This is a genomic window from Zobellella iuensis (assembly GCF_016746085.1).
In the GTDB taxonomy this organism is placed as follows: domain Bacteria; phylum Pseudomonadota; class Gammaproteobacteria; order Enterobacterales; family Aeromonadaceae; genus Oceanimonas; species Oceanimonas iuensis.
Genome location: NZ_JAERTZ010000025.1, coordinates 112056 through 169411, shown reverse-complemented (window position 1 = coordinate 169411; position 57356 = coordinate 112056). Strand labels below are relative to the sequence as shown.

The 57356-nt window shown below is 55.7% G+C and carries 49 protein-coding genes, 4 tRNA genes and 1 pseudogene (1 of these 54 only partly in view); 31 read left to right on the top strand and 23 right to left on the bottom strand.

Annotation, left to right across the window (positions count from 1 at the left end):
* Positions 1–48 precede the first annotated feature (48 nt).
* From JKV55_RS11645 to JKV55_RS11590, 12 genes are all read left to right on the top strand, one after another.
* Complete coding sequence (locus tag JKV55_RS11645) at positions 49–1464, top strand: DUF6035 family protein (protein WP_202085443.1); 1416 nt, start codon at positions 49–51, stop codon at positions 1462–1464.
* 564 nt (positions 1465–2028) lie between these two features.
* A complete protein-coding gene (locus JKV55_RS11640) occupies positions 2029–2259 on the top strand; it encodes a helix-turn-helix transcriptional regulator (protein ID WP_202085441.1) in 231 nt (76 codons plus the stop codon).
* A 4-nt stretch (positions 2260–2263) separates the two neighbouring features.
* Positions 2264–3115 carry a helicase RepA family protein gene (locus JKV55_RS11635; RefSeq protein ID WP_202085439.1) on the top strand — a complete coding sequence of 284 codons (852 nt, stop codon included), beginning with the start codon at positions 2264–2266 and terminating at the stop codon, positions 3113–3115.
* 88 nt (positions 3116–3203) lie between these two features.
* Positions 3204–3857, top strand: coding sequence for an ABC transporter ATPase (locus JKV55_RS11630; protein WP_237332828.1), 654 nt, complete (start codon positions 3204–3206; stop codon positions 3855–3857).
* Between the two features lie 858 nt (positions 3858–4715).
* Positions 4716–5090, top strand: coding sequence for a conjugal transfer transcriptional regulator TraJ (gene traJ, locus JKV55_RS11625; RefSeq protein WP_202085435.1), 375 nt, complete (start codon positions 4716–4718; stop codon positions 5088–5090).
* Positions 5087–6865, top strand: a complete 1779-nt coding sequence (gene traI / locus JKV55_RS11620; protein WP_202085433.1) for a TraI/MobA(P) family conjugative relaxase — start codon at positions 5087–5089, stop codon at positions 6863–6865. The genes traJ and traI overlap by 4 nt, the downstream gene beginning before the upstream one ends.
* A 65-nt stretch (positions 6866–6930) precedes the next feature.
* Positions 6931–7185, top strand: a complete 255-nt coding sequence (locus tag JKV55_RS11615; RefSeq protein ID WP_202085431.1) for a FitA-like ribbon-helix-helix domain-containing protein — start codon at positions 6931–6933, stop codon at positions 7183–7185.
* Entirely contained in the window at positions 7182–7601 is a 420-nt protein-coding gene (locus JKV55_RS11610) for a type II toxin-antitoxin system VapC family toxin (protein WP_202085429.1), read from the top strand. Before JKV55_RS11615 ends, JKV55_RS11610 begins: the two co-directional genes overlap by 4 nt.
* A gap of 224 nt (positions 7602–7825) precedes the next feature.
* Positions 7826–8596 carry a P-type conjugative transfer protein TrbJ gene (gene trbJ / locus JKV55_RS11605; RefSeq protein WP_202085427.1) on the top strand — a complete coding sequence of 257 codons (771 nt, stop codon included), beginning with the start codon at positions 7826–7828 and terminating at the stop codon, positions 8594–8596.
* Positions 8597–8607: 11 nt separating this feature from the next.
* Entirely contained in the window at positions 8608–8838 is a 231-nt protein-coding gene (gene trbK / locus JKV55_RS11600) for an entry exclusion lipoprotein TrbK (RefSeq protein ID WP_202085425.1), read from the top strand.
* A gap of 13 nt (positions 8839–8851) precedes the next feature.
* Positions 8852–10327 carry a P-type conjugative transfer protein TrbL gene (gene trbL / locus JKV55_RS11595; protein ID WP_202085423.1) on the top strand — a complete coding sequence of 492 codons (1476 nt, stop codon included), beginning with the start codon at positions 8852–8854 and terminating at the stop codon, positions 10325–10327.
* 12 nt (positions 10328–10339) lie between these two features.
* Positions 10340–10606: a hypothetical protein gene (locus tag JKV55_RS11590; RefSeq protein WP_202085421.1), complete on the top strand. Its 267-nt coding sequence runs from the start codon at positions 10340–10342 to the stop codon at positions 10604–10606.
* 228 nt (positions 10607–10834) lie between these two features.
* Here the strand turns inward: JKV55_RS11590 and JKV55_RS11580 are convergent, their stop codons facing one another.
* Positions 10835–15394 carry an NACHT domain-containing protein gene (locus JKV55_RS11580; RefSeq protein WP_202085419.1) on the bottom strand — a complete coding sequence of 1520 codons (4560 nt, stop codon included), beginning with the start codon at positions 15392–15394 and terminating at the stop codon, positions 10835–10837.
* 243 nt (positions 15395–15637) lie between these two features.
* Positions 15638–16633 (bottom strand): annotated as a pseudogene (locus JKV55_RS11575) (IS630 family transposase).
* A 322-nt stretch (positions 16634–16955) separates the two neighbouring features.
* On the opposite strand from JKV55_RS11575, the gene drt3a reads away from it, so the two are divergent.
* Positions 16956–18302, top strand: a complete 1347-nt coding sequence (gene drt3a / locus JKV55_RS11570; protein WP_202085417.1) for an antiviral reverse transcriptase Drt3a — start codon at positions 16956–16958, stop codon at positions 18300–18302.
* Entirely contained in the window at positions 18295–20334 is a 2040-nt protein-coding gene (gene drt3b, locus JKV55_RS11565) for an antiviral reverse transcriptase Drt3b (RefSeq protein WP_202085415.1), read from the top strand. The genes drt3a and drt3b overlap by 8 nt, the downstream gene beginning before the upstream one ends.
* A gap of 625 nt (positions 20335–20959) precedes the next feature.
* Here the strand turns inward: drt3b and JKV55_RS11560 are convergent.
* Together JKV55_RS11560 and JKV55_RS11555 are read right to left on the bottom strand one after the other, a co-directional pair.
* Positions 20960–21196: a putative periplasmic lipoprotein gene (locus JKV55_RS11560; RefSeq protein ID WP_202085413.1), complete on the bottom strand. Its 237-nt coding sequence runs from the start codon at positions 21194–21196 to the stop codon at positions 20960–20962.
* Between the two features lie 160 nt (positions 21197–21356).
* Positions 21357–23705: a fatty acid cis/trans isomerase gene (locus JKV55_RS11555; RefSeq protein ID WP_202085412.1), complete on the bottom strand. Its 2349-nt coding sequence runs from the start codon at positions 23703–23705 to the stop codon at positions 21357–21359.
* A 72-nt stretch (positions 23706–23777) separates the two neighbouring features.
* Between JKV55_RS11555 and JKV55_RS11550 the strand changes: the two genes are divergently transcribed.
* Positions 23778–24038 (top strand): DUF1496 domain-containing protein, encoded by a 261-nt coding sequence (locus JKV55_RS11550; protein WP_202085410.1) that lies wholly within the window; start codon positions 23778–23780, stop codon positions 24036–24038.
* Here JKV55_RS11550 and yfaE read toward each other — a convergent pair.
* The 5 genes from yfaE to ubiG all read right to left on the bottom strand — a co-directional run bounded on the left by yfaE (position 24035) and on the right by ubiG (position 29483).
* Positions 24035–24307 (bottom strand): class I ribonucleotide reductase maintenance protein YfaE, encoded by a 273-nt coding sequence (gene yfaE, locus JKV55_RS11545; RefSeq protein ID WP_202085408.1) that lies wholly within the window; start codon positions 24305–24307, stop codon positions 24035–24037. The genes JKV55_RS11550 and yfaE overlap by 4 nt on opposite strands.
* A complete protein-coding gene (gene nrdB, locus JKV55_RS11540; protein ID WP_202085406.1) occupies positions 24304–25437 on the bottom strand; it encodes a class Ia ribonucleoside-diphosphate reductase subunit beta in 1134 nt (377 codons plus the stop codon). Before nrdB ends, yfaE begins: the two co-directional genes overlap by 4 nt.
* A 51-nt stretch (positions 25438–25488) precedes the next feature.
* A complete protein-coding gene (gene nrdA / locus JKV55_RS11535; RefSeq protein WP_202085404.1) occupies positions 25489–27762 on the bottom strand; it encodes a class 1a ribonucleoside-diphosphate reductase subunit alpha in 2274 nt (757 codons plus the stop codon).
* A gap of 344 nt (positions 27763–28106) precedes the next feature.
* Positions 28107–28781, bottom strand: coding sequence for an HAD-IA family hydrolase (locus tag JKV55_RS11530; RefSeq protein WP_202085402.1), 675 nt, complete (start codon positions 28779–28781; stop codon positions 28107–28109).
* A 3-nt stretch (positions 28782–28784) separates the two neighbouring features.
* The gene (gene ubiG / locus JKV55_RS11525) at positions 28785–29483 is read right to left on the bottom strand and encodes a bifunctional 2-polyprenyl-6-hydroxyphenol methylase/3-demethylubiquinol 3-O-methyltransferase UbiG (RefSeq protein ID WP_202085400.1); all 699 of its coding nucleotides are present in this window, start codon (positions 29481–29483) and stop codon (positions 28785–28787) included.
* A gap of 152 nt (positions 29484–29635) precedes the next feature.
* Between ubiG and gyrA the strand changes: the two genes are divergently transcribed.
* From gyrA to aroA, 4 genes are all read left to right on the top strand, one after another.
* Positions 29636–32287 carry a DNA topoisomerase (ATP-hydrolyzing) subunit A gene (gyrA, locus tag JKV55_RS11520; protein WP_202085398.1) on the top strand — a complete coding sequence of 884 codons (2652 nt, stop codon included), beginning with the start codon at positions 29636–29638 and terminating at the stop codon, positions 32285–32287.
* 191 nt (positions 32288–32478) lie between these two features.
* Positions 32479–33567 carry a 3-phosphoserine/phosphohydroxythreonine transaminase gene (gene serC / locus JKV55_RS11515; RefSeq protein ID WP_202085396.1) on the top strand — a complete coding sequence of 363 codons (1089 nt, stop codon included), beginning with the start codon at positions 32479–32481 and terminating at the stop codon, positions 33565–33567.
* Positions 33568–33698: 131 nt separating this feature from the next.
* The gene (gene hisC, locus JKV55_RS11510) at positions 33699–34799 is read left to right on the top strand and encodes a histidinol-phosphate transaminase (RefSeq protein WP_202085394.1); all 1101 of its coding nucleotides are present in this window, start codon (positions 33699–33701) and stop codon (positions 34797–34799) included.
* Between the two features lie 109 nt (positions 34800–34908).
* A complete protein-coding gene (gene aroA / locus JKV55_RS11505) occupies positions 34909–36195 on the top strand; it encodes a 3-phosphoshikimate 1-carboxyvinyltransferase (RefSeq protein ID WP_202085392.1) in 1287 nt (428 codons plus the stop codon).
* 86 nt (positions 36196–36281) lie between these two features.
* On the opposite strand, the gene JKV55_RS11500 is transcribed toward aroA, so the two are convergent.
* Positions 36282–36677 carry a MerR family transcriptional regulator gene (locus tag JKV55_RS11500; RefSeq protein ID WP_202085390.1) on the bottom strand — a complete coding sequence of 132 codons (396 nt, stop codon included), beginning with the start codon at positions 36675–36677 and terminating at the stop codon, positions 36282–36284.
* A 131-nt stretch (positions 36678–36808) separates the two neighbouring features.
* Here JKV55_RS11500 and JKV55_RS11495 point away from each other — a divergent pair, with 131 nt between their 5' ends.
* Positions 36809–37303, top strand: coding sequence for a hypothetical protein (locus tag JKV55_RS11495; RefSeq protein WP_202085389.1), 495 nt, complete (start codon positions 36809–36811; stop codon positions 37301–37303).
* On the opposite strand, the gene JKV55_RS11490 is transcribed toward JKV55_RS11495, so the two are convergent.
* The 5 genes from JKV55_RS11490 to JKV55_RS11470 form a co-directional block, all read right to left on the bottom strand.
* The gene (locus JKV55_RS11490; protein WP_202085387.1) at positions 37284–39101 is read right to left on the bottom strand and encodes an EAL domain-containing protein; all 1818 of its coding nucleotides are present in this window, start codon (positions 39099–39101) and stop codon (positions 37284–37286) included. The genes JKV55_RS11495 and JKV55_RS11490 overlap by 20 nt on opposite strands.
* Positions 39102–39208: 107 nt before the next feature.
* Positions 39209–39284, bottom strand: a tRNA-Asn gene (locus JKV55_RS11485).
* Between the two features lie 14 nt (positions 39285–39298).
* Positions 39299–39374, bottom strand: a tRNA-Asn gene (locus tag JKV55_RS11480).
* A 14-nt stretch (positions 39375–39388) separates the two neighbouring features.
* Positions 39389–39464, bottom strand: a tRNA-Asn gene (locus tag JKV55_RS11475).
* Positions 39465–39479: 15 nt separating this feature from the next.
* Positions 39480–39555 (bottom strand) — tRNA-Asn (locus tag JKV55_RS11470).
* A gap of 857 nt (positions 39556–40412) precedes the next feature.
* Between JKV55_RS11470 and phbB the strand changes: the two genes are divergently transcribed.
* From phbB to glnS, 5 genes are all read left to right on the top strand, one after another.
* A complete protein-coding gene (gene phbB, locus JKV55_RS11465) occupies positions 40413–41159 on the top strand; it encodes an acetoacetyl-CoA reductase (RefSeq protein ID WP_202085384.1) in 747 nt (248 codons plus the stop codon).
* Positions 41160–41197: 38 nt separating this feature from the next.
* Entirely contained in the window at positions 41198–42406 is a 1209-nt protein-coding gene (locus JKV55_RS11460) for an acetyl-CoA C-acetyltransferase (protein ID WP_202085382.1), read from the top strand.
* Between the two features lie 55 nt (positions 42407–42461).
* On the top strand, positions 42462–42797 hold the full coding sequence (locus JKV55_RS11455; protein WP_202085380.1) for a phasin family protein: 336 nt from the start codon (positions 42462–42464) through the stop codon (positions 42795–42797).
* A gap of 124 nt (positions 42798–42921) precedes the next feature.
* The gene (phaC, locus tag JKV55_RS11450) at positions 42922–44706 is read left to right on the top strand and encodes a class I poly(R)-hydroxyalkanoic acid synthase (RefSeq protein WP_202085378.1); all 1785 of its coding nucleotides are present in this window, start codon (positions 42922–42924) and stop codon (positions 44704–44706) included.
* A gap of 132 nt (positions 44707–44838) precedes the next feature.
* Positions 44839–46500 (top strand): glutamine--tRNA ligase, encoded by a 1662-nt coding sequence (gene glnS, locus JKV55_RS11445; RefSeq protein ID WP_202085376.1) that lies wholly within the window; start codon positions 44839–44841, stop codon positions 46498–46500.
* A 345-nt stretch (positions 46501–46845) separates the two neighbouring features.
* Here glnS and fur read toward each other — a convergent pair whose 3' ends face one another.
* A complete protein-coding gene (gene fur / locus JKV55_RS11440) occupies positions 46846–47277 on the bottom strand; it encodes a ferric iron uptake transcriptional regulator (RefSeq protein WP_202085374.1) in 432 nt (143 codons plus the stop codon).
* A 177-nt stretch (positions 47278–47454) separates the two neighbouring features.
* On the opposite strand from fur, the gene JKV55_RS11435 reads away from it, so the two are divergent.
* Together JKV55_RS11435 and JKV55_RS11430 are read left to right on the top strand one after the other, a co-directional pair.
* Positions 47455–47925 (top strand): DUF4442 domain-containing protein, encoded by a 471-nt coding sequence (locus JKV55_RS11435; protein WP_202085372.1) that lies wholly within the window; start codon positions 47455–47457, stop codon positions 47923–47925.
* A gap of 128 nt (positions 47926–48053) precedes the next feature.
* Entirely contained in the window at positions 48054–48296 is a 243-nt protein-coding gene (locus JKV55_RS11430; protein WP_094038658.1) for an LPP leucine zipper domain-containing protein, read from the top strand.
* A 328-nt stretch (positions 48297–48624) separates the two neighbouring features.
* On the opposite strand, the gene JKV55_RS11425 is transcribed toward JKV55_RS11430, so the two are convergent.
* From JKV55_RS11425 to JKV55_RS11405, 5 genes are all read right to left on the bottom strand, one after another.
* Positions 48625–49530 carry a L,D-transpeptidase family protein gene (locus JKV55_RS11425; protein ID WP_202085370.1) on the bottom strand — a complete coding sequence of 302 codons (906 nt, stop codon included), beginning with the start codon at positions 49528–49530 and terminating at the stop codon, positions 48625–48627.
* Between the two features lie 110 nt (positions 49531–49640).
* Positions 49641–50168 (bottom strand): flavodoxin FldA, encoded by a 528-nt coding sequence (fldA, locus tag JKV55_RS11420; RefSeq protein ID WP_202085368.1) that lies wholly within the window; start codon positions 50166–50168, stop codon positions 49641–49643.
* Between the two features lie 45 nt (positions 50169–50213).
* Positions 50214–50498 carry a LexA regulated protein gene (ybfE, locus tag JKV55_RS11415; protein WP_202085366.1) on the bottom strand — a complete coding sequence of 95 codons (285 nt, stop codon included), beginning with the start codon at positions 50496–50498 and terminating at the stop codon, positions 50214–50216.
* Positions 50499–50501: 3 nt separating this feature from the next.
* Complete coding sequence (locus JKV55_RS11410; protein ID WP_202086846.1) at positions 50502–50723, bottom strand: DUF2788 domain-containing protein; 222 nt, start codon at positions 50721–50723, stop codon at positions 50502–50504.
* Between the two features lie 56 nt (positions 50724–50779).
* A complete protein-coding gene (locus JKV55_RS11405) occupies positions 50780–51547 on the bottom strand; it encodes an alpha/beta fold hydrolase (RefSeq protein ID WP_202085364.1) in 768 nt (255 codons plus the stop codon).
* A 132-nt stretch (positions 51548–51679) separates the two neighbouring features.
* On the opposite strand from JKV55_RS11405, the gene JKV55_RS11400 reads away from it, so the two are divergent.
* The 4 genes from JKV55_RS11400 to JKV55_RS11385 all read left to right on the top strand — a co-directional run bounded on the left by JKV55_RS11400 (position 51680) and on the right by JKV55_RS11385 (position 56281).
* Positions 51680–52165, top strand: a complete 486-nt coding sequence (locus JKV55_RS11400) for a replication initiation negative regulator SeqA (protein ID WP_202086844.1) — start codon at positions 51680–51682, stop codon at positions 52163–52165.
* 20 nt (positions 52166–52185) lie between these two features.
* Positions 52186–53829: a phosphoglucomutase (alpha-D-glucose-1,6-bisphosphate-dependent) gene (pgm, locus tag JKV55_RS11395; RefSeq protein ID WP_202085362.1), complete on the top strand. Its 1644-nt coding sequence runs from the start codon at positions 52186–52188 to the stop codon at positions 53827–53829.
* Positions 53830–54180: 351 nt separating this feature from the next.
* Positions 54181–55206, top strand: a complete 1026-nt coding sequence (astE, locus tag JKV55_RS11390) for a succinylglutamate desuccinylase (protein WP_202085360.1) — start codon at positions 54181–54183, stop codon at positions 55204–55206.
* Between the two features lie 211 nt (positions 55207–55417).
* On the top strand, positions 55418–56281 hold the full coding sequence (locus JKV55_RS11385) for an outer membrane protein OmpK (RefSeq protein ID WP_202085358.1): 864 nt from the start codon (positions 55418–55420) through the stop codon (positions 56279–56281).
* Between the two features lie 67 nt (positions 56282–56348).
* On the opposite strand, the gene JKV55_RS11380 is transcribed toward JKV55_RS11385, so the two are convergent.
* Both JKV55_RS11380 and JKV55_RS11375 read right to left on the bottom strand, forming a co-directional pair.
* The gene (locus JKV55_RS11380; protein ID WP_202085356.1) at positions 56349–57131 is read right to left on the bottom strand and encodes a nucleoside-binding protein; all 783 of its coding nucleotides are present in this window, start codon (positions 57129–57131) and stop codon (positions 56349–56351) included.
* Positions 57132–57264: 133 nt separating this feature from the next.
* Positions 57265–57356, bottom strand: the 3' end of a protein-coding gene (locus JKV55_RS11375; RefSeq protein WP_202085354.1) for an HPP family protein. It continues 484 nt past the right edge of the window; 92 of the gene's 576 nt are visible here — the last part of the coding sequence; the start codon falls outside the window, past its right edge; its stop codon occupies positions 57265–57267.

The window sequence follows — 57356 nt, the reverse complement described above, 5'->3', positions numbered from 1 at the left end:
GATTATGTGATATTTTTAGTGGTTGATGAGCAAGTGGAGGTGAATGGTATGAGAAAATTGCAGATCCCCATTGTGCTTGACTCGCTACATAATGAGATGATCTCTGTCGAGTTCTTTGAGGAACATCTTGGTATAAGGGAAATCCATGAGATACGAGCGAATAATGAAAATAAAAAGAGGTTTCTCTGTTTTCATTGCAAGTCTCCGGTAATCCTCTATGCAAAGCGTAGTGATAGTCATGAGAGTGGCCACAAATATCATGTTCAGCATCAAGCAGGAAAAGAATGCTTATGGAAACGTGATTCTAAGACGCTAGGTGAAATTTACGCAGGGATTAAGGAAGGTAAGCGACACAGAGAAATGAAAAGGTTACTTCAAGAAACACTTGAAGTGATCGATGGTTGGGAAGTAATTGATGTTGATAGACGCTTTATTGTCAGTCTAGACAATCTAGAAAGGAGAAAGCCCGACTTACATGCTAAATATAAAGGGCAAGATGTTGTTTTTGAGATACAGATGAGAAGCGAAAATCCGGCTGTTATTGTAAAGCGTAAAGCCTTTTACAATAAAAAGGGGATGAGGCTGGTTTGGTTAAGTGCTGAAAGCTCAGAGTTGGTTTCTGAGATATACAAAACCAATGCAATTGAAATGAAGCAAGTTCAAAAAGACATTGCTTTTGCAAATAGAGGGAATATTTTTTTCTTTAATGGTAGTCTCGCCAAGATCTCTAAAACCTATAATAGCCTTAAAGTGCTGGTAAAGTACATAGACTCAACCATAATTGATGGGTTAATTAAATGTAGATGGAGCGATAAGATTATCTCATTTGATGATGTTCACTTTAAAGATGGAGCTGCATTCTATTATGACTTCATATCTGTTGATGATGGTAATAGACAGAAGTTGGAGTCACAAGGGAAAAGGTTTGTGGCGCAGAATATATCTTCATGGCAGTGCAGGACATGGGAAGATTTTTTAGTTAATGTTAAAAAAGGATGGCCTTTTGTAGACGTTACTCGCAATAGTGAATGGTTGTATCAAGTATATAAGGAAGATTATGATACTAGAGTCCTAAGGTTAAAGAAAACAATTATCAATATTTTATTAGATAAAAAGCACGATATGAAACGCTGGAATCGTTGTGCAAGGCAGTTAGGATATAATGATTTTGGCATTTCTCCCAATGTTCAGTTAAATATTATTGCAAACTTGCTAGTCATATCTGGATACCCAGCCATGAAAAATACTGGGCCAGTCAGAGCAGCACATAACTTCTATGATCAACCCTCTTTTCATTCATACTTTACTTTGTTTATGTCAATTTTAGATAAGAGTCCACATAAAGAGATGATTATCAATGACGATACAATGTCCGACAGACTAAAAAAAGACTTTTCACATATTGAACAAAAAATAGACTTTCATGAATTTATGAACTGGTTTTTATCTGAGCCAAGATTATGAGGAAGGGAAAGTATTTTTTGGATCTCAACCGGCCCCTAAGCTAATTCTAGTCTTTGAGCTGGTGTTTTACCAGTTAGGCCACTACAAACTAACCACGGTGTAACCCTCCCCGAAAAATTGGCCGGCTCTAATACACACTCAATCCTGCCTCCCATCTTGCGCAGAGAATGTAGTCTAAATTCTAGTCATGTATTTTAGCCGCTAAAATTATGTGGCCTGAATTTTGATCAAGTTTTTGCCAGGTTTACATATAGCTTGGTGTGTCGAAGGTTGCTTTATGTGCTAGTCAAAACAACTACTACTTTTTAGGGTGTGCGATTTTTTTGAGGTTTTAGCGGCTAAAAACCAAGGTGGCTATGTCATTTTATAGTGCTCTTTTTTCTGTTTCTTTATTTTCGTGAAAAGGTTTAGCTTAACTTTTTATGTTCGCTTGTTTGTGATTTCGATATATCGAAATTTAACTTTAGCTTGGCTTTTAAGTTGAAGGTTTAATTTTATTTTTTATTTAAAAAATTATTTTTGTTGTTAGTATTAAAGTCTCTTCTGGTCTTGGGAGGCAAATACATGCAAACAATGGCACATAAAACACTTATTAATAGAAAGGCACTTCTGGAGATGATTCCGCTTTCCGCTCGGACAATTTACAACCTAGAACAGCGTGGCGAATTTCCGCGTCGCATTGCACTAACAAGCAGAAATGTTGCCTGGGATCTGGAAGAGGTTGAGAAGTGGATTGAAGAGCGTAAGTCGTCTGGTATCCAAGCCATGCGCCCTGGCTATTTTATGGGAGGTTAACGATATGGCTCTTGATCTCATGTCTGCTTTTACTGAGCTGCCGCCGGCGATTGATTACGTTTTGCCGAATATGGTTGCGGGAACCGTGGGGGCCATTGTTTCGCCTGGTGGGGCGGGTAAGTCCATGCTGGCCTTGCAGCTGGCGGCACAGATTGCCGGTGGTCCCGACCTGCTGGATATTGGCGAGTTTCCCTCCGGCGCCGTGGCTTACCTGCCAGCCGAAGATCCGACTGCGGCTATCCATCATCGGCTGCATGTACTGGGAGCACATCTCACGCCTCCACAGCAGCAGGCGGTGGCTGATGGACTGCTGGTTGAGCCATTGATTGGCAGGTGTCCCGACATTATGTCCTCGGCGTGGTTCGATGGCCTCAGGAAGGTTGCAGAGGGCCGACGCCTGCTGATCCTGGATACACTGCGCCGTTTCCACATTGAGGAAGAGAACGCCAGCGGGCCCATGTCGCAGGTAATTGGCCGAATGGAGGCCATCGCCGCCGAAACGGGCTGCGCTATCGTATTTCTGCATCACTCCAGCAAGGGAGCGGCTATGACGGGTACTGGCGACCAACAGCAAGCCAGCCGTGGCTCATCTGTGCTGGTCGATAACATCCGTTGGCAATCCTACCTCTCAGGTATGACGCCAGGGGAGGCCGAGGAATGGGGAGTGGATGACAGTCAGCGGGGCTACTTCGTCCGCTTTGGCGTAAGCAAGGCCAATTATGGCGCACCTTTTCCCGAACGTTGGTTGCGCCGACATGAAGGGGGCGTGCTCAAGCCGGCCGTTCTGGAGCGGCAAAAGCGGCAGCAGTTCGTGAAGCCGAAAGCAGTGGTAGGGCTTGGTGATGACAACTGGTAACAAGGTCGCTCCCACCAGCACGGCATTACAGGCTCGTGTGATGATCTATCAGCCCACTCAGCGTCCCCGAGAACGTAAGGGGCAGTGGATGGACACCGGCTTTGGCCGATGTCGAGTAACCGGCAGGCTCGGACAGCGCCATGCCGACCTTATGGAGTCCATGCTGTATGTTGCCGAGCGGAAGCGGGATGTGTCGGATGGCGGAGTGGAGCTTCTGGTAGACCCTGCGAAGCTTCGCCGGACAATGTCCGATCACCAATACAGCCTTACCCAGATTGAGAAGCTGTTGGCTGAACTGCGGGCGGCGACCATCACTATAGAGACGCCGCAGTTTGATTTTCCAATTATCGGGGGCCTGATCGATCACGTAATACCCTCACCGATGACTCGTCCCGACCCTCTGACCAGGGGAAAACGCAACCTGTGGCGTGTCCGGTTGGGAGTTGCCTTGGTCATGCTGCTGGAGCACGACTTATCCCTTCACTACCAGCCGGCGCCTATCACCAGGCTCAAGCATGGGATCAGTCAAGCGGTAGCTCGCCATGTGTTGACCCATAAGCATGATCCAGCCGGGGGCTGGCATATGGATACCCTGATCCGTGCCGTATGCGGTGATGATGTTGCTGGCCAGGCCATGCGCGATGGGCGTAGACGACTGAAACATGATGCCGCTGGGCTTGCCGAGCTGGGGATAGAAATCACTGATGAGAATAGGGTGAAGCGTGGCACTGCCGCCCGATAGCGTGGCGTACCCGCCCGAAGGCGTGGCACAACCGCCCGGAAGCGTGGTACAGCCGCCCGAATTTTTGCCGTTTTAGCAGGATCTTCAGGATATTTCAGGATATCCAGGCGGTATAACCGCCCGCTTGATGCGGGCGATTACACCTTTCTTGATAAAGCCCTTGTCGGGCTTTATCAATCGGCCAGAGGCCGATGGTTGAACGCCAGGAGGGGAGGGTTGGCAGGTCCGAGTTGGCCTCCGGCTACGGTGCTGCCGGAGAAGACGAAGGAGCGCCGCAAAGGAATTGCTATGGCGTGGTTTATTGACACTTGAGGGGCGGGCCCTCGGTTTTATTGACATTTGAGGGGCAGCCATCCGGCTTGATTGACACCTGGGGGCGCCGGTTACGGTTGTATTGCCACCTGGAGTCAGCATTTTGGTCTGGTTGACGGCTTGAGGCACGGCACTTTGGCGTTATTGACATTTGAGGGGCGGCTGGGCTGGTAGTGGGGAAAGCGGGTGGAAACCTGTGTATTCCAAAGTGTAAAGCGCAAGGTCAGCTGCCATGGGGAGAACACGATGAGATCGCTGTTTTACCGCTGTTGGCGCGCTGCTTTATCGCTGCAGGTATCAGCAACTGCGCTGTTTAAGGCTGATTGTGTGCGATTACACGACGAATACACGGTAATAGCGATGCTTTGCACATGGCGTACGCGCAAGAATCAACGCCGAGGTGCGGGCAGGATGTGTGAAGTAGGCCCACCATGCAAGCATGGCGGAGCCTCTTCACTGGCCCTTATTCGCACCTGCGGTGCTCAACGTTCATCCTGCCCTGCGGGGCCGCCCAGCTCAGCTGGCAATCATGAAGAGGACGGTGACATGGAGACAAGCGAGAACAAGCCAACGAGAAAGAGCAGTAATCCGATCAAGGTCTATTGCCTGCCCGAGGAAAGGGCGGCCATCGAGGCCAATGCCAGGAGGGCGGGTCATAGTGCCTCGACCTATCTGCGCTTGGTCGGCCAGGGCTACCAGGTTCGCGGTGTGACCGATGCCGAGCAGGTGCGCGAACTGGTCAGAGTGAATGGCGACCTGGGCCGCCTGGGTGGCCTGCTGAAGCTTTGGCTGACGAATGACGCCCGAGTGGCCGGAGTCGGGGCCAATACCATCCTGGCGGTTCTGGGCCGCATCGAGGCGACGCAGGAGCAGATGAGCCTCCTCATGGAGTCCATACTTCGGCCGAAGGCCGAGTCATGATAGCCAAACACGTTGCCATGCGCTCACAGGGCAAATCCGACTTTGCCGGGTTGGTGAATTACATCACCGACAAACAGAGCAAGGAACATCGGTTAGGGGCCGTTCGGCTGACCAATTGCGAGGCGCATTCGGTCCGGGACGCGATCAGCGAAGTGCTGGCGACCCAGTTTGCCAATACCAGGGCGAAGAGCGACAAAACCTATCACCTGATTGTCAGCTTCCGGGCCGGGGAGCAGGTTGAAGCCGAGACCCTGGCCGCCATCGAGGATTGCATTTGCGAGGGATTGGGCTTTGGCGCGCACCAGCGTATCAGTGCCGTTCACAACGACACCGACAACCTGCATATCCATATCGCCATCAACAAGATCCACCCGACGCGGAACACCATCCACGAGCCCTACTACCCACACCAGACGCTGGCCGAGCTGTGCGAAGCCATGGAGCGGGATTATGGATTGCAGCGGGACAATCATATGCCGCGCCGGCGTGGTGCCGAGGCCCGGGCGGCCGACATGGAGCGCCACGCCGGTATTGAAAGCCTGATCGGCTGGATCAAGCGCGAGTGCCTGGACGAACTCAAGGCCGCGAAGTCCTGGGGCGAGCTGCACCGGGTGATGCGTGACAACGGCCTGGAACTTCGGGGGCGGGGCAATGGGTTGGTGGTGGTGGCTGGCGATGAGGTTATGGTCAAGGCGAGCACCCTGGGGCGGGATTTCTCCAAGCCGAAGCTGGAAGCCCGTTTTGGCCCGTTCGAGCCTGACCAGGCGCAACAGGCCAGGCCCCGCCGACAGTACCGCAAAGATCCGGTACGGCTGCGGGTGAACACCAGCACGCTTTACGCCCGGTACAAGTCAGAGCAGGCGACGGCGGCGGCCAACAAAACGGCCGCCCTAGATAAAGCTCGGCGACAGAAAGACCACCGGATTGAGCACGCCAAGATGAAAGGCAGGGCGAGGCGGGCGGCCATCAAGCTTGCCGGCGGCGGCAAGATGACCCAAAGGCTCCTGTATGCCCAGGCCAGCAGTGCCCTGAAAGCCGACATTGACGCCATCCAGAAGCAGTACCGGGAAGAACGCCAAGACATCCATGAGGCCCACGGAAAGCGCACCTGGGCCGATTGGCTCAAGCGGGAGGCCCTGCAGGGCGATGCCGAGGCCCTGACCGCGCTGCGGGCTAGGGAGGCCGCTCAGGGCCTCAAGGGCAATACCCTCAAGGGGGAGGGGCGGGCGAAGCCCGGTCATGCGCCGGTGATCGACAACATCACCAAGAAGGGCACCATCATTTACCGGGCCGGCTCCAGCGCGGTGCGCGACGATGGCGACAGGCTCCAGGTATCCAGGGAATCCGACCAGGCAGGTATCCAGAATGCGCTACGGCTGGCGATGGAGCGTTATGGCGACCGCATTACCGTGCATGGCTCGCCGGAGTTCAAGGCCCGAGTGATCCGGGCGGCCGTGGATGGGCAACTGCCTGTTAGATTCGCGGATGCCGGTCTGGAACGCCGTCGCCAGGCCCTGGCCAACAGCCAGGGTACAACCGGGGTCCAGGGGCGGGCCAAACGGTCGGGAGTAACGCCAATCGGCCAGGAGCCGCCGCCGATGCGCCGTAACCGGCTGCAAACCCTGTTTCAACTCGATGCGCTGAGTCTTGGAAACAAGGTCGTCAGCATACCGACCCCGTCGGGGCCGAGCGAGCAGGAGCGTCGCAAGGCCAAGCTACGGGCGGAGCTGGACGCCAAGAAGGCGAGGCGGCAGAGCAAGGGGCGGGCGCGGTAAAATTTGTTCAATGATTGCAGTGTGCTAAAATGCAGTCATGTAAAGCAAGTGCGGGGTTTGAAATCATGCCGTCTATCACTGTTAGAAACGTGCCGGATGAGGTGCATCGTGCCCTGAAGGTGCTGGCTGCCCAGCACGGGCGCAGCGCCGAAGCGGAAATCCGCGACATCCTGGAAAATGCCGTAAAGCCGAAAGGCCGGAAGAAACTGGGTTCTCTGCTGGCCGAAATCGGCCGCCGGGCCAAGTTGACCGATGAAGACCTTAGAACCATCGAGCAGGTGCGCGACAAGACCCCTGCCAAGCCCATGACGTTCGAATGATCGTACTGGATACCAATGTTGTTTCGGAGCCACTGCGTCAGGCCCCCGAAGCCCGGGTGATTGACTGGATTGACGCGCAGGCGCTTGAAACGCTTTACCTGTCGGCTATCACGGTGGCCGAACTGCGTTTCGGGATGGCGTCGTTGCCTGCCGGCAAACGGCGTGACCGGTTGCAAGAGAGCCTGGAAAAGCAAATTCTGCCGCTGTTCGCCGGGCGGGTGCTGCCGTTCAATATGTCGGCATCGAAAGCCTATGGCGAGCTGATGGCGAAGGCACGGGCAGCCGGCCTGGCAATCGGCGCAGCAGACGGATATATCGCCGCGACGGCCGCCGCCAATGGCATGATCGTCGCCACGCGAGACGTCAGCCCGTTTGAAGCGGCGGGCGTAGACACCATTAACCCTTGGGAAGCCTAACCGTCCCCAAGGACAATGACACCGATGTTCAACAACAATGCGGCCGCGCGTTTTAACGGTGTCGCGCAGGTCGGACGCCGGGATAGTAAGTAACGAGCTATCTCTGTAGAGGTCCACATTCACCGCTGACGTTCAGCAGGGGTAGCGGTTTGCAGCCATATCCGGCGAGCCGCTACAGGTTGGTGAGTGCAACTTAGTTACGACAACACTAAGAGCACTCAATCATGAAAAAAGAACGTATTTTAGCGGCTAAAATGGCCGCGCTCGCCATTTCCCTGGCGTTGACCACGCCCATGCCTGTACAGGCGGGCATTCCGGTTGTCGACGGCACCAACCTGGCGCAAAACATGATGTCAGCGATGGAGGCCGTTGCGCAGACGCTCAAGCAAATTGAGCAGTATCAAACCCAGCTCCAGCAGTACGAAAACCAACTGCAAAACACCATGGCTCCGGCCGCTTACATTTGGGATCAGGCCCAGACCACCATCAATGATCTGGTCCAGGCCACCAACACGCTCCAGCATTACCAGAACCAGCTTGGCAGCCTCGATGCCTACCTGGGCAAGTTCCAGGATGTGGCCTATTACCGCAGCTCGCCCTGTTTTAACGGCTCCGGTGGCTGCACACCGGCCGAAAAAACCGCGATGGAAGAAAACCGCCGCCTGGCGTCCGAATCCCAAAAGGCGGCCAACGACGCGCTGTTTCGCGGGCTTAACCAGCAGCAGCGCAACCTGCAATCCGACGCTCGTCAGCTTGAACGCCTGCAATCCGCCGCCCAGGGCGCAGACGGCCAGCTTGCCGCCATCGGCTACGCCAACCAACTCGCCAGCAACCAGGCCAACCAGCTCCTGCAGATCCGTAGCCTGCTGATTGCCCAGCAGAATGCAGAGGCAGCCCGGCTGGCGTCCGAAATGGATGCCAACGCCAGGGGCGAAGCACGGGAACAGCAGCTGCGCACCTGGACTTATCAACCCAGCTCAGCAGATCGCTACTAAGGGAGGCCGCCATGAAAAGAATCATTCCATTGGTGGCCCTGGTTGCCTTGGTCGGATGTGAGCAGGAAGTAGTGCCGGAGGCGAGCGCGGCAACCTGTGCGCCGGCCGCATTTCAGCAGGCCATCAGCGAGCTGAGAAACGAGGCGAACCGAAAAGCCTTCACCCAGGCTTGCCGATCCTTCGAGAAAGCCCGGCAAATGCGGAGCTGGGAGTTTAAGCCCAGCTCCCCCGACCGGTATTGATGGGGGCCACAGCATGAAACGAATAGCCTTTTGTGGCCTGGGAGTGATGGCCGCCGTTGTTGTGTCGGAGCCTGTTCTGGCGCAGGAGCTGTCCAGCAGCAACATCATGGATGATGTGCTGGACCGTTTTCATGGTGCTGCCTCGACCTGGGGGCCCGCCATAGAAGCCGCCGCGAGCCGTCTCTTCTGGACCCTGGTGGTGATCTCGATGGTCTGGACCTTCGGCATGATGGCGTTGCGCAAGGCCGATATTGGCGAGTTCTTCGCGGAGCTGGTGCGGTTCACCATCTTCACCGGGTTCTTCTGGTGGCTGCTGACGAACGCGAACCAAGGCATGAACATCGCCGGAACCATAGTCCAGTCATTGCAAACCCTGGGCGCGCAGGCTGGCGGCCTTTCCAACAGTAATCTCGGCCCGTCCAGCATCCTGGATCTTGGCTTTGAACTCTACGACCGGACGGTACAGGCCACGTCGGAGCTGAGCTGGCAACAGTTCGCCACTGCGCTGGTGATGGAGCTGATGGCCCTGGCGGTATTGCTGGTGCTGGCGATTATTTCCGTCAACCTGCTGTTGCTGCTGGCGGCCAGTTGGATACTGCTTTACGCGGGCGTGTTCTTCCTGGGCTTTGGTGGTTCCCGTTGGACCTCGGACATGGCGATCAACTACTACAAGGCCATTCTCGGCATTGCGGCCCAGTTGATGGCCATGGTGCTGCTTGTCGCCATCGGTCGGGATTTCCTCGCTCATTATTACTCGCAGATCAGCGAGAACATGGCGTCCCAGGAGCTGGTAGTGATGCTGGTGGTGTCGGTGATCCTGCTGTTCCTGGTGAACAAGGTGCCGCCCATGATTTCCGGCCTGGTATCTGGCGGCAGCGTCGGTGCCATGGGCATTGGCTCTTTTGGGGCCGGTGCTGCAATGGGCGCAGCCATGACGGCGGCCGGCATGGCCATGGCGGGTGCCAAAATGGCCGGAGGCGCCATGCTGGAAGGGGTCGCAAATGCGGTAGGTGGCGCCTCGGCCCTTAAGGCGGCATTTGAAAAGGCGTCGGCTGCCGCCTCGGCATCCGGTGGTGAGATGCCAGGCTTCGGTGAAACTGACCATGGCGGCGGTAACTGGGCGGGTGAAAGCTCGAACGGTGGCGATACGGGCACGGGAGACACCCCGTTCGCGCAAGCCGCTGGCTTTGGTGGTTCTGGCACCCGCTCAGGCAGTAACGGTGGCGGGTTCAGCCGAGCGGCTTCGCTGGCAGCCGGCACGGCGGGAGAGCTGGCAAAAGGTATCGGCTCAAAGGCGGCCGGGAAGTTCCAGGACAAAGTGAGCCAGACCGCCGGCGGCCGCTTGGCGTCCTCTATCCGCGAGGGCATGGAGCCGAGGGGCAATAACGATGCCGGAGGAGGTGACAAGGCGGGCGAACCTGCCCCATCGTTCGGTAACGACAGCCTGGGCGGCACCGACTCTGTTGAGCGCGGCCAGCAAGGCACGTAAGGAGATTCCTCAATGAAACAACGTCACTTCATGGTGGCCCTGGATATGCTCGACGAAGCCCGGGAATCCCACACAGAAGTCGCTTTTGAGCCGGTCATCGAACCAGCGAGAGGAGAAGAGAAGGACGCCGAGGCGGAGATTGCCGCCTTTGTGAACCGTCCTGATCCTACTGGCTGGGTGGAAGCATCGAGTAGCAACCGCATCAGCAATGACGCAGGAGCTGGGGCTGGGAAAACCCCGTTTTCAGAAGCGGCCGGGTTTTTCAATATCTGCCTTTGAAAGCATGTGGCCGGTGGTGGTGCACCGGCCCGCATTTCCACATACCACCTGTCAGAGAGGTGATATGTGACAACCGCCTATAATATCGAAGTTCAGGAAGCAATTTATCACGCAGCAGCCGAGCCATCTTCTTTGGTGTTCATCGATTAGCTGTGCGTATGCTACATTTTCGAACGTGTTTAGATACGGCCACGCAGTCCGTTGAAATCCTTCAAGCTTTACTAAAAACTAAACAGGGGTCACAAAGATTGGCTCAGGAGCTTCCTGTCCAAGAAGCCTCTTCTTTCGTTCTTTGTTTCGGTCTTTGATTGCCTCCTTCCTAGCTCTGTGAAACACTGGAACATAGTGTGCCCAGCGACTGTTGATCGGTTGTTGAGCACTCACGCGTGCATCCATAGAGGTCTTTGCAATCATCAGACACCTCCAGAACTCTTCAGGGGTCGGTGCGTCCCACATGCTTTCTATCCATATTCGTGCCCATTGAGCATTTTCATGCTCTGACAACGCATACTTGGCAACTTGTCCACAAATGCCTTTACTATCGATATGCTTACTCATAATATCAACGAATTCATCAGATTGGATCGAGTAACCCGCAATCGATATCGCGTATGCTTGGTCCAGGCTATCTTCGCTTGACGCCAGTTGTAGAACCGTCGACTTAATAAAGTCGGCGGCTCCAAAGCGTTCTGCTGCGAGCACTTCCCGAACAAGAACTGCTTCATTTTCTGAACCTAGAAGCCTTTTTCGCCACAATGTTTTCATTGGTTCAGACGCATAGCTTCCCCAAATTGCTTGATGTTCAAGTGTTAGGTCGTCTCCCAAAGATAGCGTTACGAAACCTTGTGACGAGCAAGCACGGTTCAGCAGTGCCACAGCTTGTTCAGGAGATTTCGAGGAGATTAGGTGTGCTACCGCAAAGGCCAAATTATTGAGCCAAATAAATTGGGCGCTCTCCGCCTTTTTCAAAATTTCGAGTAGTTTATCCAGCAGTGTAGGCACTTCAGCAATAAGATGCTGGAGACTGTCGATAGTGACCTCTCGCACCAATATTCTTGCATCTGACTCCTTAATTTCCTCGAAAAATACCTCCGCCACAGCGCTTAGTCTGCTTTGCTTCTCGTCGAAGTTATCATTATCCTCTAGAACCTCCCTCAAATCCTTTTGCTTAGGAAAGCGCTCTCCCTCTCGATCTGTTTCTTCAATAGACAGGAGAGGGAAGGGTACTGGCGCTGTTCGCGAGAATTGAAAGTCTGCGAGCGGAGGTTGTGTCTTGCCTGCATCTACGACTCCTCTGCGAATTTTTTGTAAAAAGTGATCGGCCAATAGCTTGGTAAACGCAGTGCCAAGCCTATCGCTTGACACGAACCAAGTCTTGTGGCTGATCCGCTTCAGAAGGTAATCAATTGATACTTCGCCTCGAACGCTCGCCTCGACCAATAACATCGAACCGAACCAGCTTTCACGAGTATCTCCGTCAGCTGAGGTCGTATTCCAATTGCTGCAAGTGTGCGCTTGTCGAACCTGCTTCAGGTCTCTGTGCGTCGCCAACTCAAAGGCGATGGCGCGAAGCTTTGAAGATTTTCCGCGAGAACACTTCAATATAAGTTCTTCGAGTTCATCATTTATCTGCGTCTGCCCATAAAGCGCAGCCGCAAGAGCGCCGTATGCTGCGTCTTCATCATTTTTTTTGAGTGCGTCTTGAGCCGCCGCTACTATTTTTTCTGTCGGCTGAGGTTTGAAGCTGGGGATGACTTGGAGTAGGTAGTCTGGCCCGAGGGCCTTGCCTGTCATGCACTTGAGTTGTTCACCTGCCGAAATCTGTGCGGCGGCGTAGTAGAATGCGAACATCCGACAAATCGATTGCTCTTTTTCGGGCAGTGTCTCAAAGGCATAGCTTTCCACCATCCTATTGATCAAGTTCTTTGCCAAGTCAGGATCGACCAATGGGAGGTGTTCCTCACAGTTCAAAATGACCTGTCGCAGAGGAAATCCTGTTCTTGTCAGCAGCCCTGCAAGGATATCTCGAGTTTTCTCAATAGCGACAGCGGGTTCAAATCGGCAGGCAACCGGCAGAAAATCCCTGAAGCTGTAATCTTCGCTTCCAAGACCCATAGTCTGCAAAATCTTGTCCGGATCGAGAGCACTGAATTGCTGCGCCCCTTTATTCATGTCTACCGGTCGTGTGGCGTCGGGGTTTGCCACCTTAGCCTGGCGCCATTTATCTGGTGACGGGGGATCGAAGTGAAACCAATCCATTCTTATCTCTTCAGCTAGCACGCTAGCTGCTACTGAGTCTGCTTCCTCTCCTGTTGCGTAAAGCATTCGAACAACCGTCCACTGACCACCTTGCGAGGTACATTTTGCACGCAGTGGCTCGATTGCCCTCAGGAAGGCATTTCTGGTCACGGCTCTATCCACCCGATTGAACGTCGTCAGTTGCTGAAATGCTTTCTGTGCAGAATACACATTCCTATCCAATGCAAACGCTAAACCCATTGCAACAAAGCTATCGGCGAAGTCAACGAGGGAGCGCCCCGCCAGTAGCCGAAGAGCCAGCGTAAACAAGTCATCAGGCTCGTTCGATACTTCGGTCATCCGCTCCAGTAGTTGTTTTTCAAAAGTGGATAGAGAAGACAATACCTCTCCGATTTCAGATTTTTTTTTCTCAATCTGTTTTTCGTACTCAGAATCACTCTGCCCGTGATAGCGATTGGTCTGTTCAACGGGATCCTTGTTGTAACAGTGAAGCCACTGATGAATGGCGGTTTCTGCCGCATGCCACCCTGCCTCGGAGGTTGAAACCTCAAACGCGGCGTGGACAAACCAGTCTTGGTTGACCCGCAGCCCTCTTTCGAGGCAAAAATGCTTGAGGGCATCGAAAAGCGCTTTTGGCTGATGCTTGATGATCTCAACGAATTCCTCAAAGCGACGGTCGTCTACATTTTGGATATTGGCAAACGCATCCAGCAGAGCAGAGAAGATTTCCGTATCGAACCGAATGTCGTCTAGCGCGCAGATCAATAGAGATGCAAAGAGCACGTCAGCGGTTCGGTCCATAGCACTGATTGGTTCGACAAGCTGGAATATCCGCTTAGATAAATCTTGTTTCGCCCGAAGAGTTTGCCAAAGTTGGTCGACAAGTGTAAAGCCGAGCGCGAGGGTTAAGCCCTCGTCACGTAGTTCATACTGATCGCCGGGGCCTGGGAGTGGTCGGAAGAACCTAGTCTCAATGACTGCGTTGGAGTCCGCCTGAAAGTTTTGAGGCGGTTCGTTCGAAGACGCTTGCACCCGCTCCAACACTTCTGTTGCATGCTTGCTGAGACGGTTGGTCAAATCCACGAAGGTTTCGTCTTCGTAGTTCTCGAGCTGCGACCTGCGAAGGTGCTCCATTAGCAATCTATCGATCGTCAATCCTTTCCATGTGATGGCCTTCCGATGCGGAAGAGTTGTGACGGCAACGCTAAGCAGTCTGGGGTTTTGGAGTGTTTTTAGGGTTTTTGGGTCGAGCCAATCAAGAGAAATTCCATGATGTTGCAGAAGTTTATTGCGTTCTGCGGGCGACCACTCAGGAACCTTGATGACAGTCGGTGTGAAGGCTAAACCACGGGCGATTGCCTTCTGCCAGAAGTGTGGCCTGACGGTCACGAGCATCCTTCCTCCGACGGCATCTAACCGGGATTGGATGCCGTTAAGTAATTTGTCCCAACGGAGGTTTTGACGTTGGTTTAGACCGTCAACGACGACCATCAAAGAAGCTAGTGGTGGTGTAGTTCTCCATGCCTGAAGGCGGTGCCTCCACCTAATCTTAAGCGCGTCGTCGGCTATTTCGCCGGTTTGCTTGATCAGAAGATGGATCAAGAAATCATCCAAGTCTCCGACTGACACACCGTCAAGCTGCTCTGCGCTGACGAATAGCGCCAAGCCTTTTGCGTCAGAGCAGAGTTGTGCGGAAAGCCATGATTTTCCGTGGCCCTCATCACCTAACAGAACGACTTCTTTGCCTACTTGAATCTCGCTCGCGATGTGACCCCGTAGTTCGTCGCGCATCGGCGGAGAAGCTTGCTCCTTTAGAACCGCTAGTCCTTGGCCGTAACGTTCCCTAGCTAGGTGTGTGGAGCTAAACGTTTGCTTTCGCCACTCGATGTTCAAATCGACCGCTCGCTTTAACGCCAACTTCGAAACATTAAGATTTAACTTGAGTCTCTGAAGGAGGTTATCGAATTCTGGGTGATGCGAGACAGACGAGAATGCCGCTTCAAGGTCACCTTCGGTTAGCTTTTTCTGGTTCGTGTTATCATAGTGGTTTTTGACGATGAAATTGATGGCGTCATTACCTGCGGCAACCAGCACGATGGCAAGAAGCGGCAGCGGGGCGGCGGTCCAATCCAAAATAAGGGTGAAGACAGCGTTTTGGTCGCCAGTTACCTTCACGGCTGCTGCAAGCTGTGAGCTGACCTCGGTCGTTGCACCCAGAATCCACAAGCGGTCAGCAGTATTTTTACTGCGAGCTAAATCCACGATTTTTGTCAAAACATCATTTCTATGGATGTCCCCTGAGTATCGCTTGGCTTCAAAGCAAACGGGGTCGCCCGGCATGACAGCATCTCCGTCCATCCCGCCTTGCAGTCCACTTGCCGCAAGACGGAATGGGATGCCGGTCAAATTCGTCAGCGCAATGCGAAGAAGCCCTTCAAACCCGTCTCCCCCCGAGGCCTTGATCGACAAAATCCCAATTCTAATTGTGTCGAGGCTATCTTTGTATTTGCAAACGACATTTTTATTCATGCGTTCTCTCTTTTGATTGCTCGGGTGAGGCGTCGAGTCTCATTTAGAAAGTTATTTTTATTAACACTTGACTTGTTGGCACTGCTGCGCATCTGTTTCTTTACTAAAAGACTGAATCTTAGCGCAGGTGAATCTAAATTTTAGCTTTCACTCCGTTGCTAATCCAGCTCGCATTTGCAGCGGAAGTCTGCTTCCTGCCCATCTTGGTCCATCGTGATGAGTAAATAACTGATCCTAATAGTGCTACATTCTGGCTGTTCCGTAACCACTTCCGGGAAAGGGCGAAACTGTATCCATGAAGTGCCTGACCCGTTGGAGAAGTGACCAGATGCTGCGGCATTGGTGGTTACGGGTCACTGTCTCGTGCAGCTTGTGCCAGAGCAGCTCTATCTTGTTGATCCATGGCGAGCAAACCGGCTGGAAGAGCAAGATGAACTTGGGGTTCTTCACCAGCCAGGCCTGGACCTGGCGGTTTTTGTGGATCACGTAGTTGTCCAGGATCAGAGTGATCTGCCGAGCCCGGCGATAGCGCCGCCGCAAGGCCTCCAGCAGGGTGATGAACAGGGAAGAATTCTTTTTATGGCCAGAGACATAGGTCACTTGCCCGGTGATTGAGTGCAACGCGCCAGCCAGATAGTGCTTTTCGTTTTTCCCTGGGGTCACCACCTTCTTCTGTTGGCCTCGTAGCATCCAGTCCGCCCCCAGCTTGGGGTTCAGGTCGATGTCGACTTCATCGGCGTAAAGCACAGGGTTATCTTGGCTGCAGCCCGCCAGCGCTGCCCTGATCTGCTCGACTTTGCTGTGGTAGTCCGGGTCTTTGATCCGCAGTGTGTGGGCGACTCTACGCCAGACAATCCCCTCACGAGGCAGCCAACGGCGGAGCGTGGAGGCCGCGATGTCGAGACCCAACAACCGATTGATTTCAATAGCAAAGAGCTCGGTAGACCAACGACTGCGCTGGTAACCCAAGTCTTGTGGTGACATCTGGATAAGCGTCTGAAGCAGCATGATAATGTTACGGATAGGAAGAACGGGTGGCCGGCCTGCCGGCAGTGAACGCAAGGCATCGAGCCCGCCGTCCTGGTACCAGTTGAACCAGCGGCCCAGGGTAGAGCGCGCGGCCCCGGTCAGCTCCTATCGTTTGTGACGCAACAACACCGCCATGACTCTCCGAGCATGTTGTTTGTCTGGCGTGGTCTGAATGATTTTGTGCATCCGGTGTTGCTCAGGACGTGGCATGGGCTCAGTCCTTTGGGTGTCGAGTTGAGTATGTTTGGCGACTGATCAGATCGCACAAACTGGACTGAGTTCCCTGCCTCCACTGATCTACTATTCGGAACAGCTATTTAACGTTAAGCTAACGGAAAACCTGCCCTATCAGCGCAATTTGAGCGATTTTCATACAGCTATCCGTGTTGAAAACTGCGGGGGAGGGAGGTTGGATTTATGTCAGTATATCCTTTACTGTAACAAGGATGGTATAGAAGCAGATAAGTAGAGATTTTTAGAGCTTAATTATATATGTCCTTGATTGGCTAGGGATGGAGTGAGGTGGTCGGGTATGGAACAGTCTTTTTCAGTTAAAAATTTCCGGAGTATTTATGATCTTGATTTGCGAAATCGAGGAGATTTAGAGCGTGAATACTTTGAAGAAGCATATGGCGAAAGGCTGAAAATTAGAAATACAAAAAAGCTAAAGTATCAGATTGTATCAAAATTTAAAAAATGTTTGATAAAAAAAGACCGCTATGAAAAAAGAATGGAAGTAATCAGAAGGTTGTTGGAGATAAGAATAGATAGGTACAACAAGTGTGTAAATGATGAGATTGAAAGAATTTGCAATAAAGTAAATAGAAAGGGATATAAACTACCTTTAGAGAAATTACCCAATCAGATTTCTGATAAAGACGCTTTTACAATTGGTAAGAGCGTGGAGAGTATATTTGTTACAAGGCATTTGCATAATATCATAAGAAGCACGTATAATATAAAGCAATCGCATCGTGACTTAATCGTTAGCAGAGTTAAAAGTGTTTGCTTAGATAAAAGCCCTAAATATATTGTCAAAGCTGACGTAAAAGATTTTTACGAAAGCATTGAGCATGAGCTTATTATAAAAAAGCTGCACGCATCCACAAGGCTGTCTGTATTGCCTAAGAGAATACTCACTCAACTTCTTAGATCATATGCTAAGTTGGTGGGGTGTGATAAAGGGCTTCCAAGAGGTGTTGGTTTAAGTGCCTATTTATCAGAAGTATATATGAAAGACTTGGATGATGAGCTGGTGAATAATCCGGATTTAACGTTTTATTCTCGCTACGTCGATGACTTAATATTGATATACTCTCCAGATGTTATAAAGAATAAGTCTTATTACCTTCAGGCTGTAGATGAAGCTGTTGATAGGAAGAAATTAAAATTAAATAATAAAACAAAAGAAATTGATCTGACAATAGATAAAGCTCAAGAATTTGAATATCTGGGGTATGGGTTTTCATTTAAAGGTAAAGATATAGCAATTCGGCTCAGCAGTAAAAGGGTTGATAAATATAAAGAGCGTATCAATCAGGCTTTCGATAACTATTTTAAAAAATGCAAATATAATCCTGATGAAAAAGCTGATCTTCTAATAGATAAAATTCGGTTTTTAACTGGAAATACTCGGCTTTTGCATGCAAAAAGCAAAGCGTTCACTGGTGTCTATTTTAATAACATGTATATAAATGACATTAGTGACCTGGAAGAGATTGATAAATATTTGAAAAATAAATTGCTAACAATAACAGATAAGAGATTGCTTAGGCGTCTAAATAAGTTTTCTTTTGTTGAGGGGTTTGAAAAGAAAGTCTTCAGAAGTTTCACTACTACTGACTTGAAAAATATAACTAGAGGATGGAAGGATGCCTAAGAAAACATTATCGATCAATTTCCCTATTGAGAGAGTAGTCCTTTCAGACCTGCTTCCATATGAGGTTCCAATAACATTTTCGAATAGGCATTTTTATAACTTCATAGTAGATAATCAGGTTAAGTATTCGAATGATTATTTTTACTGGAAGAAAAAAGACACCGCTTTTGATAGCCTTGTTATGCTGTTGCTTGGCCTGCCTAAAAGTAAGCAGGTTCAGAACTTTGAGAAAGAAGGTATCAAGTACGGCAAAGTTAGTGCAAAGAAGATAAACCCTTTTACTATACCTTTCACATTTAATATATCGCACAAAGCGGACCAGTATAGACATTTATCTTTAATCCACCCAAGATCACAAGTTTTTGCAGTGGAATTTTACAAGAACAATAAAGATTTGATTACTTATTATTGCGATCAAAGCCAGTTTAGTCTCAGGTCGGCGAAGCGAGTTGCTGGTTGTACATATGTAGATAAGAAATCACTTATTGAGCAGTTTGATACTGATGGTGAAGTAATAGAGGTTGAAGGCGAGAATTACGAGAATTTGAAATCGTTTTTTGTATACGATAAATATAGCAGCATCTTTAATTTTTACGAGTCCGATGAATATCATGATTGCGAGGGAAGGTATAGTTTTTTATCAAAGCTTGATATCTCGAACTGTTTTGATTCCATCTATACTCACTCGATAGCTTGGGCTGTATACAGTAAGGAGTATGCCAAAAATAATCTTAGCCAAACTAAATCGACTTTTCCAAATGTTTTTGATAGTTTGATGCAGCAGCTTAATTATAATGAGACAAACGGGATTGTAATTGGTCCTGAGTTGTCTAGAATATTTGCCGAAATTATACTCCAGGCTATTGATAATGATATTGTTTCAGACTTGGAGAAAAAGAATGTTTTCTTTGGAGTTGACTACCATATATTTAGATATGTTGATGATTTCTTTGTTTTTTATAATGACCAAGAGATTTTCTCTAAAATAAAGTCTTCCATTAGTCTTTGTTTGACAAAATATAAGCTTAATCTTAATAAAAGTAAAGAATACTTTTTTGATAGGCCTGTGATAACGCCTATCACAATAGCAAAAAAGAAAATTGCTGATCTTTTGTCAGATAAACTGAAGTATAAAATAGAATATATAGATGGAACTAAGGAAATAGAGAAAGCTAGTTTATATTTCAGAAAATCAAGTTTAATTATAGACTTTAAATCTATCCTCCATACTTCAGATGTTTCATATGGGGATATACTCAACTACACCCTTTCTATATTAGAGAAAAAAGTAAGAAAGATATTGCTTGTTTATACTAAGGTTCCTGAAAGTGAAAATGTTGATAAACAGCTTGTAAGCGCACTAGTTAGTTTGATTGAGTTTTCATTCTTCATATATTCAATGTCTCCAAAAGTTAATGGAACCATTAAGCTCTGTAGGATTATGCAACAGATTATTCTGTTTGTTAATGATCGTACTCTGGGTATTGAATATCGGGATGTAATATTTCGTTCTATATTTAATGGCTCTTGTTCTGTATTGGAAGACATAAAGGTAGGAAGTGAAACTCCAGTTGAGACATTGTACTTGCTTGTTCTAATGCGTCAGCTAGGTAAGTTCTATTGGCTTGATGAGTTTTCCTTATGCAAATATTTTGGGATTGTAAAAAGCTCTGAAGGCATTAATGTTGAAAAAGATTTAAACTACTTCTCTATTGTTGTTTTGCTGTTTTATATAGAGAACAAAAAACGGTATGATTTTTTAAAAGAGCCAATTGAAGAGTACGTCTTGCAAAAATATGTACAAAAAATCGCGACAATAAACATTGATAGTGAGATTACACATATGACACTTGATTTGATTGCGTGTCCATATGTGAGTGATAAACTCAAAGATGAAATTTTAGAAAAAAGTGACGTCCCTAAGGAGTGTCGAAAAAAAGTTATCAGCTATTGCTCGACTTGGTTCACTAAGTGGTCAGGGTATAATTTTGCTAAAGAACTAGACGCTAAAGTGAGCCAGGATGTATACTGAAAAAAGCGCATCGTGCGACTTAATGGCTGTTTGCAGCTCACACACCAGCGCGCATGGGTAGACATTGTCCTACGCATGGAGATGTATGCCTGAGCGGTCCGCATGAGCCGCTCGGTCTCGGCAGTTCCACCCGACATTGAGGCGAGGCGAACGCTAAGTCGCATGGAAGGTGGGGCTGCCTAGACTCTCTTATATAGCCTTTGCTTGTATGACGCATAGTTCAGATAAACCTTCTCTCCCTGATTTTGGCTCTGATAGAAAAGAAGCTAAGGTGCGCATGCTAACCCCTGAAGAGATCGTTCAGTTACGGCAGGACATGGCCGAATCCTCAGCTTGGGCCAAGGCAGAACTAAAACGCCGACGAGCAGCAAAATCAAAAAAAATCTGAGCATGGTATAGACGATGGTATCGAATACTAGATCCTTTATAACTTACTGTTATATAAGTGAATTTTATTCTCATTGATATTAGAGTGGGAATGATCTTTCACCGGCAGTGACCGGTTGAAATTAAGCTGAAGAGTAAAAACCCCTGCCAGTCAGGGGTTTTTTATTTCCCAAAATAACAGGGCATCTATCCGCGTCTCGCTGCAGAACCATCGGGAGCGGCAAATTCGCCTTGTCGTTTACCAGCCTTTTGCCTGCATGCAGCGGTGGTAGGCGGCATTGGCAGGCTCTTCACTGGGTTTGGCCAGGTACAACCCCAGTGAAGGGGCGAGGAACTTGCGCACCATGGGGGCTGAACGCTGCAGGCAGTGCTGGTTGTCGGCCACGAGTCGCTGCTCGTAGGATTCCTTGGGGGCCGTATATGCGCAACCCGTCAGCAACAGGGCGGCAAGGCAACAAGCTATGTAAGGTTTCATGGTGCAGATCCTTCTGATTACCACTTTCTTCATTGTAGCCAGATTGTACGGCGACTGCCGATGGAGCGATAAAGAAAGGCCGGATCTTGGTGTGCTCATGCCCTTGAAGGATGAACTCGGAGGCAAATGGGGCCGATGGTGCCCCTTGCCATGAGGGTAGTCAGAGATTGAGGTAACGGTTCATATCCAGTAGGCCCGCTTCCAGCGGGGTGGTTTCCTGCAGGTAGCGGTGCATATCGTGGAAATAGAACCAGAACCGGGGGTGGGTGCGGCGGATGCCGAAGTGCCGCGCCAGGGTATAGATATCCTCCGCCCGGGCCATGGCCATCAGTGCCGCCACGAAGTCGTCCAGCTCTTCCAGTTTGACGTTGAAGATAAAGTTGGGATAGCTGCCGACCACACCGGGCAGCACCGTCAGGGTGTCGTTCTGGGGCCGCAGGCGCAGATCCTCTCCCAGGATGAAGGCCACGTTGGAATGATCCCGGTTGTGCAGCAGGCTGTACACCAGCCGCCGGTCACCGGCCTCGATGCGCAGCAGGCTGACTTCCGGCAGCCACTGGATGGCGGGCAGGGTGGCGGCGGTGATGCCGGTCAGCCGGCGCAACAGGGCCTCGGCCTCTTGTTCCGCCGCACTCCCGGCCTGGGCACAGGCTTGCCGGCGGCAACGGTTGAGCCGCTCCGCCGGGCCGGTGACCGGGGCCAGGGCGGCCAGTACCTGCCGGCCGAAGTCGGCCAGCGGGGCTTCGGGGCTGACGGCTATGCGGCTGGGCGTGCTTTCGTCCACATCCGCATAGGTGGTGAACAGCTTGATCCGGGCGCTGTTGTCGTACCAGCGGTGCAGCAGTTCGTTGCGCACCGAGGTTGGCAGGAAGCGCAACAGGTTGGCCTCCGCGCCGTTGCGGATCAGATCGAAGTAGAGCCGGGTCTGGGCCTGGTGCGAGACGCTGCCGTAGACATTGAAATTGGCCACCAGGGCGTAATAGGTCCGCTCCAGCAGCGGATAGTCCATCACCCACAGGGTGGTGGGCACATCCCCTTGCCAGCCTCGGAGCACGCTGGCACTGTCGTGGTGGCGGAAGATGGTCAGCAGGGCATCCCGGTTGTGGCCGTCGCCGTTCCACAGGTGATCGAGCGCCGGGCCCCGGGGATAGGTGCGGGCATAGTCCTGCTGGCGGGCGGCCAGATAACGGTTGCGGGCGTCCCGGTGGGCTATCCAGTCCGGGCCCAGGCTCAGCAGATCCGATTTCAGCCCGGGCAGGGACAGCCACTCCTGCACCCGCTGGCGGTGGGCGGTGTCGGTTACGAAGAGGTCGTGCCGGGGATGCTGGAAGCTGACCCAGAATTGATCCCGGATCACGTCGGTGGCGATCTGCCCCCGGCACACCGGGCCCCGGATAAAGGTGCGCACGAAGTATTCGGCGTTGTCCAGCAGATACTGGTAGCGGGCCCGGGCGGGGATGGCGGCGTAGGTCACGAAGGGGTTGGCGGCCTGGGCGGGGCCATAGCCGGGCAGGGTGGCGACGCTCCAGTCGGGTTCGAAGAACAGCTGCTCCAGCCGGGCCATCTTGTCCGGGCCCAGGGGGTAGAGGATATGGGTCTTGTGCACCCGGCTTTCCAGCCGGGGCCGCAATCGGTAGTAGAAGGGGCCGTCGATGCCGTCGGTGGGACGCACCGTGGCGATGAGCTCGACAGGCTCGCCGGGCGGGGTACGGGAGCGCACCAGCTCGAAGAACTGCTCGGCCCGGTCATCGCCGAAATACAGGTGGGCGAGAAACCAGTGTTCATAGAGGTAGCGGGCCACCAGCCGGTGCCGGTTGTCACCACGGTTGAGCCAGTGCTCCCACTGGCGGACTTCCCGCTCTTGGTTAGCGGATAGGGGCAGTGATTGCTCCGGCACTATCGCCCCCTGGGCCAGCCAGTCGATCAGGGTCTGGTATTCGCTTTGGCTCAGGCCGGTGACGGCAAAGGGCATGCCGGCATGGGGCTGCCGGGCGGCGAAGGCGTCGAACTCGTCGGCGTTTACGCACTGGTTGTTGCGTTTGATGGAGATATCCAGGCTGTCCGGCAACCGCTCGTTGGCTGCCCAGGGGGCCTGCCGCCCCAGGGCCAGCATCCTGGCCATCAGGGCGGCCTCGCCGGCATGATGGTCCAGCACGCTGAAGAAGCCGCGCTCCCGCCAGGCCGGCTCTCCCTCGGCATCCACATGCAGGCGGTTCGGCTCCGCGTCCTGGGTGCGGGTGCCGTCATAGACCACCTGCTTGCTGGCGCCCCGCTGCACGCCCTCGTGGCTGGAGAGTTTCAGCTGGCAGGGGGCGTCGTAGCAGGCGTGGCAGGCGATGCATTTGTGCTCGAAGATGGGCCTGACGTCCCGCTCGTAGTCCACCGGGTGGTGGCCGGGCTCCGGCAGCGACAGGGTCAGGGACGGGGACGATACCGGCTGTCGCATAAAGACGAAGGTGGTTATGGCGAGGGCCGGGATAAGTAGCAGCAGCCAGTAGATTTTTTTCATTATCAGGCCTTGTCGACAGAGCTTGGGACGGTGGTACCATGAGCCAGACCCGGGGTAAAGAGGAAATTGACCATGATAAGACTGCTGTGTTGGGGGGGATTGCTGATCAGCGCCGTGGCCGGGGCCAATCCCATCAGTACCCGGCCGCCGGTGGAGCTGAATATTTCATCGGGGCTGGAGCCGGTGTGTTTCTATGCGGATCAGCGCTATTCGAAGGGGGCCCTGATCACCGTGGGCGAGCAGCTGTTTATCTGCGAGCGGGAGAAATCCTTCGAGCAGAATGGCCGGCTGAGCTGGCACCCCTTTCCGCTGAAGGAAGAGGGCAGGCCCTAGGCCTGCTTCCTGATCTCCAGCAGGGGGATATCCAGGCTGACCGGCTCGGTCGGCCGGCAGCAGCAGGGCAGTATCTCCCCCTCGGCCAGGTAGGCGAGGGGGGCTTGGGCGTATTCCACCCGGCCGGCCAGCAGGGAGCTGCGGCAGGCGCCGCAGTAGCCGCTGCGGCACTGGTATTCCACCGCGTGGCCGGTACGCTCCAGCCCCTCGAGCAGGGTTTCCCCCGCCCGCAGGTCGAAACTGAGCTCCCGGGTACGGACTCGGCTCACAGCTCGAAATCACCCAGATCGTCGTGGCTCATCTGGGAGTCGATCTGGCCCACCAGATAGGAGCTGACTTCCACCTCCTGGGGCGCGACCTGGACGTTGTCGGACGACAGCCAGGCGTTGATCCAGGGGATAGGGTTCTGCTTGGCACCCTCAAAGGCGGGCGCCAGTCCCACCGCCTGCATGCGCAGGTTGGTGATGTATTCCACGTACTGGCACAGGATATCCTTGTTCAGGCCGATCATGGAGCCGTCCTTGAACAGGTATTCGGCCCATTCCTTCTCCTGGATGGCGGCGGCCTTGAACAGCTCGAAGCACTGCTGTTCGCAGTCGCGGGCCACCTGGGCCATCTCCGGATCGTCCTCGCCGGCGCGCAGGATATTGAGCATGTGCTGGGTGCCGGTCAGGTGCAGGGCTTCGTCCCGGGCGATCAGCTTGATGATCTTGGCGTTGCCTTCCATCAGCTCGCGCTCGGCGAAGGCGAAAGAGCAGGCGAAGCTGACATAGAAACGGATGGCTTCCAGGGCGTTAACGCACATCAGGCACAGGTAGAGCTTTTTCTTCAGCTCATAGCGGTTGACGGTAACGGTCTGTCCCTTGAATTGGTGTTCGCCTTCGCCGTGGAGGTGATAGAAGTTGGTGTACTCGATCAGCTCGTCGTAGTAGCCGGCGATGTCCTTCGCCCGCTTCTGGATATGCTCGTTCGCTACGATATCGTCGAATACCTTGGAAGGATCGTGGACGATATTGCGGATGATATGGGTGTAGGAGCGCGAGTGGATGGTCTCGGAGAAAGCCCAGGTCTCGATCCAGGTTTCCAGCTCGGGAATGGACACCAGCGGCAGCAGGGCCACGTTGGGGCTGCGGCCCTGGATGGAGTCGAGCAGGGTCTGGTATTTGAGGTTGCTGATGAAGATGTGCTTCTCGTGCTCCGGCAACGCCTGGTAGTCGATCCGGTCCTGGGACACGTCTACCTCTTCCGGACGCCAGAAGAAAGAGAGCTGCTTTTCGATCAGTTTTTCGAAGATATCGTATTTCTGCTGATCATAACGGGCCACGTTCACCGGGTTACCGAAGAACATGGGTTCTTTCAGGTGATCGTTCTGAACTTGGCTGAAGGTCGTGTAGGACATGAGTCGTGGTTTCCGCGCTTAAAAGGCGGGGCCTGGCCCCGCCGACATCACTTAGATTTTACAGGCGCCGCCGGCACAGCCGTCGTCCTGCAGATCGTGCTGGGCATCATCGGCGCCATCACGGGTGTTATGGTAATACAGGGTCTTGAGCCCGAACTTGTAGGCGGTGAGCAGGTCTTTCAGCAACTGCTTCATCGGTACCCGGCCGCCCTCGAAGCGGGACGGATCGTAGTTGGTGTTGGCGGAAATGGCCTGATCCACGAATTTCTGCATCACGCCCACCAGTTGCAGGTAACCGTCGTTGGACGGCATCTGCCACAGCAGCTCGTACTGGCCCTTGAGCCGCTCGTACTCGGGTACCACCTGTTTGAGGATGCCGTCCTTGGAGGCCTTGACCGACACCAGGCCACGGGGCGGCTCTATGCCGTTGGTGGCGTTGGAGATCTGGCTCGAAGTCTCGGACGGCATCAGCGCGGTCAGGGTGCTGTTGCGCAGGCCCACGGTCTTGATCTCCTCGCGCAGGCTTTCCCAGTCCAGGTGCAGCGGCTCGTTGCAGACGCTGTCCAGATCCTTTTTGTAGGTGTCGATGGGCAGTATGCCCTGGGCGTAGGTGGTCTCGTTGAAGGCCGGGCAGGGGCCGAATTCCCTGGCCAGTTTCACCGAGGCCTTCAGCAGATGGTACTGAATGGCTTCGAAGGTGCGATGGGTCAGGCCGATGGCGCTGCCGTCGGAATAACGGGCACCGTGCTTGGCCAGGTAGTAGGCGTAGTTGATCACGCCTATTCCCAGGGTACGGCGGTTCATGGAGCCCTTGTGGGCCGCCAGCAGCGGGTAGTCCTGGTAGTCGAGCAGGGCATCCAGGGCGCGTACCGCCAGCTCCGCCAGTTCTTCCAGATCATCCAGGCTGTCGATGGCGCCCAGGTTGAAGGCGGACAGGGTGCAGAGCGCGATTTCACCGTTTTCGTCGTTGATGTCCATCAGCGGCTTGGTGGGCAGGGCGATTTCCAGGCAGAGGTTGCTCTGGCGCACCGGGGCCACCGCCGGATCGAAGGGGCTGTGGGTGTTGCAGTGATCCACGTTCTGGATGTAGATGCGGCCGGTGCCGGCGCGCTCCTGCATCATCAGCGAGAACAGCTCCAGCGCCTTGACGGTACGCTTGCGGATGCTGTCGTCGGCTTCGTACTTGACGTACAGTTCCTCGAATTTCGCCTGATCTTCAAAGAAGGCATCGTACAGGCCGGGCACGTCGGAGGGGCTGAACAGGGTGATGTCGCCGCCCTTGATCAGGCGCTGGTACATCAGCCGGTTGATCTGCACGCCGTAGTCCATATGGCGAACCCGGTTCTCTTCCACGCCGCGGTTGTTCTTCAGTACCAGCAGGGATTCCACCTCCAGATGCCACAGGGGGTAGAACAGGGTGGCGGCACCGCCGCGCACGCCGCCCTGGGAGCAGCATTTAACCGCGGTCTGGAAGTGCTTGTAGAAGGGAATGCAGCCGGTGTGGAAGGCCTCGCCGCCGCGGATGGGGCTGCCGAGCGCCCGGATGCGGCCGGCGTTGATGCCGATGCCGGCGCGCTGGGACACATAACGCACTATGGCGCCGGCGGTGGCGTTGATGGAATCCAGGCTGTCGCCGCACTCGATCAGCACGCAGGAGCTGAACTGGCGGGTGGGGGTGCGCACGCCGGACATGATGGGCGTGGGCAGGGAGATCTTGAACTGGGACACCGCGTCATAGAAGCGGGTAATAAAGTCCAGCCGGGTCGCCTTGGGATACTTGGAGAACAGGCAGGCGGCGACCAGCATGTACAGGAACTGGGGGCTTTCGTAGATGGCGCCGGTCACCCGGTTCTGCACCAGGTACTTGCCTTCGAGCTGCTTGACCGCGGCATATGAGAAGTTCATGTCGCGCTCATGGCTCAGATGGGCGTTCAGGGCCTCGAATTCCTCGCGGCTGTAGTCGGCCAGGATGTGCTGGTCGTACTTGCCCATTTCGGTGAGCTTGACCACGTGATCGTAGAAATGGGGCGGCTCGAACTGGCCGTAGGCCTTCTTGCGCAGGTGGAACATGGCCAGGCGGGCGGCCAGGTACTGGTAATCCGGGCTCTGCTCGGAGATCAGATCGGCGGCGGCCTTGATGATGGTCTCATGGATATCTTCGGTGCGGATACCGTCGTAGAACTGGATATGGGAGCGCAGCTCCACCTGGGATACGGAGACGTTATCCAGGCCTTCGGCGGCCCAGGTGATCACCCGGTGGATCTTGTCCAGGTCGATGGGCTCCTTGGCGCCAGAACGTTTGGTAACCAGCAGATGTTTATTCATGAGACGGATCTTCTCCCAGTGGTGTTGTGTCTGCTCCGGCAAAAGCCCGTGCAACCAACCACCCTATATAGTGTGGTTGATGGCCAGAGGAAGCACAACATCTAGTTGTGATATTGAGGATGGGCACAATATAGTGGGTTACCCTGCAATTCTCAAGCTGACGGCGGCGGGTAAAGCTTGTGGATAATCTGTGATTTGGGAGCTGGGGTTTGCGCTCACTAACTTCTGCTCCGTTGGCGGTCTGGCGCTGGCTATCGGCTGGCGAATTTATGCCCGGCGGGAAACTTTTTTTCAAAAATTTGGCTTGCAAAAAAAGGGGATTGGAGATCCCGCCGGATCTTTCATCAATCGGTGCTGAATGCGTCTCTCAGCCAGTTTTCGAGGCTGTTTACCGAGTCCAGAACCAGGTCCGCCTGCCAGCTGTGCGGGTCTTCGCCTCTGGAGATATAACCCCAGGCAGCCACCATGGTGGCCATGCCCGCGGCCCGCCCGGCCTCGATATCCCGCCGGTGATCACCGATATAGATGCAGTGCTCTGCCGCCACGGCGAGTCGCTCGGCGGCGAACAGCAAGGGGGCCGGATGGGGTTTCTTCTGGGGCAGGGTATCGGCGCTGACGGTCACGCCGCAACCGGCGAACAGGGGCAGGCCGGCCAGCAGCGGCACGGTCAGGGCGGCGGGCTTGTTGGTGACCACTCCCCAGGGAATGCGGCGCTGGTTCAGCCAGCCGAGCAGCTCCGCCACGCCGTCGTAGGGGCGGGTACGGCGGCAGAGGTTCTCGCCGTAAAAGGCCAGCATCTGCCGGCGCAGCTGCTCCAGGCCCTGCTGTGCGATAAGCTCGGGATGAATGCCTGCCTTGAGCAGGGCGTAGGAGCCGTCCGAGGTGGTGCAGCTCAGCACTTCGTCGGAGAGCGGGGGCAGCCCCAGGCCGGTGATAACATGATTGGCGGCGGCCCCCATGTCACCGGCCGTGTCCAGCAGGGTGCCGTCCAGGTCAAACAACACCGCCTTAACCTGCATGGTTTACTCCGGTTTGATGGCGTGGACCATGTAGTTGACGTCCGCGTCCCGGCTCAGCTTGAAATCGCCGGTCAGGGGCCGATAGACCACGCCGCTGATGTCCTTCACCACCAGGCCTGCCCGTTCTATATAAGTGCACAGTTCGGCGGGGGTAATGAACTTGCGGTGATCGTGGGTGCCTTTCGGTACCATCTTCATCAGGTGCTCGGCCACGCCTATCATCAGCAGCCAGGCCTTGGGGTTACGGTTGATGGTGGAAAACACCAGGGTGGCACCGGGTTTGGCCAGCTCGGCGCAGGCCTGTACCACCGATGCCGGTTCGGGCACATGTTCCAGCATTTCCATGCAGGTGACCACATCGAAGGCGGCGGGCTGCTCGGCGGCGACCTGTTCGGCGGTGCCCTGACGGTAATTGACGCTCACCCCGGCTTCCAGGGCATGCAGCCGGGCCACCGCCAGCGGCTCACGGCCCATGTCCACCCCGGTGACCTCGGCGCCTTCCCGGGCCATGCTTTCGCTCAGGATGCCGCCGCCGCAGCCGATGTCGATGACCTGCTTGCCGAACAGGCCGCCGGCCTTGTCGGCAATCCAGCCGAGGCGCAGGGGGTTGAGTTTGTGCAGGGGCTTGAAGTCGCCTTCCAGATCCCACCAGCGGGAGGCCATGGCCTCGAATTTGTCGATTTCCTGTTGATCTACGTTCATGGTCAAAGCCTTAAAGCCGGGCAAACTGAAGCAGCCATTATAACCAAGCGGCCGTCCCCTGCCAGCTTACCTGCTCCCGTCGGGCCGGAACTGTGGTAGAATGGCGCGTTTTTCAAAGCCATATAATCAATAAACTGGGGACAAGGCTTGCTATGACCGATCTGGCCCGAGAAATCATGCCGATAAACATCGAGGAAGAGCTTAAACGCTCCTACCTGGATTACGCCATGAGCGTGATCGTAGGGCGGGCGCTTCCGGATGTGCGAGATGGTTTGAAGCCGGTGCATCGCCGCGTGCTGTTCGCCATGAACGAGCTCGGCAACGACTGGAACAAGCCCTACAAGAAATCAGCCCGTGTGGTGGGTGACGTAATAGGTAAATACCACCCCCACGGTGACAGCGCCGTGTACGACACCATAGTGCGGATGGCGCAGGATTTTTCCATGCGCTACACCCTGGTCGACGGCCAGGGCAACTTCGGCTCGGTGGACGGCGATTCCGCCGCCGCCATGCGTTATACCGAAGTGCGCATGGACAAGATTGCCCACGAACTGCTGGCCGATCTGGACAAGGAAACCGTCGACTGGGTGCCCAACTACGACGGCACCGAGATGATACCGGCGGTGATGCCGACCAAGGTACCCAACCTGCTGGTCAACGGCTCCTCCGGTATCGCCGTGGGCATGGCCACCAATATTCCGCCCCATAACCTCAACGAGGTGGTGGACGGCTGCCTGGCGCTGATCGACGACGAGCATATCAGCATCGATCAACTGATTGAGTTGATCCCGGGCCCGGATTTTCCCACCGGCGGCATCATCAACGGCAAGTCCGGCATCATCGATGCCTATCGTACCGGCCGTGGCAAAATCTATGTGCGCGCCCTGGCCGAGATCGAGACCGACGAGAAAAGCGGGCGCGAGACCATCATCGTCTCCGAGTTGCCCTACCAGGTGAACAAGGCGCGGCTGATTGAAAAAATCGCCGAGCTGGTCAAGGAAAAACGCATCGAAGGCATCAGCGCCCTGCGCGACGAGTCCGACAAGGACGGCATGCGCATCGTGATCGAAATCCGCCGGGGTGAAGTGGGGGAGGTGATACTCAACAACCTCTATGCCCAGACCCAGATGCAAACGGTGTTCGGCATCAACATGGTGGCGCTGGACAACAACCAGCCGCGTATCTTCAATCTGAAGGACATGCTGGAGTGCTTTATTCAGCACCGGCGGGAAGTGGTTACCCGTCGTACCGTGTTCGAGCTGCGCAAGGCCCGCGACCGAGCCCATATCCTGGAAGGCCTGGCCATCGCCCTGGCCAATATCGATCCCATTATCGAGCTGATCCGCCGTTCGCCGACCCCGGCCGAGGCCAAGACCGCTCTGCTGGCCCAGGGCTGGCAGTTGGGCAATGTGTCTTCCATGCTGGAGCGTGCCGGTGACGACGCCGCCCGCCCCGAGTGGCTGGAGCCGGAATACGGCATCCGTGACGGCCACTATTACCTGACCGAACAGCAGGCCCAGGCCATCCTGGATCTGCGCCTGCACCGGCTGACCGGGCTCGAGCACGAGAAAATCCTCGATGAATACCAGGCGCTGCTCGAGCAGATCGCCGAATTGCTGCATATCCTGAACAGCTCCGTCCGCCTGATGGAAGTGATCCGCGAAGAGCTGGAGGCGCTCAAGGCGCAGTTCGGTGATGAACGCCGTACCGAAATCACCACCTCCAGTGCCGAGATCAATATCGAGGATCTGATCACCCAGGAAGACGTGGTGGTGACCCTGTCCCACCAGGGCTACGTGAAGTATCAGCCGCTCACCGACTATGAAGCCCAGCGCCGGGGCGGACGTGGCAAGTCGGCGACCAGGATGAAGGAAGAAGACTTCGTCGAACGTCTGCTGGTGGCCAACACCCACGACACCATCCTGTGCTTCTCTACCGCCGGCAAGGTGTACTGGCTCAAGGTTTACCAGTTGCCGGAAGCCAGCCGCGCCGCGCGCGGACGCCCCATCGTCAACCTGTTGCCGCTGGATCAGGGCGAGCGCATTACCGCCATACTGCCGGTGCAGGAGTATTCCGACGACAAATTCGTGTTCTTTGCCACCGCCGACGGTACCGTCAAGAAAACCAGCCTGTCGGCCTTCAGTCGACCGCTGGCGTCCGGTATTCGCGCCATCAACCTGAAGGACGGGGATGAGCTGATCGGCGTCGATATCACCGACGGCAGCAACGAGATCATGCTGTTTTCCGATGCCGGCAAGGTGGTGCGCTTCGCCGAAGGCAGCGGCCGAGCCGATGCCGAGGAAGCCGAAGAAGGCGACGAGCAGGGTGAAGACGCCGCCGGCGCGGGCAGCTTCAAGGGCGTGCGCCCCATGGGCCGTACCGCTTCCGGGGTGCGCGGCATCCGGCTGGCCGAGGGCGACAAGGTGGTGTCCCTCATAGTGCCGCGCGGTGAGGGCGCCATCCTGACCGCGACCGCCAATGGTTACGGCAAACGGACCGCCCTGGACGAATACCCGACCAAGAGCCGGGCCACCCTGGGGGTGATGTCCATCAAGGTCAGTGACCGCAACGGCCCCGTGGTCGGCGCCATTCAGGTGGATGAAAACAACGAGATCATGCTGATCACCAACGGCGGTACCCTGGTGCGTACCCGGGTATCGGAAGTCAGCCTGATCAGCCGTAATACCGCCGGTGTCCGCCTTATCCGCACGGGTGAGGACGAGCAGGTGGTCGGCCTGCAGCGCATCGAGGAAACCGAGGACGACGAACTGGCCGAAGGCCAGGACGGCGTGGCCGAGGAGTAAGTCAGTAAGGGGCCCTTGGGCCCCTTTTGTTCAGGCCAAGGTCTGGCCGAAAAATCATTTTGACTCGGCGCCCCGCCGCCGTGTAAAAGCTAGTAATCAAGAAAGCGGAAATGGCTTGGGAGGGCGGCAACGGCGCCTTCCGGCGGCAATCGCTTTTACCACTTTGTTTCAATGAGGGTAACCCAGGGAAAATGGAGAACATGGTTTATAACTTCAGCGCAGGCCCGGCCATGCTGCCGGTAGAGGTAATGCAACAGGCTCAGGCCGAGTTCCGTGACTTTCACGGCCTGGGCGTGTCGGTGATGGAGCTGAGCCACCGCGGGGCCGATTACATGGCGGTGGCGGCCCAGGCCGAGCAGGACCTGCGGGATCTGATGCAGATCCCCGACAATTACAAGGTGCTGTTCCTGCAGGGAGGCGGCCGGGGCCAGTTTGCCGCCGTGGCGCTCAACCTGATGGGCATCAATGCCAAGGCCGACTATATCGTCACCGGCCAGTGGTCCAAGTCCGCCGTGTCCGAAGCCGAGAAGGTGGGGGACGTGCGGGTGCTGGACGGGCTGCAGGCCGCCGAGGACGGCCGCCAGGGCCTGGCCAGCAGCTGGGCGTTGGACTCCACCGCCGCCTACGTGCATTACTGCCCGAATGAAACCATCGAAGGCCTGGAATACCATTTTGTTCCCGAGACCGGCGACGTGCCCCTGGTGGCGGACATGTCCTCCACCATCCTCTCCCGCCCCATCGATGTGACCAAGTTCGGGCTCATCTACGCCGGCGCCCAGAAGAACATAGGTCCTTCCGGCCTGGCGGTGGTCATAGTGCGTGAAGACCTGCTCAGCCAGGCCTGCCCCCAGGTGCCGGGCATACTGGACTATGCCGCCATGGCCAAGGCCGACTCCATGCTCAACACTCCGCCCACCTATGCCTGGTACCTGGCCGGCCTGGTATTCCAGTGGCTGAAACGCCAGGGCGGCCTGGAGGCCATGGGCGAGCGCAACAAGGCCAAGGCCGAGCTGCTGTACAGCTATGTGGACGCCAGCGACTTCTACCGCAACGAAGTGCATCCCAGCGCCCGCTCCTGGATGAACATTCCCTTCCAGCTGAAGGACGACAGCCTGAACGACGCCTTCCTGAAGGAAGCCAAGGCCGCAGGCCTGCTGGCGCTCAAGGGCCACCGTATCGTGGGCGGCATGCGCGCCAGCCTGTACAACGCCATGCCCATCGAAGGGGTGCAGGCGCTGGTCGCCTTTATGGACAAGTTCGCCAAGCAACACGGAAGCTAAGGCTTGAAGCCATAAGCGGTAAGCTGGAAGAAAAACAGCGTCATATGAAAAGGCGGCACCGCTCTGTAGCCGCCGCTTCAGTTGGCGGGCCTCGCTGCGCAAGGCCATTAGAACAAATACAAGGAGTCACCGTGAGTATTGATTTTCTGGCCCTGGCCAACCCCGGGGTGGAAGGGCTGCACCCTTACCAGCCGGGCAAGCCGGTGGAAGAGCTGGAGCGCGAGCTCGGTATCAGCAACAGCGTGAAGCTGGCCTCCAACGAAAACCCCCTCGGGCTGGGACCCAAGGCCCGGGCCGCCATCGAGCGCGCCCTGCCGGAGCTGGCCCGTTACCCGGACGCCAACGGTTTCGCCCTGAAGGCCAGGCTGGCGCAAAAGCTGGGAGTGGGTGCCGGCCAGCTTATTCTGGGCAACGGCTCCAACGAGCTGATCGATCTGGTGTTCCACACCTTCGTGTCGCCTGGGCAGCAGGTGGTGTATTCCCAATACACCTTTATCGTCTATGCCCTGGCGACCCAGGCCCATGGCGCCGAGGCGGTGGTGGTGCCGGCTTCCGATTTCGGCCACGATCTCGAGGCCATGGCGGCGGCCGTGACCCCGGCCACCCGGCTGGTGTGCATCACCAATCCCAACAACCCGACCGGCACCTTCGTCGGCGCGGCCGAACTCAAGGCCTTTATGAACAAGGTGCCGGCCCAGGTGCTGGTGGTGCTGGACGAGGCCTATACCGAGTACGTGGCGGAAGACGAGCGTATTCCTTCCATCGACTGGCTGGCCGAATACCCGAACCTGATAGTGTCGCGCACCTTCTCCAAGGCCTATGGCCTGGCGGGGTTGCGGGTGGGCTACATGGTCTGCCACCCGGAGCTGGTGGCGGTGCTCAACCGGGTGCGCGAGCCCTTCAACTGCAACAGTCTGGCGCTGGCGGCGGCGGAAGCGGCGCTGGACGACGAGGACTATCTCAACCGGGCGGTAGAGCTGAACCGGCGGGAAATGGTGCGTTACCAGGACTTCTTCCAGGAGAAGGGCCTGAAATACATCCCCTCCCGGGCCAATTTTATTACCCTGGATCTGCAGAGGGACGCGGGGCCGGTGTATGAGGCGCTGTTGCGGGAGGGGGTGATAGTACGACCCATCGCCGGCTACGGCCTGCCGACCTGCCTGCGTATCAGTATCGGGCTGGAGCATGAAAACCAGCGTTGCCTGGATGCGCTGGCCAAGGTGCTGGGGTGATGAAAAGGCCGGTGTACACCGGCCTTTTGTTTATCTTGCCCTGATGCACCAGCCCTGTTAACGTCTAGAAAGCTTCAGTTGTTGTTTACCCCGAATCTCCAGGAATCATATGGAACGCCTTAAGTTATCGCCTATTGCCCGGGTGGAGGGCACCGTCAACCTGCCCGGCTCCAAGTCAGTCTCAAACCGTGCGCTGCTGCTCGCGGCCCTGGCCCAGGGCACGACCCGCCTGACCAATCTGCTCGACAGTGACGACATCCGCCACATGCTGGATGCGCTCAAGACCCTGGGGGTCCAGTACGAGTTGTCGGAAGACAAAACCGAATGCGTGGTCCATGGCCTGGGCCGGGCTTTCAGCGTGAAGGAGCCGGTATCCCTGTTCCTCGGCAATGCCGGCACCGCCATGCGCCCCTTGTGTGCCGCCCTGTGCCTGGGCACCGGCGAGTTTACCCTCACCGGGGAGCCGCGCATGTGGGAACGGCCCATCGGCCACCTGGTGGATGCTTTGCGTGAAGCCGGCGCCGATATCAGCTATCTCAAGACCGACGGCTACCCGCCGGTATTCATCAATGGCAAGGGCCTGTGGGGCGGCGATGTCCATATCGACGGCTCGGTTTCCAGCCAGTTTCTTACCGCTTTCCTGATGGCCGCGCCCATGGCGTCGGGCGATACCCGCATCCATATCAAGGGGGAGCTGGTTTCCAAGCCTTATATCGACATTACCCTGCATATCATGAAGCAGTTCGGGGTGACGGTAGAGCATGACAACTACCAGACCTTCTATACCCAGGGCAACCAGAGTTACCAGTCACCAGGAACCTTCCTGGTGGAAGGCGATGCCTCTTCCGCCTCTTACTTCCTGGCTGCCGGCGCCATCAAGGGCAAGGTGCGGGTGACCGGTATCGGCCGTGACAGCATCCAGGGCGATATTCGTTTCGCCGATGTACTGGAGGCCATGGGGGCGCGCATTACCTGGGGGAGTGATTTTATCGAGGCGGAGCACGTGGCACCGCTGACGGCGGTCGACATGGACATGAACCATATCCCCGATGCGGCCATGACCATTGCCACCACAGCGCTGTTTGCCGAGGGGGTCACCCGCATCCGTAACATCTACAACTGGCGGGTCAAGGAAACCGACCGGCTTTACGCCATGGCCACCGAACTGCGCAAGCTCGGGGTCGAGGTGGAGGAAGGAGAGGATTATCTGGTGGTGACGCCGGCGGCACGGCTGCAGGAAGCGGAGATCGCCACCTACAACGATCACCGCATCGCCATGTGCTTCTCGCTGGTAGCCCTGAGCGACACCCCGGTGGTGATCCTGGATCCCAAGTGCACTTCCAAGACCTTTCCGGATTATTTCGACAAGCTGGCCAGCATCAGCCAGGCCGAATAAATCCAGAAGCCCCGCATCGCGGGGCTTTATCATTTCTTCCCGCTTCCCGCTTCCCGCTTCCCGCTTCCCGCTTCCCGCTTCCCGCTTTAGTGATGCTTTATCTTTTCCAGCGCTTCCCGTGCCTTGATATCGGCGGCATCCAGTTCGGCCAGCACTTTCTGGATATCTTCCTGCTGTTGCTGCAGGCTGGCGCGTTTTTCCGCGATCATGGCGATCATGGAGTGCAGCTGGGGGCGGGAGCTGTGCTCGGCATCATAGAGCTCAAACAGTTCGCGCATTTCCGCCAGGCTGAACCCCAGGCGCTTGCCTCGCACTGTCAGGGCCAGCCGGATCCGGTCTTTGTGGCTGTAGATACGGGCGTTGCCCTTGCGCTTGGGAGTCAGCAATCCCAGGTCTTCGTAGTGGCGCAGGGTGCGCGGGGTAATATCAAACTCATCGGCCAATTCAGAAATGGTGTAAGTAACTTCCTTATTGGGCATCATCAACTCACTCCAGTGGTACCGCGGCTTGTGAAGCCAGACCTTACACCCATATGGGTAGGCTGTGAAGCCCGGCTTTGACTCACCGCAGAGATTACGCCAAGATGAACGTTTGCCGCTATTACGGAGACGGTGTGTTTATTTTCAAGGTGCAAGACGGGCAGGGTGGTCGGGCCGAAATTCGCCTCCAGGCGTTGGACTGGAGTGAGCAGGGCGACGTCGTTTTTACCTGTAACAGCGATGCGCTGGCCGTACTGCTGCTGTCCGGTTGCCGCTCCGGCAATGGTTTTTTTGAGCTGTTGCCCGGCACCAAACCCATGTATGTGGAGCAATGGCTGGAGTATCTGCAGGAAGCCGGGCGGCTGGCCCAGGTCGAGATGGAGATAAAAACGCCCTTTGACCCGGGCTACGGTGAGCTATGTGGTCTGGACTCGGAACAGCTTAAAAAGCTGCTGGAGCTGGTATACCGGGTCGGTGGCTTCAACCGGCTGCAGATCATGCGCTACCTGAAGCACCGCCATAATCCCTCGACCATGTCGACCCGTTACAGTCCGGATGAAATCAAGCGCTACCGTCACCTGGGAGAGCTGATCAATTATCTGCTCCGGCTCAAATCGTCAGGCCCCTGAAGCTCGTGAGGTCGGCGGGCTTGGCCACCAGGTAACCTTGGATGCCGTCGACATACATGGTTTCCAGCACCCGTTTTTGCTCGGCGGTTTCGACTCCTTCGGCAATCACATGACAGCCGAGGCGCTGGGCCAGATCCACTATCATACGCACGAACTGCTGGTTGGTGCTGTCCTCTTCCAGGTGCCTGACCAACTGGGCATCGAGCTTGATATAATCGGGCTTGACCTCTTTCAGCAAACGGAAAGAGCCATAGCCGTGGCCGAACTTGCTGACCGCCGAACGGGCACCGCTGCGGCGAATCATGTCCAGCAGCCGCTTGCCGGCAACCAGCTGGTGTTCCAGCACATGTTCGTCCAGTTCAAACACCAGGCTGGAGGTGATAGCCACATCGCGCAGTAACACCCGCTCCAGCCAGATCAGAAACGAGTTCTGCTGCAGGCTGGCCGGCGTCAGATTGATCGCCCAGCGCTGGGCCGGTATGTCCTTTTGGGCAATCTGGCGCAGGGTCATCTCGATGATTTTCTGCTCGAACAGCATGGACAGATCGAGCCGCTGCAGCATGGCAAATACCGTGGTGGTGGGGTAATAGCCGCCACCGTCATTGGGAAAATGCGAATAAATTTCGTTGTAGCCGGGCATGGCGGGCTTGCGGATCTGCACCGGCTGCACCAGCAGCTGGATCCTGTCTTCTTCCAGCATGGTCTGCAGCCGTTGACGCCACTGGCTTTCGCCCATGTCTTCATCGTCCAGGTTCTTGAGCACGATGCGCCAGCCATTGGGCTCCCCCCCCTGGGCCTGGGCCAGCGCAGAGTCGGCCCTGATCAATACCTGCTCTGGAGATTGCCCCGGCAACAGCTGGGTGAAACCGATATAGGCGGCACAATCCAGCTCATGCACATGCTGGTAATGATGCAGATCCTGACGCAATTGGGTGCCCAGGCTCTGGGCCAGGGGCTCACATTGTCCCTTGGTCAGCACGGCGATATCGGTACCGCTGATCCGATAGGCCCGGGCGCCCAGCAGTGGCTGTATGGCCTTGCGCACCAGTTTGGCGATGTCCTGCAGGTACTGGTCGCCAGCCTGAAAACCCAGGCGGTTATTGGTATCCTGCAGGGCGCTGGCCCGCACTATCATCAGGGTGGCGGTGGCGAGCTTGTTGTCGTCGGTCAGCATCAGGCTAAGGTCGCGACGGAAAGCATAACGGTTGCCAAGGTTGGTCAGGCTGTCCTGATGACTTTGCTGATGCGCTTCGCTGAGTTGCTGCTGGAGACTGTCTATCTGGCTCTTGTAGCTTTGATGCAAGCCGATGATTCCCTGCTCGACCCGATTATGACTACCGACCCGCCCCAGATCCGGATCGAGCAATAGCGATTGGAAGTACTGCTCTTGTTCGCGGCATTCTTTGCCCCAACGCACATACAGGCCAGCAAAGATCAGCAGGCCGGTCAGGGTCAGTGGCAGGGAAAGCAGTAGCCATTGGACCGTGGCCGGGCGAGTGTCGAGACGGTAAAACACGGGGATTTGCTCAATCACCAGTTGATGGTTGGCTGCGGCCTGTCCGAACCACCAGGCTTGCTTCCCTGCGGTCAGTGGCTGTCCCGTGGACAGCTCGGCGAGACCAGGCAAGAGGGAAGCGGGGTTTTCCCAAGACAGGGAGAGAGCAACACGATCGTGGATCTGCTGTTCTTGGTGCGTCAGCGAGCGATAGCTGGCCCACCAGGGTAACAATATGCTCAGCAAGATAAAGATAAAGCCTGCCAGCAGCAGCACCTGACCGAAGGGGCGAGTTTCCCGCATAACCATCATCCTTGCAAAAACGGGATAACAGAGTGAAAATGCACAGTATGAGGAACGAATGCTTACCGACTCATGATGGTCCAAAGCATCTGAAAAGACAAGAAAATTGGCTCCCCCTGCTGGACTTGAACCAGCGACATACGGATTAACAGTCCGCCGTTCTACCGACTGAACTAAGGGGGAACAACTTTTGAAACTGGCTCCCCCTGCTGGACTTGAACCAGCGACATACGGATTAACAGTCCGCCGTTCTACCGACTGAACTAAGGGGGAACAACTTTTGAAACTGGCTCCCCCTGCTGGACTTGAACCAGCGACATACGGATTAACAGTCCGCCGTTCTACCGACTGAACTAAGGGGGAACAACTTTTTGAAACTGGCTCCCCCTGCTGGACTTGAACCAGCGACATACGGATTAACAGTCCGCCGTTCTACCGACTGAACTAAGGGGGAAGAGGCATCCTTGAATGCGAGGCGCATGGTAATGGCTGTCTCCTGGGCTGTCAACACACAAAGCCGCGTTATCAAAGAAATCAGGTTGTTTGCTCTAATAATGTGCAGTCGGCGCTGGTTTATGCAGCAACCCCATATTTAGCGCGCGGGTTAGGCCGCGTTGCCGCGGTCGAGGGGGCAGAGGGGAAGGGGCATGCTCGGTGTCGACCGATTGTTCCTCATGCGCTAACCGGCCGGTGTCGTGGTATCAGGATCGGTTATTTAGCATCCGGGAGCGGGTTGTTGGGCTGCTTGCTCCTTTGTGGTGCTGTGACTGCTTCAATAGAGAGAGTTCGCCAATAAAGGCGCTCAATATTGCACCAATGTAAAACAATGCCCGAGTAATAACACTAATTTCCTGGTTCATTATCTCTCGTTTGAACTGTGCTCTCTTTATTTGATGGTGCCGCCACCAGGGATTATATCGAGCCCGAAAACGGGGTTTTTATGGGCGGATAGGGGGGTGTCGCTTGCCTGGATTATTCACATGGCTGGAGTAAATTACCAACTTATACGGCTGTGTAGTTTTTTTTGCTGAACTTGTTGTACTTATTGGTTTTTTTATCTGATTGTGACGAACGTCTTAGTATCCGCTATTAAACGTGATGTTTTAATGAAAAAAACGATTAAAGTTAATTTATTTGTCATAAGAATAGGCTTATAGTGGGCTGGTCAAGACGCTCAGACTTAAATAACAAAAAGTAAAGAGAGTACGAGGGTTTTGGTATTGCTCCTGGATTCGACGAGAGGGGCCTTACCTATGAAAAACGGTGTTTCGCCGTTTTCGTGATATAGCTGTAAACAAAGGAGTGGATTTGATGACCGATAAAAAAGTTGTGCTGGTGACCGGAGCCGCTGGTGGTATTGGTACGGAAGTGTGCCGTCTGTTTTTAGAAAATGGATACAAAGTTGTGGCCACACACCGTCCAGGGAAAGAGCAGCAGGCCACCAACTGGTTGCAGGAAGAAAAGCTTGCCGACAAGGACATCCAACTGCTGGCACTGGATGTGAGCGATCACAACGCGGTCAGCGAAGTGCTGGCCGAGACCCTGCGTGAGTTGGGGCATATCGATGTACTGGTCAACAACGCCGGCATCACCCGCGATGCCACCTTCAAGAAAATGACCTTTCAGCAGTGGCAGGAGGTGATGGACACCAACCTCAACAGCCTGTTCAGTGTTACCCAACCCATATTCAACCAAATGTGTGAGCAGGGTAGCGGTCGCATCATCAATATCTCTTCCGTCAATGGCCTCAAGGGACAATACGGTCAGGTGAACTATTCGGCCGCCAAGGCGGGCATGATCGGTTTTACCAAGGCCCTGGCCGCGGAAGGCGCGCGTTTTGGCGTTTGTGTTAATGCCGTGGCGCCCGGTTATACCGCCACCCCCATGGTGACCGCCATTCGTGAAGACGTGCTGGATTCCATCAAGGCCACTATTCCCCTGAAACGGTTGGCCACCACCGACGAAGTGGCAGGCGCAGTATTGTACCTGGCCGGTGAATACGGCGGTTACGTTACCGGTGAAACCCTGTCGGTCAACGGCGGTCTCTACATGAAGTAAGGCCCGCTGGCCTGTTATCAACGGAGTGAGCATTATTTATGTCTGAATCTGTATATATCGTTGCGGCTAAACGCACCCCTATCGGCAGCTTTTGTGGTGCCTTGAAGTCTGTTTCTGCGGCGGAGTTGGCCGGTGTTGCCATCAAGGGTGCCTTGGAGCAAGCCGGACTGTCACCGGACAAGGTCAACGAAGTGATCGTCGGCAACGTGGTCGGTGCCGGCCAGGGCATGGGCGTGGGCCGCCAAGCGGCACTGGCTGCCGGTATTCCGGCCGGTGTGCCGGCCTATAGCCTGAACATGGTGTGTGGCAGCGGCATGAAAACCCTGATGGACGCCTGTGCCCATATCAAGGCGGGCGATGCGGAGGTGGTCGTGGCTGCCGGTTGCGAAAACATGTCCCAGATCCCCTTCGTTGTTAAGGGTGATCTGCGGGGTGGCAACAAGATGGGGGACATGGCCCTGTCCGACCTGCTGATCAGTGATGGCCTGACCGATGTGTTCAACAAGTACCACATGGGCGTGACCGCCGAAAACGTGGTGGCTCAGGAAAAGATCAGCCGTGAAGAGCAGGATGCGCTGGCTGCGGCCAGCCAGGCCAAAGCGGTGGCTGCGATTGAAGCTGGTCATTTCAAGGCCGAGATTGTTCCGGTCGAGGTGAAGACCCGCAAGGAAACTCTGACCGTCGATACCGATGAGTATCCCAAGGCCGGCACCACGGTCGATACCCTGGCCAAACTGCGCCCCGCATTCAAAGCGGACGGTTCGGTCACTGCGGGTAATGCCTCTGGCATCAACGATGGTGGCAGTGCCATTATCGTAGCCAGCCGGTCGGCAGTGGAGAAGTACGGTCTGACCCCGCTGGCGGAAGTCGTCAGCTACGGCCAGGGCGGCATAGCCCCCGAAATCATGGGGCTGGGTCCGGTACCCGCCATCGATCAGGCGCTGACCCGCGCCGGCCTCAAACTGACCGATATCGAGCGGCTGGAGCTTAATGAAGCCTTTGCCGGCCAGGCGTTGGGCGTGGTCAGGCAACTGTCTGCCAAACATGACGTGGCCGAGCAGGCACTGCTGGACAAAACCAACAAGAATGGCGGTGCCATTGCCCTGGGGCATCCGCTGGGGGCATCCGGCAGCCGTATTCTGGTCACCCTGCTGTATGAGCTGCAGCGCAGCGGTAGCACCCTGGGCCTGGCGTCCTTGTGTGTGGGCGGCGGCATGGGCACCGCGGTGGTGCTGAAGCGGGTCTGAGACCGGCTCGCCACCCGACATAATAAATATTTACTTTCCCTTTAAGGAACTGGTTATGTACACCGATATTTTCAAAGGCTTCAATGATCAAACTGAAAAAACCTTTGGCCCCATGCTGAAATACAACCAGCTGGTTGCCAAGAATTTTACCGACCTGACCAACCTGCAACTGGAGGCGGCTCGTCAGTATGCGGAGATCGGTCTGGCTCAACTGCAGGCTAATAGCCAGGTCAAGGATGTGCAGAGCCTGGTGTTCTGTGGCTCCAAGCAGCTGGAAACCATGAACCGTATCAGTCAGCAAATGATTGAAGACGGTAAAAAACTGGCCGAGCTGGCTCAGGAATTTAAAACCGGTCTCGAAGCCCTGGCTGCAGACGCTCAGAAAAAATAACAGTCTGTGATGGGTTAGCCCGTCAGGAATAAGATACCGGCAGGGAAGGGCTTTCGGGCACCTTCCCGCTTTAGCTGCCGTTTTGCCTTGTTCGTGCGGGCGCTATCTCTATCAGGGAGGGACAATGCAGCAAGATATGTATAACGGTACCGATCCCATTCGCCAGTTCTTTCAGTGGAATGAAACCATGTGGTCGGACATGCAACGTGCCAGCCTGGGTGATAACCAGGTGACCCAGGCGTTATCGGAAGTCAATGCCCAGGATCTGAAGATCTTTTATGAGGCCGTTTCGACCAATCCGATGCGGCTGCTCGATATGCAGATGCAATGGTGGCAGGGTCAGTTGGCGATTTGCCAGAACAGCATGGTGAAAACGCTGGACAAGGATGCGGCGAGTCTGGTGCAGGATCCTCCTGGTGAGCGGCGGTTCCAGCATAAGTCATGGAAGGAAGACCCCCACTTCGATTTTATGCGCCAGTCCTACCTGCATTTTGCCAAATCGCTGACCGAGATGCTGGACGTGGTGGAGGGCTTGCCGGAATCGGTACGCCAACGGCTGAGCTTTACCTTTCGTCAAACCATCAACGCGCTGTCTCCGACCAACTTCATCTGGAGCAATCCGGAGCTGCTGCACCGCACGCTGGAAGAAAAAGGTGCCAATCTGGTCAAGGGGATAGAATTATTCCAGGAAGATCTGGCGGCCAGTGCCAACTTGCTGAAAATTCGGATGACGCGGCAGTCGGCCTTTACCCTGGGCAAGGATCTGGCGACCACCCCCGGCGAGGTGGTGTTCAGGAACGATATTTTCGAGCTGATCCAGTATCGGGCCAGCACAGAGACGGTGCATCAAACGCCCCTGTTGGTGATTCCGCCTTTCATCAACAAGTTTTATATCCTGGATCTCAAGGAACAGAATTCACTGGTGGGCTGGCTGCGGGATCAGGGCCATACGGTCTTTATCATGTCCTGGCGCAACCCGGGTAAAGAGCAGGCCAGCATCGGCTTCCAGGATCTTATCCATTCCGGCACCATGGAAGCCATCCGGGTGATTGAGCAGATCACCGGTGAGAAAGAAGTCAATGCCATCGGCTACTGCATCGGCGGGACTCTGCTCGCTTCCACCATGGCACTCTATGCGGCTCGCCGCATGAAGCCCAGGGTCAAGAGCGCCACCTTCCTGACGACCCTGCTGGATTTTACCCAGCCGGGAGAAGTCGGCGTCTTTATCAACGAGCCGGTGGTGAATGCCATGGAGCAGATGAACGATGCCCAGGGCTTCTTCGATGGTCGGCAGATGGCGGTGACCTTCAGCCTGCTGCGGGAAAACAGCCTCTACTGGAATTACTATATCGATAATTACCTGAAAGGCGAAGAGCCGGCGGATTTCGATATTCTGTACTGGAACAGCGACAGTACCAACCTGAGTGCCACCTGTGCCAGCTTCCTGCTGCGTGGATTGTACCTGAACAACAGCCTGAGCCGCCCCGGCGAAGTGAAGGTGGGTAATTTCGGTATCGATCTGTCCAAGGTGAAAACACCCAGTTACTTCCTTTCGACCAAGGAAGATCATATCGCCCTGTGGGATGCAACTTTCAATGGCTCCGGGTTGCTTGGCGGCGAGAAGACCCTGGTGCTTGGCGAGTCCGGGCATGTGGCCGGGGTCGTCAACCCGCCGAACAAAAACAAGTACGGTTACTGGCTCAGTGACGAGAACTTTGACAGTGCCGAGCAATGGCTGGCTGCGGCCCGGCGGGAAGCCGGATCCTGGTGGCCGCACTGGCAACAGTGGGTGACGCCTTATCTGGGGGACGACAAGGTGCCGGCAAGGACGGTCGGCAACGAGGAATGCCCGGGCCTGATGCCCGCACCGGGCCGCTATGTGCAGCAGACGCTGCCGATAGAGGAATAAATGGTCTGAAGCCGCCCACGGGCGGCTTTTTTATTGTAAACCTGCTTATTCCGGCTCTGGCTATTGAGCACCGGGCGGAGATCATGGATCATGGTCGTTTGATTATGCTATCCCCACACTCGAGGTGCATGAATGAGTCAGGCGGACCATCGTCCCAGCAATTTTATTCGCCAAATCATCGATGAAGATTTGGCCAGCGGTAAGCATCAGTCGGTACAGACCCGTTTTCCGCCGGAGCCGAATGGCTACTTGCATATCGGCCATGCCAAGTCCATTTGTCTGAACTTCGGTATCGCTCAGGACTACCAGGGGCAGTGCAATCTGCGCTTCGATGACACCAACCCGGAAAAAGAAAGTGTCGAATATGTCGAGTCCATCCAGCGTGATGTGCATTGGCTCGGTTTTGAATGGAGTGGCGACATCCGTTATTCCTCCGACTATTTCGATCTGTTGTACGGTTATGCGGTAGAACTGATTGAAAAAGGGCTGGCCTACGTCGATGAGCTGGCCCCTGAGCAAATCCGCGAGTACCGTGGCACCCTGACCACGCCGGGCCGCAACAGCCCTTACCGGGATCGCCCGGTGGAGGAAAACCTGAGCCTGTTTACCCATATGCGTAACGGGGAAATCAAGGAAGGTGCAGCCTGCCTGCGCGCCAAGATCGACATGGCGTCACCCTTTATGGTGATGCGAGACCCGGTGCTGTATCGGGTACGTTTTGCCCACCATCACCAGACCGGGGACAAGTGGTGCATCTATCCGATGTACGACTTCACTCACTGCATCTCCGATGCCATCGAAGGCATCACCCATTCACTCTGTACCCTGGAGTTCCAGGACAACCGTCGCCTCTATGATTGGGTGCTCGACAACATCAGCATCGGCTGCCATCCGCGCCAGTACGAGTTTTCCCGGCTCAACCTGGAATACACGGTGATGTCCAAACGCAAGCTCAATCAACTGGTGACCGACGGCCATGTGGAAGGGTGGGACGATCCGCGCATGCCGACTATTTCCGGCCTGCGACGTCGTGGTTATACACCGGCCTCGATCCGCGAATTCTGTCAGCGCATCGGGGTGACCAAGCAGGACAATACCGTCGAGATAAGCATGTTGGAGGCCTGTATCCGGGACGATCTCAACGAGAACGCCCCGCGGGCCATGGCGGTACTGCGCCCGGTACGGCTGGTCATTGAAAACCTGGCCGCGGATCATCTGGAAATCCTGAGTGCGCCGAGTCATCCGAACAAGCCGGAAATGGGCAACCGTGAATTGCCCTTTACCCGCGAGCTCTATATCGACGAGGCGGATTTCCGGGAGGAAGCCAACAAGAAATACAAACGACTGGTCCTGGGCAAGGAAGTGCGGCTGCGCAATGCCTATGTCATCAAGGCCGAGCGGGTAGAAAAAGACGGCGATGGCAATATCACCACCATTTTCTGCAGCTATGACCCCGATACCCTGGGCAAGGATCCGGCCGACGGCCGCAAGGTGAAAGGGGTTATCCACTGGGTTTCCGCCAGCCATGGGCTGCCTGCCGAAGTACGTATTTACGAACGCCTGTTCAGCGTACCTAACCCGGGTGCGGCGGAGTCGTTCGAGCAGGCACTGAACCCTGCTTCACTGCAAGTGCTGAGCGGCGCGGTGATCGAGCCGTCGCTGGTCAAGGCTCGCCCCGAATGTGCCTTCCAGTTCGAGCGCGAAGGCTATTTCTGCCGCGATAACAAAGCCGAAGGCCTGGTGTTCAACCTGACCGTCGCGCTGCGTGACTCCTGGGGCAAGGAAGAGGCCTGAAGTCGAATCCGGTCCTGAACCAAAAGCCGCGCCTGTCGCGGCTTTTTTGTTTGCCGATTGCTCCCTGTCCGATCATAGCGGGGCGGTGACATGCACTATTATCCACAAGGTTATCATGACGACCACCGCCAAGATGTGAGCTCTTCCCCTGCTGCCACTGCCGGGGCTTCCACTGGAGGGGATAAAGTGGGCCCTGGACCATAGCGGAACGATGCCAGGAGCGCTCCCCTGACCTGCTGGTATTGGAGAGGGCTATTGAGCCTGCAGGCCCTGAAGCGTTGTCTGTGGTAATAAAAAGCCGCAGTTAGACTGCGGCTCTGTCGGGTAACCTGAAAACCGGTAACCCTACTCGTCGTTGTGGTTGCACGCGTCATTGGTGCAATGGCCGTAGAGGTACAGGCTATGGTTGGTGAGCTTGATATTGTACTGGCTGGCGATGTCGCGCTGGCGTTGCTCGATGATTTCGTCGTGAAACTCGATGACTTTGCCGCAGTCCAGGCAAACCAAGTGGTCATGGTGTTCCTGGGTGGCCAGCTCGAACACCGATTTGCCGCCTTCGAAATGGTGGCGGGTGACGATACCGGCGTCATCGAACTGGTTCAGCACCCGGTAAACGGTCGCCAGGCCGATTTCTTCGCCTTGGTCGATCAGCAGCTTATACAGATCTTCCGCACTGACATGCTGGGTTTCCGGTTGTTGCAGTAGCTCGAGTATCTTTACTCGCGGTAGCGTCACCTTGAGCCCTGCTTTTTTCAGTGCTTGATTGTTGTCAGCCATAAAAATAAAGGTTCGCATTTTTCGTTTGGGTATTGCTTTTATTGTGCTTGTTCCTGACCGTAATGGCAACCTCAATCTGTCTTGCGGGCTGATTGCGCTGGTCTGCGCCAAGAAGCTGACAATAGTGCCGCCTTTTTGCTAGTATCCGTTTTACTTTTTACTGGTCGGATGAGATGGATGAAGCTGATATTTTCTCGCCCCTGGCTGCTCCGCCGCCTGTTGAACGGCTGGCCTCCTTTCTGGGGGGCCGGGATCCGCATCGAGCAGCTCAGTCGCGACTATAGCTACTGTCGGGTAGGGCTGGCGCTGCGTTGGTGGAATAAAAACGCAAACCGCACCCAGTATGGCGGCAGCCTGTTTTCGATGACGGATCCTGTCTATTCGATGATGCTGATGGCGGTGCTGGGACCGGGATATTATGTATGGGATCGGGAGGCCAGGATAACCTTTCTCAGGCCCGGCCGCGGGCGGGTCTACGCTGATATTCATTTGAGCCTGGAGCGGCTGGCCGAAATTCGTGATGCGACCGATAACGGCGCTAAATATTTTCCCCATTTCCGCATCAATATCCTGGATGAACAGGGTGAATTGGTTGCCGAGGTGGAACGAACCCTCTATGTGCGCAAAAAAGCAGCAAACAGGCACTAAATCATGCTCTTAAGCAAAATTTCCTAATGTCATGGCCTATAAAATAATTTGCGATAAGCAGGGAACTTCGTTCATACTTACGGCGCCTAATGTGGTCTTTTTGACTCCCAAAAAACAAGGAGCAGGTAATGCGTAATAAAATGATGTTAGTAGGTGGTGTTGTGAGTGCTCTGTTGCTGGCTGGCTGTAGCTCTACTACCGCTCTGGAAAGCAAGCTGGACAGCCTGGCCCAGGACGTACAAGCCGTTCAGCAAGGTCAGCAAATGAACTCTGCCAAGATCGATCGTCTGGCTGCTGACGTTGCCGAAGCTCGTGCTTCTGCCGACCGCGCCAACTCTCGTCTGGACCAGATGGGCCGTTACACCAAGTAATAGCGGTGTGCGGAAAAAAAAGCCTGGCTTCGGTCAGGCTTTTTTTATTCCAGAATGTCCGGGCAGTATCCCGGGCACCGAGCCGGCATCATTCAACCGACGTGGTCACTGGCGGCAATGTTCAGGTGTCGGTCTTTACCCATGACGGCCCACAGGAGTACCTGTAATGGGTTCGGCTGGCTCGAGTGGCGGCTGGTAGAGGTAGCGGTTTGAGATCCCAGCCCAGCGGCATTGGAGCCGAGTGGTGGGCCGGTCGGGCAAGTATTGGGGTGATGGGCGGGGGATTGAGTCTCAGTGCCGACCCGGTGGCCGGCACTGAGCACTCGGCTTAGTACAGCTGGCCCACCAGCTGGGGCACACCCTGCTGATGGCTAATCACCTGTTCGATAAGACCACGGTCGGCGCCCTGCTCCAGCAGCGGCATCAGCGCGGTCAAATCCAGCGGACGGGTATCGGCCAGCCCTTCCGGGGTCAGGGGCTCGTGGGCTTCGACAAAGGTCTGACCGTATTGGTCGGTACTGACCTTCAGCGCCTGGTTGACGATTTGTACCCGGGTACCGTTACCGACCTGGGCAAACAGCCACTCCACATGCTCGGGATACATACGGATACACCCGGCGCTGGCGCGCAGACCCACGTCGAGCGGGTCGTTGGTACCGTGGATCAGGTATTCGCCGCTGCCGTAGGCCAGACGCATGGCATACTCGCCCAGCGGGTTGTCTGGACCGGGCGGTACCACGGCCGGCAGGGGAATGCCTTTGGCTTCATATTCCTTGCGGGTATTGGCGGTCGGTGTCCAGGTCGGGTTTTTACGCATTTCGGAGATGCGGGTGATCATCTCCGGTGTGGCACGGCCCACCCGGCCTATACCGATGGGGAACACATAGACTTCACCACCTTGCTCCGGATAATAGTACAGCCGCAGCTCCGCCAGGTTGATGACAATGCCCTGGGTTTCTGCCCGAGGCAACAGTAGCTGATTGGGGATAATCACCCGCTGGCCCGGTTGCATCAGGAACAAGTCCTGATCCGGGTTGGCGGCCAGTAGCAGTATGGGGCTGACGCCATAATAGCGGGCCAGGGCCGCCATGCTGTCACCTTCCTGGGCCGTATGGACGACGATCTGGCCTACCGGCCTGCCGGGGTCTTCCGGCAATGGAATGGGGTTAATGTTGGCCTGTGCCAGTGAGGCCGGCAACAGCAGCATCAACAATAAAACGCGTAACATCTTCATGTTTTTTCTCTTGCATCCAGTTTGGCTTCTACCCTGCTATCGTAAGTGATCGCAGACAAACAAAAAAGGGACGCGCGGCCCGCGTCCCTGATTAGACCTGAAGAATTGAATTAAGATTCCAGTTCTTTCAGACACATTTCTTCGTAAAGTTGTTTGCACCAGGCTTTGACCCTGTCCTGGGTCAGTTCGGGCTGCCTGTCTTCATCTATGCCCAGGCCGATAAAGTGGCCGTCATCCACCAGGGCACGGGAGGCCTCGAACTCATAGCCTTCGGTTGGCCAGTGGCCGATGATGATGGCGCCTTTGGGCTCGATGATGTCGCGCAGCGTACCCATGGCATCCAGGAAATACTCGGCATAGTCTTCCTGATCACCGCAACCGAAAATGGCTACCAGCTTGTCGTTGAAGTCGATTTGTTCCAGCTCGGGGAAAAAATCATCCCAGTCGGCCTGGGATTCGCCATAGTACCAGGTCGGGATCCCGAGGAGCAGCAAATCGAAACCGGCGATATCCTCCTTGGTGCTCTTGGCGATGTCGTGTACCTCGATAAGATGCTTTCCCAGTTCCTTCTGGATCATCTTGGCCACGGCCTCGGTATTGCCGGTATCACTTCCAAAAAACAGACCTACACTTGCCATAATAATGCCGTACCTGTTGAAAAGGGGTGTATCAAAATCCTGGTTCTAATCGGAGCCCTGTTGTTCTAATTGCTGCAATAACAGCGCATGGATAAGCTCAGCGCGGCTGAGCCGGCGCTCGGTGGCCAGGATATTCAGTTTACTGAACAGTTGTTCATCCACCTTAAGCTCAATGCGTCTTAGTCCACGTTCGCGATCGCGTTTCAGCTGATTGCGTTTGTTGAGCTTGAGCTGGGCTGGCCGGGGCAGGGGATTGGTTTTTGGCCTGCCGGGCCGACGTTCATCGGCAAACAAGTCCAGCGTGGTTCTATCTGCATCTTGCTTGGCCATGGGTTAACCGATCCCGCCTCCTTCCCAGGCGGCTTCGATCACTCCCTTGGCAATAAAGCCGGCGCAGCCCAGAAACAATACCAGCCAGACGATGTAACGGCCAAATTTGGGCACATTGCCCCGTTTGAGTACATCCTGAATCGCCAGCCCGATCAGCAGGAAAATGGCCACAAAAAACAGCTTGAGGCCCATGCTTTCCAGCAGCTCGATTTGTTCCAATGACATCATGTTGCCCGACCGTTGAAATTGAGCGCAACTATACCATAAAGAATTTGAGCCTGTTAACCGGCCTCGATGAGGAAATCCTGGACCAAGCGGTTGAACATCTGCGGCTTCTCAGCATGCAGCCAGTGCCCGGTATCCTGGATGACCCGTGCCTTGGCCCGAGGAAATTGCTGCCGCACCAGCGGTTGGTGCTCGGGCAACAAATAATCGGACTCGCTGCCCTTGAGGAACAGGGTGGGCCCCTCGTAAGGCTGCGGTATGCCGGGCCAGCCCATGATGGCTTGATAATGAGCGAACAGCACGGGAACGTTAAAGCGCCAGGGAGCATCGCCGTCGGCCAGGAATGACTTCAGCAGAAACTGACGCACCCCGGCGAGGTCCACATGCTGGGCAAGCACGGCGTCGGCTTCCTTCCGGCTTTGGCAGCCGGCTTCAGCAACGGCCTGCAGTCCCCGGAACACAGCATCATGGCGGGCCTGGGTATAGGCGACCGGGGCAATATCGGCCACCACCAGGGCGTGGACGTCGGCCGGTGCCAGAGCCGCCGCCATCATGGCAATCTTGCCGCCCATGGAGTGTCCCACCAAGGCGGGTCGCTCCAGTTCAAGCTGTTCGGCAAGCGCCAGAATATCTTCGGCCATGGCGGCATAGCCCATCTGTTCATCGCGAGGTGACTGGCCATGATTGCGTACGTCCACGGCGATCACGTCAAACTGCCCGGCCAGTGCCTTGCCGAGACCATTCAGATTATCCAGACTGCCGAACAGGCCGTGGATCAGCATCACCGGCCGGCCTTGCCCCTGACGGCGAAAATTCAGTTGCATGTTAATTCCCTGAGGTAAACCGAGGGCAATATTGTTGCCCGCTCTTGCCGGCGGCGCAACCCGCTTGGGCCCATGGCCTGCTCCATGTATAATCGTGCCCAGTGATTGGGAGCGGACATGCCAAAAAACATGATGAAAACCATAGAGGTAGATGAAGATCTTTACCGTTATATCGCCAGCAACACCCGCCATATCGGCGAAAGCGCCTCGGACATACTACGACGACTGCTGAAGTTGCAACCTGCCGCGAGTGCCGTTGCCGAACCGACGCCGGTGGCGGGCAAGGGGATAGCGCAAATGCTGGGCGGCAATGAGCTGGCTGCAGACGAGTCGGCCATCGACCGTTTCATGCATATTCTGGCGGTGCTCTATCGGGAAAACCCCACCTCTTTTGCCCAGGCCTGCGATATCAAGGGGCGCAAGCGCATCTATTTCGCCGACTCCGAGGCGGCCCTGCTGGCCGCCGGTAATACCACCAAACCCAAAGCCATCGACGGCAGCCCCTACTGGGTGATCACCAATACCAATACCGGTCGCAAGCGCAACATCGTCGCGCAACTGATGGCGGCCATGGGCTATCCTCACGGACTGATCGAGCGGGTGTGCCAAAGTATTTAACACACTGAAGGACTAAGCCTATGACCATGCATCCCAGAGCCGGAGCGCCGGCCGGTGTCGACGATCTTGTCAATATTCCGCGGTTGATGGCCGCCTATTACCAACTGCGGCCGGATCCGGCCCGGGCGGAGCAGCAGGTGGCTTTCGGTACCTCGGGACACCGGGGCTGCGCCCTGGATGGCAGCTTCAACGAACTGCATATCAGGGCCATCTGCCAGGCGGTGGCGGAGTACCGCACAGGCCAGGGATTGGGCGGGCCGCTGTTTCTGGCCATGGATACCCATGCCCTGTCGGAAGCCGCCTGGGGCTCGGCCCTGGAGGTGCTGGTGGCCAACGGCCTGGAGGTGAGGGTACAGCAGGGGCGGGGCTATACGCCGACCCCGGTGGTGTCGCACGCCATCCTCAACCACAACCGCGGCCATGCGGATGCTCGGGCGGACGGCATAGTGATCACCCCCTCCCATAATCCGCCCCGGGATGGCGGAATTAAATACAACGGGCCGGACGGCGGGCCGGCCTCGGCGGAAGCCACCCGCTGGATCCAGGACAGGGCCAATGCGCTGATCGCCGCCGGCGGGGCCGGCATCGTTTCCCTGTCCTTTGCCGAGGCGTTCGAGCGTGCCGTGGCCTGCGACTATGTCGAAGCCTATGTGGCGGAGCTGGGTGACGTGGTGGACATGGCCGCCATCCGCAAGGCGGGCATCCGCATCGGCATCGATCCCCTGGGCGGGGCGGGTCTGGCCTACTGGCCGCATATCGCCGAGCGTTACGGCCTGGATATCACAGTGGTCAACCCGAGCCAGGACCCGACCTTTGCCTTTATGACCCTGGATCACGACGGCCAGATCCGCATGGATTGCTCCAGTCCCTACTGCATGGCCAACCTGCTGGCGATGAGGGACGATTTCGATATCGCCTGCGGCAACGACCCCGACTATGATCGCCACGGCATAGTGGACCAGGACGGCTTGATGGATCCCAACCACTACCTGGCGGTCTGTATTCACTACCTTTTCACCCACAGGCCCCGGTGGCCGGCGACGCTGGCGATCGGCAAGACCCTGGTGTCTTCTTCCCTGATCGATCGGGTGGCGGCACACCTGGGGCGACTGTTGCTGGAAGTCCCGGTCGGCTTCAAGTGGTATGTGCAGGATCTGAACGATGGCAAGCTGGGCTTTGTTGGTGAAGAAAGTGCCGGCGCCTCCTTCCTGCGCATGGACGGTGAGGTGTGGAGCACGGACAAGGACGGCTTTATTCCCTCGTTGCTGGCGGCGGAAATCCTGGCGGTCACCGGTCTCACCCCGCACCAGTACTACGAGCGGCTGGCGACCGAGCTGGGCCGTCCCGTCTATCGTCGGCTGGATGCCCCTGCCAGCCTGGCGCAAAAGCAGGTGCTGGCCAGGCTCGACCGCAGCGACGTCGAGGCCGACACCCTGGCGGGAGATCCCATTGTCGCCATCCTGACCAGGGCACCGGGGAACGGCGCCGCTATCGGCGGCCTCAAGGTGGTGACCGAGCAGGGCTGGTTTGCCGCCCGCCCCAGCGGCACCGAGCAGGTCTATAAGATTTATGCCGAAAGTTTTCGGGACCAGGCCCACCTGGAGCAGCTGATTGCCGAAGCCCGGCAGTTGGTGAGTGCGACTTTCGCCAAGGCCGGCGTGTAAGAACCGGGTGTTTGCCGGGCCACCCCGGTCATTGGCCGGGGTGGCCTGGTTTCTGCGTCGGCGGACCCTTTGTGGTCATCTCTCTTTCTCTCATTCGTGTTGTCCCGGCGCCGCCGATGTGCCGCACGCTTTTTTTTGACCGCGCTGTTCCGGCGGGAGTATGCATAACTAAACACCGCTCTGGCGGCGGTCAGCATAAATGCTCATGGCAGCAGCTTATATCTTCACTGCAGGTGCAATATCGCCCTGGCGGGAGGGCTGTCCGTCTCCGGCTTTACTAGACTTTGATGCTGAAATCATGTTTTATCGCCATGCGATATCTTGTTTTTATTGGTGTTATTGGAGGTAAATGTGAACGGAAGCCGGCTCGGTGATTTTTTGACCCTCAGCAGGGCGCATCCCTGGGAGCTCGCTCCCTTCAATGAGCGACTGCCCGACGGCAGCGAGGTCCAGGTATGGGATACCGGCGTGTTATGTATTGAACCGCTGTCGCCGGGGAATAAAGATATCGTGCTTTCCTGTGGTATTCACGGCAATGAAACCGCGCCCATCGAGCTGTGTGAACGGTTGCTGCGGGCCCTGGTTGAGGGGCGTCTGCCCTGCCGGCAACGGTTGCTGCTGATCTTCGGCAATCCGGCGGCGATGAACCTGGGGGTTCGGGAGCTGGAGGATAATCTGAACCGGCTGTTTTCCGGCGCTCATGCCCGGGGTGACCAGCACAGCAGGGAGCGGGTACGGGCCGCCAGGCTGGAGCAGTATGTCGCTCGATTCTTCGAGGCGCGTGAAGGGGGTGAGCGGCTGCATTACGATCTGCACACCGCCATCCGTCCCTCCAAGTACGAGAAGTTCGCCATCTATCCCTTTACCCATGGTCAACCCTACAGCCGTCGGCAGCTGGCGTTTCTGAGTGCCTCGGGGGTAGACACCATCCTGCTGGCCCACGGTCCAACGACCACCTTCAGCTACTTCAGCGCCCGTGGCTTCGGCGCCCACGGATTTACCGTCGAACTCGGCAAGGTCATGCCCTTCGGCCAGAATGATGCCAGCCGTTTTTCTGCCCTGGAGCACAACCTGCAGCGGCTGATCAGCGAGCCCGACTGGCAGGCGGAGCCCGTTGATATCAGTAAGATCCGGGTGTTCCGGGTATGCCAGGAAATCGTCAAGCAGAGCGACGATTTCCATTTTAACTTTGCCGATGAGGTGGCCAATTTCACCGCCTTTGCTGCCGGAACTTTGCTGGCCGAGGACGGGACAGAGCGCTGGTTTGCCCGCGAGCAGGAGGAAGCCGTGGTTTTCCCCAATGCCAAGGTGGCCAACCGGCACCGGGCCGCATTGATGGTGGTGGAGGCCGAGTTGCACGCGGAGATGCTGCGCTAAGCCATTCCGGACCCTGAACGGAAATGAGACCACAACGGGAGACTGTTGTGGTCTTTTCATTTTATTATTGTGAACAAAATGTAGATTTTTAGTTTTGTTTTGTGTAATTATTTGTGTGCCCATTGGGTGTAAACAAAAGCACATTAACAATAGTTTTTGTATTCATAAAAATCAGGAAGTCACACTTCAAGAATGTGAGGGAATCACGGATATGAAGCAGATCGGCAAGCGTCTTCTTAGTGTTTCAGCAGTGGCACTGGCGGTCTCCGCCGCGCCCCAGCTCAGTGCCGCCACCTGGTCCGATACCTATATCGGCTACAGGTACGGTACCCAGTTCACCGAGCCCAATAACCCCAACGATATCAAAAAGCATGTGTTGCAGCTGACCCATGCCAGCGGCTATGCCTATGGCCAGAATTTCTTCAATGTGGACCTGCTGCAGTCGGACGGTAACGACAAGGCGAACGGCAGCGATAAAGGCGCCACCGAGGCCTACCTGACCTATCGCCATCAACTGCATCTGGGCAAGGTATTCGATACCGATCTGAGTTTCGGACCGGTCAAGGAGGTGGCGCTGACCGCCGGCTTCGATCTGAACACCAAGAACACCACCTTCGCCCCGCGCAAGCGCATGCTGGTGGCTGGACCCACCCTGAAATTCGATGTGCCCAAAGGGTTTGTGGACTTGAGTCTGTTCTATGCTTACGAGCAGAACCACTGCGGCTTGCCCGGTTGTGGCGCCCCGGGCAACAAGAACGATATCAGCTTCGATCCCTACTATGTGATCGGCCTGGCCTGGGGGCTGCCGTTCCAGGCCGGCCCGGTGCCGATGAAGTTCCAGGGCTTCGCCAACTACAATACCGAGAAGGGTAACGATTATTTCAACAATGGCACCAAGCCGGAAGTCCTATCGCGCAGCTCCCTGATGGTGGACGTGGGCCAGCTGGCGTTCAACAAGAGCAATACCCTGTGGGCCGGTGTCGGCTATGAGTACTGGGACAATAAATTCGGTAACCACGGCAAGCCCGGAGTAGATACCAGGGCGCCGACCTTCCAGTTGGAATGGCATTTCTAAGCCGTCCGCCTACGCCTGTTATTCCTGTGCATAGAGCAGAAGAGCGCCGCGGCGCTCTTCTTTTATTTCAGAAGCGCCAGACCGCCAGTCCCTGCACCGCGCTTTCGCTGATATCGCTGCCGAACTTGTTGTGCCAGTACTGGTACTCGATACCTACGAACAGCCGCTGGGGATCATTGAACAGGGTCTTGCCCAGATCGTAACGCAGCTGGGGCTGGGCCAGGACATGGGCCTTGACCTTGTCGCCGAATTCGTTGGTGCGGCTGCCGATATATTCGGCATGGCCTTCCAGGCTGAAGTCGTGATTAGCGAAGGCGAAGGGAAAGGCCCAGGCGGTATCCAGCATCCAGCTGTCGCCTTCCTTGGGGGCCCCGCCGTTGGCGACGCCCAGGTTGTCATCAATATAGGCGGTGATCAGCGTATTGAAGAAGGCGGCGCCGGGCACGTCAAGTGCCAACTGAATACCTGGCAGGTATTTGCGGATCTTGCTGTCGCCCCCCGCATTGACCCCGAGCACGACCCCCACATCCTTGAGCGGGCCCAGGCTGAGGTCGGCGCCGCTGATTTTGCCGAGACTGAAGTTGAAATAGGCTTCGCCGTACCAGTCCCGTTGCCGCTGGCCGTCATCCCAGTCGGAGTAATCGACAAAGAAGAAATTGTCGCCGTATTTCCAGCCGCTGGCATGTTGCAGGGTATAGATATGGGTGGTCGACTTCTGCTCGGCAGCGGGCCCGAAGGGGTTCTGCTTAAGGTTGCCCAACTGATAATGCAGCTCGGTGCTGCTCCAGTCGGCCCCGAATGCGGGGGTAGCGGCCATGGCAGCCAGCAACGCTAAGGCGGTTTTTTTCATCATGACTCCCTGTCATCATTGTATCCACAATGTGGATGATATTGGGTTATTAGCTACCTAAATTTGTATCAAATTAAGAGCTAAACCATCTTACCCAAATGGTGTCGAAGGAGTTGTGAAGGAAGTCACAACTTTATCTATTATCTTTAAATGAAGATTCTTTTTGTGGAGGTTTTCCTGTGCCCGTCGCCTCACCGGTGTTTGCCGGTGCGGCGTTGCCCACGG

Bases quoted from the DNA above. Each gene is read 5' to 3' on its own strand.
- JKV55_RS11590 (WP_202085421.1), top strand. From the start codon at position 10,340: ATGAAACAACGTCACTTCATGGTGGCCCTGGATATGCTCGACGAAGCC.
- traI (WP_202085433.1), top strand. From the start codon at position 5,087: ATGATAGCCAAACACGTTGCCATGCGCTCACAGGGCAAATCCGACTTT.
- JKV55_RS11400 (WP_202086844.1), top strand. From the start codon at position 51,680: ATGAAAACCATAGAGGTAGATGAAGATCTTTACCGTTATATCGCCAGC.
- nrdB (WP_202085406.1), bottom strand. From the start codon at position 25,437: ATGTCCTACACGACCTTCAGCCAAGTTCAGAACGATCACCTGAAAGAA.
- JKV55_RS11630 (WP_237332828.1), top strand. From the start codon at position 3,204: ATGGACACCGGCTTTGGCCGATGTCGAGTAACCGGCAGGCTCGGACAG.
- JKV55_RS11635 (WP_202085439.1), top strand. From the start codon at position 2,264: ATGGCTCTTGATCTCATGTCTGCTTTTACTGAGCTGCCGCCGGCGATT.
- JKV55_RS11500 (WP_202085390.1), bottom strand. From the start codon at position 36,677: ATGATGCCCAATAAGGAAGTTACTTACACCATTTCTGAATTGGCCGAT.
- traJ (WP_202085435.1), top strand. From the start codon at position 4,716: ATGGAGACAAGCGAGAACAAGCCAACGAGAAAGAGCAGTAATCCGATC.
- trbJ (WP_202085427.1), top strand. From the start codon at position 7,826: ATGAAAAAAGAACGTATTTTAGCGGCTAAAATGGCCGCGCTCGCCATT.
- JKV55_RS11550 (WP_202085410.1), top strand. From the start codon at position 23,778: ATGATAAGACTGCTGTGTTGGGGGGGATTGCTGATCAGCGCCGTGGCC.
- JKV55_RS11610 (WP_202085429.1), top strand. From the start codon at position 7,182: ATGATCGTACTGGATACCAATGTTGTTTCGGAGCCACTGCGTCAGGCC.
- serC (WP_202085396.1), top strand. From the start codon at position 32,479: ATGGAGAACATGGTTTATAACTTCAGCGCAGGCCCGGCCATGCTGCCG.
- JKV55_RS11425 (WP_202085370.1), bottom strand. From the start codon at position 49,530: ATGAAGATGTTACGCGTTTTATTGTTGATGCTGCTGTTGCCGGCCTCA.
- trbL (WP_202085423.1), top strand. From the start codon at position 8,852: ATGAAACGAATAGCCTTTTGTGGCCTGGGAGTGATGGCCGCCGTTGTT.
- ubiG (WP_202085400.1), bottom strand. From the start codon at position 29,483: ATGAACGTAGATCAACAGGAAATCGACAAATTCGAGGCCATGGCCTCC.
- JKV55_RS11430 (WP_094038658.1), top strand. From the start codon at position 48,054: ATGCGTAATAAAATGATGTTAGTAGGTGGTGTTGTGAGTGCTCTGTTG.
- ybfE (WP_202085366.1), bottom strand. From the start codon at position 50,498: ATGGCCAAGCAAGATGCAGATAGAACCACGCTGGACTTGTTTGCCGAT.
- phaC (WP_202085378.1), top strand. From the start codon at position 42,922: ATGCAGCAAGATATGTATAACGGTACCGATCCCATTCGCCAGTTCTTT.
- nrdA (WP_202085404.1), bottom strand. From the start codon at position 27,762: ATGAATAAACATCTGCTGGTTACCAAACGTTCTGGCGCCAAGGAGCCC.
- JKV55_RS11580 (WP_202085419.1), bottom strand. From the start codon at position 15,394: ATGAATAAAAATGTCGTTTGCAAATACAAAGATAGCCTCGACACAATT.
- JKV55_RS11530 (WP_202085402.1), bottom strand. From the start codon at position 28,781: ATGCAGGTTAAGGCGGTGTTGTTTGACCTGGACGGCACCCTGCTGGAC.
- JKV55_RS11460 (WP_202085382.1), top strand. From the start codon at position 41,198: ATGTCTGAATCTGTATATATCGTTGCGGCTAAACGCACCCCTATCGGC.
- JKV55_RS11410 (WP_202086846.1), bottom strand. From the start codon at position 50,723: ATGTCATTGGAACAAATCGAGCTGCTGGAAAGCATGGGCCTCAAGCTG.
- fur (WP_202085374.1), bottom strand. From the start codon at position 47,277: ATGGCTGACAACAATCAAGCACTGAAAAAAGCAGGGCTCAAGGTGACG.
- JKV55_RS11560 (WP_202085413.1), bottom strand. From the start codon at position 21,196: ATGAAACCTTACATAGCTTGTTGCCTTGCCGCCCTGTTGCTGACGGGT.
- pgm (WP_202085362.1), top strand. From the start codon at position 52,186: ATGACCATGCATCCCAGAGCCGGAGCGCCGGCCGGTGTCGACGATCTT.
- drt3a (WP_202085417.1), top strand. From the start codon at position 16,956: ATGGAACAGTCTTTTTCAGTTAAAAATTTCCGGAGTATTTATGATCTT.
- JKV55_RS11405 (WP_202085364.1), bottom strand. From the start codon at position 51,547: ATGCAACTGAATTTTCGCCGTCAGGGGCAAGGCCGGCCGGTGATGCTG.
- fldA (WP_202085368.1), bottom strand. From the start codon at position 50,168: ATGGCAAGTGTAGGTCTGTTTTTTGGAAGTGATACCGGCAATACCGAG.
- trbK (WP_202085425.1), top strand. From the start codon at position 8,608: ATGAAAAGAATCATTCCATTGGTGGCCCTGGTTGCCTTGGTCGGATGT.
- JKV55_RS11615 (WP_202085431.1), top strand. From the start codon at position 6,931: ATGCCGTCTATCACTGTTAGAAACGTGCCGGATGAGGTGCATCGTGCC.
- JKV55_RS11490 (WP_202085387.1), bottom strand. From the start codon at position 39,101: ATGCGGGAAACTCGCCCCTTCGGTCAGGTGCTGCTGCTGGCAGGCTTT.
- JKV55_RS11640 (WP_202085441.1), top strand. From the start codon at position 2,029: ATGCAAACAATGGCACATAAAACACTTATTAATAGAAAGGCACTTCTG.
- JKV55_RS11435 (WP_202085372.1), top strand. From the start codon at position 47,455: ATGAAGCTGATATTTTCTCGCCCCTGGCTGCTCCGCCGCCTGTTGAAC.
- drt3b (WP_202085415.1), top strand. From the start codon at position 18,295: ATGCCTAAGAAAACATTATCGATCAATTTCCCTATTGAGAGAGTAGTC.
- aroA (WP_202085392.1), top strand. From the start codon at position 34,909: ATGGAACGCCTTAAGTTATCGCCTATTGCCCGGGTGGAGGGCACCGTC.
- JKV55_RS11380 (WP_202085356.1), bottom strand. From the start codon at position 57,131: ATGAAAAAAACCGCCTTAGCGTTGCTGGCTGCCATGGCCGCTACCCCC.
- JKV55_RS11455 (WP_202085380.1), top strand. From the start codon at position 42,462: ATGTACACCGATATTTTCAAAGGCTTCAATGATCAAACTGAAAAAACC.
- glnS (WP_202085376.1), top strand. From the start codon at position 44,839: ATGAGTCAGGCGGACCATCGTCCCAGCAATTTTATTCGCCAAATCATC.
- JKV55_RS11555 (WP_202085412.1), bottom strand. From the start codon at position 23,705: ATGAAAAAAATCTACTGGCTGCTGCTACTTATCCCGGCCCTCGCCATA.
- JKV55_RS11645 (WP_202085443.1), top strand. From the start codon at position 49: ATGAGAAAATTGCAGATCCCCATTGTGCTTGACTCGCTACATAATGAG.
- gyrA (WP_202085398.1), top strand. From the start codon at position 29,636: ATGACCGATCTGGCCCGAGAAATCATGCCGATAAACATCGAGGAAGAG.
- JKV55_RS11385 (WP_202085358.1), top strand. From the start codon at position 55,418: ATGAAGCAGATCGGCAAGCGTCTTCTTAGTGTTTCAGCAGTGGCACTG.
- phbB (WP_202085384.1), top strand. From the start codon at position 40,413: ATGACCGATAAAAAAGTTGTGCTGGTGACCGGAGCCGCTGGTGGTATT.